Here is a 57671-nt window from a genome sequence, read left to right as displayed (position 1 = left end):
GAAATAAAGAACGATGGCAAACTTTAGAGTCAAAAGCACTACCAAAATTACTCGAACAAAATAGCGGAAAATTAAAGGTATGGAGTGCCGCTTGCGCTGCTGGTGAAGAACCATATACACTCTCTTTAATTTTATCAAAGCATCTAGCTCCATTTCGTTTTGAAATTCAAGCAACAGATCTTGATTTTCATATTTTAGAAACTGCAAAACGCGGTCAATATACAGAACGTTCGTTAAAGGAATTACCTAATGATTTGAAAGAACGTCATTTCACAAAAGAGAATGATTTATATTCATTGCATCAAAACATTAAACAAAACGTCTCGTTTAAACAACATGACCTTTTAATGCAGTCATTCGATACAAATTATGATTTGATTATTTGTCGCAATGTAATGATATATTTCACAGAAGAAGCAAGAGTAAAACTTTACGAAAAATTTAGTCGTTCTTTACGAAAAGGCGGTGTACTATTTGTTGGTAGTACGGAACAAATTTTAACACCCGAGCGTTACAATCTTCAGCGATTTGATACATTCTTCTACGAAAAAATATAAAAGAGGTCGTCACAATGGAGTGACGACCTTTTTACATAACTCGAATTAAAATAATACCGACAATCCATATGAAGAGAAAAAGAAACGTCATAGACCATTTATGTTCTTGCATCGTTTGTTTCAACGCCTGTGACAATTGTGTCATGTTCATTTCCGCAAGCGCTCTCCATACACTTACATCCCGATCTTTAGCAATGCGGTCTGTAACGCTAATTAAAATCGTTTCGTTAGACAATTTTGTTATATAAGCAGTAATTACCGTTACCATCAAATTTATATTTCCTTCTGAAGAATCACTTTCCACTCTAGAGATGAGTGCACTTACATCTAGTAAAGGAATATGTACTTTTCTACCAAATGATAGTTGCACTTCAGCGAAATCATATGTTCCATCTAACAAAGGAAGTTCTTTTATATGCGCCTGCTTAATAAGTCCTTGTAGGCTTCTAATTACTTGTTCAAACACTTTTTCTGATTGCTTTCCTTCTTGAGATAATGTATGTAACTTTTTAAAAAGTTGTAACACTGTATCCATCTCTTTAGAAAGCATTTCCTTCATAATCTTTCCATCACTTAAACTTGCAAGTAAAATACCTATTTCATTATTTTTCGAAATAATTTTAGACTGTCCAGTAAACACTAAATTGCTACGCTTTCGTTCTTTCTGGATTTCATGCTCCGAAATAGCTGCAGGCTGTTTTAATGGTTGTAGCGTCTTATCTTCAATTGTCGTACGTTTAATCTCCATTTAAGCGCCTCCACTACTATGAAATAATTAGCCCCATTCTTTATTACTCTTTAAAACTAAAAACAGTACGAACAAACCTGACATGATAGTAAACAAATCAGAAGCTTGTACTCCCTGTTCACCTTTTTCTTCTTTCTTGTCTTTCGGTTCTTCTTTTTGTTCTTTCTTTTTAGAGGCAACTTGTTTGTTATTTTTCTCTTTTTGGTCCTTCGCCTTATGTACTTCCTTGTTGTCTTCGAACGGCTCTTTTATAACGTAAGTAAATTCCTCTTTCTCTTTCAACGGTTCTTTTATAAACTTATTTACTTTCTCATCTTGCTTCGGAATTTGAACAACTGGCAATTTTTCTTCTGGACGCGGGTTTTTGACTTTCAAATCTTCTTGCTTCTCATTTTCTTTCTTATCTTCTAATTCATTTTCTAGTTTATTATCTAATTTATCTTCTTTCTCTTTCTCTGCTATCTTTTTATCATCTTCGTTTTTTGGCGCCAAAACAGAAATGGTATATTCACTTTCTTCAACAAGTTTATTACCTGCTGCATCTATTATCTCTACAAGTAATTCGTATGGCCCAGCCGGCAATGCTTCTGTTATTTCAAATACTTTTTGCCAATCCATATCATGCTTGTTGTAGTCTAATAAAAACGAAAGCTCTTTATTTTCTTTCCCTTTTAATGTAACGCGCACTTCTTTTACAACCGATTCTATATCTGACGCTTTTACTCGTATATGTATAGAATCTCCCTGTTTTCGTTCAACTAAGTTCTCTTTTACTTCATCAATAGTAACTTTCTGTAACTTTGGCAATTCTTTATCTATAGTTGGCGTTTCATTTTTAATACGAATGAGCGGGACTTTCACTTCATTTTTTACGATCTCTTCTTTCTCATTCTCTTTGTAACTTTGAACGAGCTGAAGATTCCAATCACCTTGTAAATCAAAATCCCCTGCTTTATAGTTAGCAACCCAGCTCTTCGTTTCTTCATCATACTCAAAAGATAGTATTCTTTCTTGCGCATATTGCTCGCCATTTTTTTGTAACTGCAATATACCTTTCATGCTTTGAATGTCTTTCCCATTTGGTTCTACAGCAATTCGCACTTCTTCGCCAACTTTAAGCTCCGGCTTATTTACTGTAATAATTCCCTGTTCTGTTTCTATCTTTCTTTCATTCAATTGTTTATTTACTACTTCTTGTTGTTCTGCTTCTTTTTGTTTCTCTTCATCTTGTTTCGTTTCCACTTGCTCTGAAGATTTTTGAGATTCCTTATTTTCTTCTTGTACATTCACTTCATTTATTTTTTGATCTGGCTCAATTTGTTCCTCAGCCTGACTTTGCAAGGGGAAGAACAAGCACACATGTATGCATAGCCAACTCATTAGAAAAAACTTTACGTTTTTCATCTACTAGTTCAAACTCCTATTTCAATGCCTTATAGTGATTTCGTCACTTTTACTCCGAAAAATCCATCTACATTTACAAGTTCACCATACGCCACTAATACATCATTTACATAAATACGAATCGGTTCATCAATATCCTCATCTAGTACAACTGCTTCATTTTCTTGTAAACTTAATATATCTTGAATCGTTTTCACTGTACTTCCAAATACAAATTTCACATTCATTTCTACATTTTGTAGAATGGACGTGTCCATATATACTGGTTCCATTTGTTTTACTTCTTTAAATTCAATAGGTTGCACAACTGGTTCTACAATTTTTTCTTCTTCAATTTCTTCTGTGGCAATCTCTTCTTCTTCCACCATCGGATACAGAAGTCGCCTTACCATTTCTTTCGCTTCGGAAATTGGCAAAATTTGATACATCTTCGATTGAAGCAGATCGCCAATTTCAAGATTGAACGTAATTTGAACGAGTTCGTCCACTTCCATTGACTCTCCCAAATATTCCATTTCTTCTTTTAACGTTACAAATTTAACATTTGGAGGCGTCATGTCCATTTTTTCTTGAAACATTTCTGACATCGCCGTAGCAGCATGACCCATCATTTGGTTCATAATTTCTTTAATACCGCTCAGTTCTAATTCAGTAAGCTCTTTTTCTGGGTCAACTTCCCCTGTTCCCATCATCATTAAATCTACCATTGTTAAGGCAACATCTTTCGTAAATACGAATACATTCTCATTCTTTAGCCCTTCAACAAAGTCGACATTTAAAATAACAAATGGTACTGGTACTCCATCATAATGACGAACATTGATTGCTTCCACATTTGGTGTACTAATTGTAACTGGTTGATTTAAAAGCGTTGACAATACTGTTGAAGCGGAACCAATTGAAATATTTGCAATTTCACCAAGAACATCTTTCTCTTCTTGTGTTAAATGCTCTTTTTCAACTTGTTCTTCTACAATCTCAGTTTCCACTACTTCTGCTGGTTCGTCTGTTTCTTCTACTCCACCAGATAATTGCATTAATTTATTTACCATTTGTTTCGCATGCTCAACTGAAACAATTTGTACAAGTTTAGAGTTTACAAGATTATCTATCTTTAAATCAAACGATACTTTAACAATCGTATGATTCCCATCGATTTCAGAGATTTTCTCCATTTCTTCTGATAACTTTACAACTTTAATCGTCGGCGGAGACATATCTACTGTATCTTGGAAGAATTCCGACATAGATGTAGCTGCGAATCCCATCATTTGATTCATCGCTTCTTGTACAGCACTTAGATCTAATTCACCAAGTTCTTTTCCGTCCTCCACTTCACCTGTTCCCATCATCATTAAATCAGCAATGGACAATGCAACATCTTGCTTAAGAACAAGAAGGTTTTCCATATCTAATCCTTTTGTAAAATGAATGTTTAATACAACATGTGGAACTTCGACATCTCTTGAATCATATAAATCTACCAACTCTATACGAGGAGCAGTAATGCTTACTTGCCTATTTAAAATTGTTGATAATACAGTCGAAGCTGAACCAAATGATATATTTGCAATTTCGCCAAGAATATCGCATTCTTGGGGCGTTAAATGCTCATTTTCTTTTTCTAGCACAATCGTGCTCGTATCCCCTTTTGTGTGTTGCTCAGGCATTTTCCCTGCCTCCTCATTTCTGTTTTTCTATCAAATAATATAAACTCTTATTTTATTTTAGCAAAATTATTATATAAAACGTTAATATGTATGTATTCCCATTATTAGATTCGTAACGATTAGCCAAAAAGCTCCCCAATTGTATACAAGTGGGGAGCTTTCCTTCATTCCTATTATAAACCTTCTGGGTTTAAAATGAGGACCACTCGTCCATCACCGAGAATCGTCGCACCAGAGAAATAGTTAGAACTCTCTGCAAAGAAGTCACCTAATGACTTTAAGACTATTTCTCTTTGACCGATAATTGTGTTTACAATAAGTCCATAGCTGCGATGTGTGTTACGAACAATTAACACAGGAACCATTTGACCATCATATGACGCAAACGCCTCATCTACTGTTTTTTCACCAAATACAGTACTTAAATGTTTCACTTCAATAATTTGATTACGATAATTTAACACATCTTTTCCTTGTAAGGATTGGATGTCTTCTCTCTTAATTCGAATCGCTTCAACGATATTTCCAAGAGGTAAAGCATAACGCTTATCATTTGTTTGAATAAGCATAGATTGAATAATAGATAACGTTAATGGAAGTTCAATTCTAAATGTACTTCCCTTTCCTTCCTCAGAATCAATAATTAAATGCCCACCTAAACTATGAATCGTATGTTTTACAACATCTAATCCGACACCGCGTCCAGAAAGATCTGATACAACTTCAGCTGTACTAAATCCTGGTTGGAAAATAAGATCAAACACTTCACGATCTGTTAATCTATTCGCATCCGCTTCAGTTACAACGCCATTTTTAATCGCTTTTTCTAATACTTTCCCTTTATTAATACCGTTTCCATCATCCGTAATTTGAATAACGACATGATTTCCACTATGAAAGGCTTCTAATTTAATCGTACCTGTCTCATTTTTACCTGCATCACGTCGTTTTTCAACAGTTTCTACACCGTGATCGATTGCATTTCGAATTAAATGAACGAGCGGATCACCGATTTCATCAATAACAATTTTATCTACTTCAGTATCTTCACCTGTAATTTGTAAATCGATTTTTTTCCCTAAATCTTTCGCTAACATACGTACCATACGTGGGAAACGATTGAATACAGTTTCAATCGGCACCATACGCATATTTAATAGTACATTTTGAATATCTTTTGAAATATCGCCTAATCGATTTAAATGTTCAATTAGCTCCTTGTTTTGAATCGTTTGAGCCAATTCATCAATGCGCCCACGTTCAATTACACTTTCTTCAAACATATTCATTAATCTTTCGATTTTCTCTAATTGAACACGAATTGAACGATTCTCCACTTTAGCATTTTTCGTTTTTGTAGTACTTTTAGCCGGCATAGCACTTGAAGGTTGATTCGTTGCCTCTACCGGTGATTTTACTTGCGTAACCACAGCTGGTTGTAGCTTTTCTTCTACTTGCACAACTTCTTGTGTAACGACTTTTTTAGAAGCTACTTCCTTCGATATAGGTTCTCCTTGCTTTACTTCCACTTTCTCAATTTCAGAAACATGAAGTACTACTTGTTTCAATTCTTCTATACTACAATCCGTATCCATAAATACTGTAAATTCAAATCCGAAAGCATCTGCTTCAATTTCTTCAATACTCGGAGCTGTTTTTTGTATATTCCCTACATTTTGCAATGCTTCAATACACATAATGGCACGTACTGCTTTTAAAATTGCCTGCTGTTCAACTGTTATATGCACTTCATGCGAAACTGCATCATCGTTGTCTATATGATTTTGCTCTATATGTTCCGTAGGAGTTTCTACATTGCCGTTCAATAATGCTTCTAATTTCTGTTTAGTTGAGACTACATCTATATTGCCCATTCCACCTTGTTGCACATCTGCAACCATCTTCTCCAAATTATCAATGCACTCAAAAATTACATCAATAATATCCGCATTTACAACTATATTTCCATGACGAATTTCATCTAACACATTTTCCATCTTATGCGTTAAATCAGCCATCTCCGTAAATTCCATGCTCGCAGACATACCTTTGAATGTATGAGCGGATCGGAATATTTCTCCTACAACATCCATATCAGCAGGATTTTGTTCTAACACTAGCACATTTTCATTTAGCGACTGTAAATGTTCTTCTGACTCTTCGAAAAATATATTTAATAGATCTGTTTGCATTTTTATCCCCTACCTGTCTAACAAACATTTCATTTATGTATAACAATTTAGTGTTTTACAATGAGAAAAAAGGGGGCCACACGTCGATCCGCTATCACTGTTTTGATTCCTTGTGGCACCCCTTCTATATTAACTATTTGCTACTTTTGTTAAAGCTTCAATTACACGATCCGCTTGGAATGGCTTTACAATAAAGTCTTTTGCCCCGCCCTTAATTGCATCTAATACCATACCTTGTTGTCCCATTGCAGAACAAATAACAACCTTTGCACTTGAATCAATTTTAATAATTTCTTTTAATGCTTCAAGCCCATCCATTTCTGGCATAGTAATATCTAATGTTACAATATCAGGTTGAAGTTCTTTATACTTTTGAATTGCTTCTACCCCATTCTCTGCTTCGCCGATAACTTCAAATTCAGCATTACTTTTTAATAAGTTTTTAATCATCGTTCGCATAAACATCGCATCATCTACTACTAAAATTTTATGTGCCATTCTTTTTAATTCTCTCCTTCTATGTATAAATATATCTTAATATTTCACCTTATCATTCTCACTCATTATACAAAATAAAATGATAAAATTTAATATTTTTTTAAAAGAATTTTCGTATTTTTAGTATTTTATTATTAAAATAATAATATACTACTCTTTTATATAAATAACAACGCGACGGTTTTTTTCCCAGTTTTGCGGTGAATCATTTGGTACAATTGGCTTTGTGTCTGCATATCCTACCGCAGCTAGCCTTTTATCGTCCACATTATACACTTCAATTAAATGGTGAATCATATTTGCCGCTCGTGCTGAAGATAACTCCCAGTTAGAGGGGAATTTCTCGTTATGAATAGGTCTACTATCTGTATGTCCCTCTACAACAATGGGGTTAGGTACGGATTGAAAAAATCCAACTAATTGACTTATTATCCCTTTCGCTTCGGGCTTAACGTTCGCATCGCCTGTATCAAATATTAAATTATCTACTATAACGACGCTTACCCCTGTATCCTCTCGATATACATTCACTTGACTAATACCGTTATTATCTACATACGCTTTTAACTTCTTATATAATTCATCCATTCTCTTTTTTGAAATCATTTTTTCATCATTTTTTTCATGTGAAATATCCGGTATTGTATTTTCCATTACTTTTGCATCTACTTGCCCCGTATCACTAAACTTTTCAAGCATCTTTGACAATTTTACTGCATCTTGCTTTGATGTAGCAACTAGTAATACAAAGAAAGTTAATAATAACATCGTTAAATCTGTAAAAGTCGTCATCCAACGAGGCGATCCCTTTTGCGGTCCTTTACTCATCATACCACTCCTTGAAATATTAGGCTGCTCCTTTTACCTTTTTTACCTTTGTTTCGTATACATATGTATCCAGTTTCAACTTTAATTTAGAAGGGATTTGTCCACGATACAATTCTGAAATTGCTTCTATTACAAACTTCTTCTCTGTATATAAATCTTCAATACCACGATATACTTTTTCCGCAAGAGGGATTGCAATCATATTCGCAAGTACAGACCCATATAATGTCGTTAACATCGCAACTGCCATTCCTGTACCAATTTGCGATGTATCTTGTAAGTTTTGGAGCATAATGATAAGACCGATTAACGTACCAATCATTCCCCAAGCTGGAGCAAAATCACCAATTTTATCTAATAATGCTGCTCCTTTTCTTAACTCATACACTTCCGTTTCAATATCTTTCAATAACACTTCTTTTAATTCATCTTCATCGTAACCGCTTAACATTAATCGAATTCCTTTTTGAATAAAAGGATTGTCTACTTGCTCCCCATCTACCTCTAAAGAAAGTAAGCCGTGCTTTTTAGACTTTTTCGAAAAATCGACAAACAAATCCGTTAACTGTTCTAAATCTTCTTCTCTTCTATGTAAAACAGTAAAAATGCTTTTCGTATATTTTTTTATTTCTCCAAATCGATATGCCACAACAATTGTCGCTGTAGTTCCCCCTATGACAATTAAAATAGATGAAACATCTAAAAAGTTTTTGAAAGCTTTTATTCCACCGCCGCCAAGCATAATTGCCGCTATCACTATAATGAAACCTACTATAATGCCCACTGGGCTAGAAATATCAAACTTCCTTTTTCTTCTTTGTGGTCTAGCTAATACTTGATTTTTCTCTCCCATATTTCTGCCCTTTCCTTTCCATTTTTATATAACATTTTTTTATTTTAATAATACGTTTTCACATATAACATGTATTATACGCTTATCATCTGTTTATCGCAATATACTCATGAAATTGACACATTTCATTTCTATATTAGAATTATGGTATGAATAAATGAGGAGGATGACGATGGAACACAACATTTTACAAGTCATTGCATTAGCAGAAAAACTAAAATATGAAATGCGACATAGCTGGCTTTCCAACGGGCGTCAAGAAAGTGTTGCCGAACATACATGGCGTATGTCTCTAATGGCCATTTTAGTTGAACCTTATTTGGATCAAAAAGTAAGTATTGAGAAATTACTTAAAATGGTTATTATTCACGACCTAGTCGAAGCCGAAGCTGGTGATATTCCTGCTTTTGATACAATGAATAGTCACGAATTACAGCTACAAAAACAAAAAAATGAACTAGAGGCTATTTTAAATATTAAACAAACGTTAACAGGTTCTCTCGGCGAGGAATTATATGACTTATGGATGGAGTTTGAAGCGAAAGAAACGTACGAAGCAAAAGTTGCTAATGCACTCGATAAACTTGAGGTGAAAATCCAACATAACGAAGCTGATATTGATACGTGGCTACCAATTGAACATAAAATGACGTTCCAAGTAGCAAAGCATACAAACTTTGATTCTTTCCTATCTAAATTACAAAAAATTATTGAACAAGATGGAGAAAAGAAGTTAATTGCTGCCGGCATTGATGTTGAGGCATGCAAGCAATAATGAAATAAGACACTCAACAAGAGTGTCTTATTTCATTATTGTTGATATAGCCTGCTTATAAATAAGCTGTTGTTTTCCATCCACTAAGATTAAAACTGTAAATTTATCCACTCCAACAACTTCTCCTACTATTCTAACGCCACTCTTTAAGAAAATTGTAACTGTACCTTTTTCTTCTTTTATTTGTTTATACAATTCTTCCTGTAAATGTTCCAATTACTGTCCTCCCCTTTCTGTTAAACATCTTAATATAAAAAACTATAAATTCTTTATTTATGCACTTTGTCTTTTATATTCATAAACTTATTAATTAGTATATCTAAATCTCGGCTGAATAACAAAACTTTATCATGATCCAATCCGTGCCTCGCAACAAGTTGAATTAACTCTTTCTTTTTGTTTTCTATTTTATTTTGTAATTGTCCCATCTCCATCTCTATACTAAAACTCCCTTTTCCCATAATATTACTTGTAAAATTATAGTACATATTCTCTCATAAAAAAATAAAAAAATGGTTTTTTTTACAATTTTTTATTTTTCTATGCCTAAATTACGGATTACGTAAAGATTTATTTACAAATCACTAACATACAATCCTAATGAATCTACAGGCATTTGTCTAATTATAAATGAGACTGGCTCGTTTTCTATACAAAAAACATACTGTATATAGTAGTCCATGAACCATATAGATTAACTTACTAAAAAGGAGGAAAACATATGAGTTATGGTGGAAGTTGCGCTGGTTTCGGCGGTGGATTTGCTTTGCTTATCGTACTATTCATCCTTCTAATCATCATCGGATGTAGCTGTTGGGGTGGCGGTGGATACGGATATTAATATATCCTATCCTTGACAAATGAACGAAAAACTATAGAAAAACAGCTCATATTTGAGCTGTTTTTTTCATACTTTCGTATGAATTTATATCCCTCTTATTTGCGATTTCAACTAGCAACATATTGTTTACTATGGAATAAGAAACATTTTTACTAAGGGGGATTACAATGATTAGAGGTCTTTACGAAGCACAATTACCTGTTGGACTTCCTACAGAGGAAAAAGTGTATTTAAGCGAATGGAAAAAACAAGTTCAAGCATCATCATTACATAAGGATTAATCTATTTATGTCAGTTTCTTATTCCAAACTTCTTAAAACAAATAAAAACTTCAATAAACTATTTTATGGGCAAACATTAAGTGTACTTGGGGATTGGTTCCATACGGTAGCTTTATTAACATTTGTCTACAGCATAACGGAATCGCCGTTTATGATCGCACTTACTTTTATAAGTAAAAGTTTACCACAGCTTCTTCTTAGTCCATTCATAGGCGGAATTGTAGATCGTTTCTCTAAAAAGAATATTATGATTTTTACCGATATTACACGGGGAATTCTAGTCCTTACATACTTACTCGCAGGCTATAAAATTGAGATTATTTTCATTGCTAATATATGTTTATCTGTACTTTCTTGTTCATTTGAACCGGCTAAACAAGCAACCCTAAAAAATATTGTACACCAAAATCATTTCGTAACTGCTAACTCTCTTTCTAGTACAATTAATGGTTTTATGTCTATTATGGGAGCTTCTTTGGGCGGAGTAATTGCACAATCTTTACATATTGAGTTCGCTTTTTTAGTAAATAGCCTATCATACTTTATTTCAGCCTATTTTATTTATAATATGAGTATTCCTGCTCATGATACTTGTAACAAGAACAAAACATTTTTCACTGATATAAAAGGTGGTTATACATACATATTACAAACAAAAATCATTTTAACATTAATTCTTGTCGGCATTTCATGGGGAATTATTGGAGGCGCTTATCAACTACTTCTAACGATCTATGCCGAAAAAATTTTCCATACGAACATTGGGATTTTATATACGGTTCAAGGGGCTGGGCTTATGATAGGAAGCCTTCTCGTTAATCTTTATATATCCCATAATAAAGAAAAAATGAAAAAAGTATTCGGTTGGGCCTACTTACTACAAGGAATTTTCTTTCTCGGATTCATTCTATCCGATCAACTTATTATCGGTATCATTACTTTATTCTGTATGCGCATAGCAGGAGGAATCATCGTTCCACTTGATACGACATTACTTCAAACTTATACACACGAAAATATGATAGGTAAAGTTTTTTCATTCCATTATTCCATTTACGCATCTCTTATTCAGTTATCGATGTTTTTTACAGGAGGACTGTTAGAAATTCTTTCTCCTCAAATGATTGGCAGTTTATTAGCTACATGCTGTATTTTTGTAAGTTTTATATGGCTGTTCTTGTTTTATCGCGGGGATCTCAGTGAATAATTTAACGATAATCAATACATTTTGATTCCATTCATTATTTGTTTCCCCATAATAAAATTGTTTAAAAATGTAAGTCGGATTTTTTAGGTAAAGAGCCTTATATGGCAACACTATTTAAGAAAAAACTAGATATTTATGTTAAAATACAAATAAGTTTGTGAAATATTGCACTTAAATAATAGACTTTAACTAGTTAAACTTGATTAAATAGGAGGGCTGTTTTGGGTATCACATTCATTTTCATATGCATTATATTAGTGGCTTCTATTCTGCAAGCAAGTACAGGTTTTGGCTTCTCCATAATGGCAACCCCTTTCTTACTTATGTTATTTCTGCCACAAGAAGCTATACAAATAAACATTATTTTATCTTTAATTATCTCCATTTCACTCATTTGGAAAATAAGAATGGATGTTGATTTTGTTCTACTGAAAAGGTTTATTTTTGGAAGTATAGTTGGTGTTCCTTTTGGCATTTTAATTTTCATTTCCGTTAACATAAACACTTTTAAATTAGCAGTTAGCATCCTACTCTTGCTATTAACATTGTTGCTAATATGCAACGTTAAGGTTAGATCAACACAATCTAGAGATTTCATAGTTGGCGGATTATCTGGTCTTTTAACGACAAGTATCGGTATGCCAGGTCCACCCCTGTTACTTTATTTTACAGGAACTGATACTGAAAAAGAGAAGTTAAGAGGAACTACATTAGCTTTTTATCTATTTATATATTTCATTAGCCTAGTAACTCAAATACTCTTTACTGGCACAAACAAAACCATTTGGGAATCAAGTTTTTATGCCATTCCAATTGTATTTTTAGGTTTGTTTATAGGTCAAATTATTTTTAAATGGTTTAATCAACGGATTTTTAAAATATTTACGTATATCCTTTTAAGTTGTACGGGTATGTATCTTCTTATTGAAAGTTTGCATTTATTATAGAAGTTGCTTTAGGTTATGCATTAAGAATTAGGTTTCGAATGAAATATCATGATATATTTTTAAACGTGATAACGATAAAAAGCGGCTATTATGCCGCTTTTTACATTATCAAATTGGTCGATATTAAACCAAATGACAGTAAATACATCGTTATAACAATCATCCACATATTGTTTTTCAATAGGGGTACTTAATGATTTATGAATAATGTACAAAATTAATTTTCCATATTGATCAATCACTTCTTTCAAAGCATCTTGATCATGTTTTTTCATAGCTATAATTAAATCCTCTTCAGAATTGAAAATCATAAGCATCTTCCTTCCTCAGTTCCCCTTTAGCAGCTGCTTTTACTTACTATTGGCATTTCATTCTCATTTTCTATCACTTTTGTAAAAAATTATTAATTTTTATTTCTATGTATATGATAACAAACAAAATACCTAAGTTCAGAAAGAATAAACAACTTTCTGGCCTTAGGTATTTTTCCTTCTCAAAAAGGCAAACCTGCATCACAGGTTTGCCTCTTTACTCACTTCTTATTTAATCCTTTTTCACTTAAAAACTCTTTCATATGCATTCTTTTTTCTTTAGACATAAATGAACTCATGGATTCCGTCCATGTTACGCTTTTCTTATTTGATGATCTTTCTTTATAATACGCGTTCATCGTTTCATCATATTCGTTTAGTAATTCATCATATTTTTGTTCATCATATCCATTTTCATGAAGAACTGCTGCTACTGGTAAACGTGGTTTAACTCCATGTTCTTCATCTGGTACACCGACTGTCATTCCAAATACAGGATATACTTTATCCGGTAAATGAAGCAATTCGCTCACTTCTCTCGGATTATTGCGAATACCACCAATATAACAAATACCGTATCCTAATGATTCTGCCGCTAATGCTAAGTTTTGCGCAAAAAGTGAAGCATCTACCGTCGCAACGATAAAGTCTTCTACTCCCTCATGCTTTATCTCTGTACTATGTTTTTCACATGCAATTTCAAGTCGTTTTAAATCTGCACAACAAACAAAAAATGCTGCACAGTCCTTCACATGGCGATTTCCGGATAGCTCTGCTAGTTTAGCCTTTAATTGCTGATCTGTTACATATATAACAGAATACGCCTGTACAAAATGTGATGAAGCTGCATGTTGCGCAGCATGCACCATCTTTTCTACTACATCTTTCGGAATTGATTCTTCTTTATATTTACGAACTGAAACATGTTGCTCCATCTTATGTATGATCTCATTCATGAAAATCACTCCTTTTTTCTCTTCATAATGAAAAATTAACATATTTTTTTCAATTTTCACAACTTATAAGCACAAAAAGAGCAATTCTTTTTGAATTGCCCTTTTTTAAAACGTTTATCAATACGGTAAATGAAATTATACTTATCTTATTACGCCGTTTTCAAAACTTTAATACCTTTTACGATATTCCAAATGAAGTAGTAAATCCCTACAAGAATGAACACTGCATATGTGATAGCCATTCCAATTCCAGCACCGTCAGATTGATTGAACCCTAAACCGTACATGCCTGATACTGCTAGTCCTCCAAATAAGATTGCGTATGGGAAAACATGTGACCAAAATGCTTTTTTCGCGTGATACTTCACTTCATCTTCTGCAACAAAGTACACGATAATTGGTAGTAAAAATGGTGCAAAAAAGATACTAAAGTAACATAACGAAGATAAAATATTATTTCCTTTCATCCGATTCACCTCTAAATAGTTTTTGTTACCTTCATTATGTCAGGAAATCATTCTAGAAACTATCGCTTTACCTTTCACGAACGTGACATATTTGTAAGATTTTCCTCAAACTAAATCCCGCCTGAGTTTCAGACGGGATCACTTTCACTATATTCGATTCATAAACCAATACTGTGTAATTGCTAAATATTCTCGTACATTCGATGGAATGATGATTGGTTTCGGTGTTTTTGCCGGAAGACCTTCTAATTGTAAACCTTGTTTGGCCGCTATTTTTTTCGCTCTAAACATGTGAAAATCGTTTGTTACGATCATACCTTTTTTCATATCGGCTGGAATTAACGGTTTTGAGAATGTAATATTCTCATCTGTACTCGTAGATTTGTCCTCCATTATAATGCGGTCTTCTACGATGTTTTGTTTTATTAATCCTTGTTTCATTGCTAATGCTTCTGAAATGTCTTCACCTTTTCCTTGTCCTCCAGATACGATAGCGATTGTTTTCTCATGTGATTTTAAATATTCAGCTGCTTTATCAATACGATATTGCAATGAATAAGATGGTTTCGTCCCATTTACTTTCGATCCTAGTACAATTATGTAATCAGCATCGTAGGTTGCATTCATATGCCCATGCTTATAAATGTGATATTGTAAAAACCCCGCATACACGGCGCAAATCATTATAACACCTAAAATGCCCTTCATTATTTTCTTCTTTCTCATATTCATATACTCCTATTTTCTTTTACTTCCTTCATGATAATATCCATTTATTTGTTTGTATACAGACAAATTCCAATAAACCCTAATTTATCCTCTGAAAGGTAATATTTATATTACTTTCGGGAATAGTAAGTACAACTTTACACGAAGGAGTGTCTCTATTGCTTCTCTTTTTATGTAACGTGTCGTTCTTTTTCATCTTATTTTTACTATCGCTTAAGTTACTCGGTAAATCCGCGTTAGCGCAACTAACTCCTCATGATTTTGGGGCTATAATTTTTTTATCTTATTTAGCTTTCCAGGCCATACCCGTCTCTGGTGCTTTACAAGCATTTCTCGGTATGGTTGTTATCACATGTTTACATTTACTCCTTACAAAATTAAGCCTATTCAACAAACTAAATCGTTTTATTCTCGGACACCCTATCATTTTAATTAAACATGGTGATATTATTTTTGAGAACTTACAAAAAAGTAGATACCCCATTGCAGAATTGCTTTCTAATCTTCGCGTTGCAGGATATCCAAGTGTTCATGAAATTGAATACGCTATTTTAGAAGCGAACGGCGCTATTAGTATTTTACCAAAAAGAGAACTTGTACCATTAACTCCAAAAGATTTAAACATAGAAATTAAGTATGCTGGATTACCAATTGCACTTATCGTCGATTCACAAATTCAATATGATAACTTAAAGTTAATACATAAAGATGAAAAATGGTTATATAAAGAATTAAAAGAAAAAGGAATTACAAATATTAAAAACGTTGCCTTTGCTTCTGTTCAAGAAACGGATGGATCTTTTGCGATTAGTATAAAGGAATAAGAAAATCCCCTTAATTGCTTAAGGGGATTTTCTTCATCATATCGCTTCTTTCTCTCCTGCCATATTTAATGGCACAGGATGTTTCATACGATTCATCGTAAATACGATAACCGCTGTCATTACTTCTGCAACTGGCATAACGAGCCAAATTCCATTTATACCAAATAATTTCGGCATAATCCATAACAATGGAATAATAAATAGTAATCCTCGGCTCATTATAATAAGTACTGATTTCTTCGTTTGTCGCACTGATTGGAAGTACTCTCCATACACAATGTTATAACCTAAAAATACGTATTGGATAAAGAATAAACTAATACCTGTTAAGGTTAACTCCAATAATTCTGGAGATTGAACATCAAATAAACCAATGATATATTTCCCAAAGAATAATCCGACAATTATCGCAAAGCCTCCGAGGACAACAGCAATTTTCACAGCAAACTTCAATCCTTCACGAAGTCTCTCTGATAAATTTGCCCCGTAATGGAAACTAGCAATTGGCTGTAATGCTGCTCCAACACCAAAGAATAATAGTAATGTCATTGCATGAATACTATTCACCATCGCATAGGAAGCTACTCCTACTTCTCCTGCATATTGGACAAATGCGATATTAAAACCAATCGTTACGATTGCAACCGTACTTTCTGCTGTAAAACTTGGGAAACCAATCACCATAATTTGTTTGACAGTATCCCATTCAAAATGAAATTTCGTCCACTTTAAAATACTACTTTTTCTAAAGAAATGGGTTAATAATACAAGGAAACCAATCGCTGCCGAAAGAATAGTCGCTGAGGCAGCACCTGTTACGCCCCATCCAAAGATAAAAATAAAGATATAGTCAAACACTATATTTAATACAGCCGTTACAACAAGACCAGCCATTGCTAAATTAGGATTTCCATCATTTCGTATAAATGTACTTAAAATATTTTCTAAAACGTATATCATTCCAAATGTTAATAATACGTGTAAATAGTCTAACGCATATGGTAAAATTACTTCATTTGCACCAAATAAGTATGCTAAATCTTCTATTCTCCATAAGCAAATCGCTGCTAAAACACCTACGATAACAACTGCTACCGTCATTGATTGAGTAAAAATAGACCTCGCTCTCTCTCGTTTATTTTCACCTAATGCAATGGAATATAACGTTGCCCCGCCCATTCCAATCCATAATGAAATAGAGAAGAAAATCGAAAAGGCTGGAATAGCCACGTTCACTCCTGCTAAACCGTTCGCCCCAACTCCTCTACTAATCATAACCGCATCAATTACAATATTCACTGACATTAATACCATTCCGAGGACGGCTGGTATTAAATAAGAAATAAATAAACTTTTAATTGGTTTTTCTCTTAATTTTTCTGTTGCTTCCATACTCTAATATGCTCCTTTTTTTCAACTCTCTTTTCTTAGTTTAAACCTTCAAGTAACTTTAAGGTCAATAGAGAATTAAAAAATAGGTGACTTAATTATCGCGTTTGATGCTCATTTGTAATTATACGAGTCCTATAACTTATTGCTTTGTTTTTTCATTATAGGAATTTGAATTTCTGTTACTTGCTCCTCAGGATCTTCTGTTACAGACCAATCAATCAATCCAATCTCAATCGAATCTCCATGTACTTCGTAACCTTCTTTATCAATGTATGTAAGTAACTCCTTGTACGTTGCATCTGTTTCTTCATACGGTCCATGATGATAAGAACAAGCATATAAACCTTCTTTAATTTCATCTGAAGTATGCACTTCATACGGCATATAATCCAAAAGAATAAATACACTGCTATATGCTTGAAACTCATTTTGCATTAACCCTTTTTTCGCAACAGTTACACCAATATCTCCAGAAAATAAGCTATCATCCATTTGCCTCATATTTTTTTGCAACGAATGAATGTAGTACTCAAACATATCATCCGTCGTATTCGGGGCAACCGCAATAGCTGTTATTTTTCGCTGCGGGATCTCTTTTATTACCATTTGTTCAGCTTTTGCTTTTGTTGCTTCCTTAATTAAATGAATTCTATGCTCCATTTTCGCCAAAGCATACTCAATTTCTCTTTGTTTCTTCAGCATCATCTCTTGTTGTTTTTCCAGTAAATTGAGTGCGTATGCTGGATTTCTTTCATCAATATATTTCTTAATTTCCTTTAACGGAATATTTAACTGGCGTAAAAATTTAATCGTATCTAACAGTGAAAATTGATCGATTGTATAATAACGATAATTCGTTTGAGGATCAACAATGGACGGATGAAAAATTCCTTTTTCATCATAATACCTTAATGTAGATTCTGCGATATTATGCATTTTTGCCATTTCTCCAATTGTAAAACGTTTATTTAATAACATGTTTCCTTCTCCAATTCATTAAAAATGTTGCCTTATTTCTTCTTATTATATAGCCATTCCCTTCATACCTAAATCAAATTCCATCATGAAAATCTGCTATTTTTTCATTGATTTTTAATAAATTTTATTATATATTAATTACAGGTTCAAATTACGAGTTCAAAAGAACTTGTAATCAGACCCTTTTTGTTTAATGGGTTTTACATATTTTCATTAGGCAAATTCCGAGAAATCGTATGATAAAACTAAAAATGACGAGGAGAGGATCAGATGGAATTCGAATTTTTCTTTCAAATTGCACTTATTTTATTAAGTACAAAACTTGCTGGTGATCTTAGTGTTAGATTAGGTCAACCTTCTGTGCTAGGTAAATTAATTGTCGGTATCGTTATCGGCCCAGCTATATTAGGTTGGATTGAAAATTCAGAGCTTCTAACACAATTAAGTAATGTCGGTGTTATTCTTTTAATGTTTATGGCAGGACTTGAAACAGACTTAGATGAATTAAACGCAAATCGCAATTCTTCTTTAGCAGTTGCACTCGGGGGTATCATTCTTCCATTCGTAGGTGGTTACGTTTCCGGTCTTGTTATGGGAATGGAACAAGGAAACGCTGTATTCTTAGGGTTACTTCTGTGCGCGACAAGTGTTAGTATTTCCGTTCAAACACTTCGTGATTTAGGTAAAATGAAAACACGTGAGAGTACGACGATGCTTGGAGCCGCTGTATTTGATGATATTCTTGTTGTTATTTTATTAGCATTCGCAATGAGCTTCTTAGGCACTGATGATGTTAACTTAACAATGATTATCTTGAAGAAAGTAGTATTCTTCGCTTCTATTATTTTAATTGGATGGAAAGGTGTACCAGCGATCATGCGTTGGTTATCACCACTACGCGTATCTGAGTCTATCGTGAGCGCAGCTCTTATCATCTGTTTCTCATTCGCATATTTCGGCGAATTATTAGGAATTGCTGGTATTATTGGTGCTTTCGCTGCTGGTATTGCAATTTCTCAAACAAACTACAAACATGAAGTAGAAAAGAAAGTAGAACCAATTGCTTACGCTATGTTCGTTCCAGTATTCTTCGTTAGTATCGGTATGAATATTACATTTGACGGTATTGGCAATCAAATTTGGTTCATCCTAGCATTAACAGTAATCGCTGTATTAACAAAACTAATTGGTTGTGGTGTTGGTGCACGCATGACTGGATTTGATGCAAAGTCTTCTGCAATTATCGGTTCTGGTATGGTTTCTCGTGGTGAAGTTGCACTTATCATCGCAGGAACAGGACTCTCTTCAGGTCTATTAGCACAAGATTACTTTACAGCAATCGTTATTGTCGTTATTTTAACTACAATGATTACACCACCAATGTTAAAATACACTTTTGGCGCTAAAGATAAAGCAATGAATGAAAGCAAGTAAATAAGTTTACTATAATAAAAGGAGATTGCTATCTTATAAAATAGCAATCTCCTTTTTGTTTTATCTTTAAACAATCTCGTGCTTTTTTAACCATTTTTCAAAAATAGTTCGAGCTTCTTCATCATCGATATCATTACTAAATGAATACACCTTAATGCCATAATCATCTATATATTCGCCTAGTTTCATTTCCTCCACTTTCTTATAAAAACCGTCTGCCTCATAGTGCGGAATATAAGCATCCCAAACTGGTTCATTTATTCTTTTGTACGCTGTCACTTCCAAATCATATCCATCTTCATAATATCCGATGTGATAATGTTGACTAGGATCATATTTCTCCATAAAAAACTCCTCCTACTAAACAAAAGCGAGCTGTAATCTACAGCTCGCTTCATTCATTAAATGCGTTCCATCGCTGTCTTCAACGTTCCAACAACAAAAGCGATTTCTTCACTCGAAATAACAAGCGGTGGTGCTAATGTTAAGACGTTATTGTATCCTGCTGTTGTCATACCGTTTCGCCCTATAATTAACCCTTTTTCTTTACAAGCATTTACAACACTTGCAATTTTGTCGTTATCAATTGGCTCTTTCGTCTCTTTATCATTTACTAGCTCAATTCCAACTAGTAAACCTTTTCCTCTAATATCCCCAACAAGTGGATGCTCTCCAATTTCTTCTTTTAATTGCTCTAATAAAAGCGAGCCCATTTGTGCAGAGCGCTCAACTAAATTTTCATTTTCCATAATTTCTAAGTTTTTAAGTGCTAATGCACAAGCCGCTGGATTTCCACCAAATGTATTAATATGACGGAAGAATTCATATTCTCCCTTCCCTTTAAATGCTTCATATATTTCTTTTTTCACAGCTGTTGCTGATAACGGTAAATATGCGCTCGTAATCCCTTTTGCCATCGTAATGATATCTGGCTTCACATCATAATTCATAAATCCAAATGCTTTTCCTGTACGTCCGAAACCACAAATCACTTCATCGCTTATGAGCAAGGCACCGTGTTTTTGACACGTCTCATGAACAGCTTTCATATAGTCTTGTGGTGGCATTAAAATGCCTCCACCCGTAATAATTGGTTCCATAATAAAAGCTGCAATCGTTTCACTTAATTCCCATGTCATAACGCGATCTACTTCTTTCACACATTCTACATCGTAAATGTTCTCTCTTTCTATTCCAGGCATACGATAGCAATCTGGCGGCGTTACATGTAAAAAGCCTGAAGCAAATGGCTCATATTGATATCTACGCTGTGCTTGTCCCGTCGCTGCCATCGTTGCCATTGTATTTCCATGATACCCGCGGTAACGTGACATAAATTTATAACGATGTGCTTCACCTTTTTGCGCATAGTATTGCCTTGCTATTTTAAAAGCTGTTTCGTTCGCTTCCGAACCACTATTAGAGAAGAAAATAACATACTCTCCTCCAAGCCACTCATTTAATTTTTCTGCAAGCTTTATAGCCGGTTCATGCGATTGTGACATCGGAAAGTATGATAATGTTTGTAATTGCTTATAAGCTGCCTCTGCGAGCTCTTTTCTGCCGTATCCACTATTCACACACCAAAGACCACTCATACCATCTAAATATCTTTTCCCTTGTATATCTTCAACCCAGCACCCTTCTGCTTTTGCCCCTACCATTGTATTATTTGGACTAAAGGGACGCATTCCGTGCCAAACATATTGCTCATCTTTTGCTAATAATTCATCAGTCTGTTTCGTTTTCATCATTTCTTCCACCTTCCATAACAACTTATTTTTCACAAAAGCTGCGCTGGTGCCATGATGATTTAAATTTCTCCCTGCTTATTTTCATTCCACAAAATTAAGACAAATCCTACTTACAAAGCAGTATTATTTACAATAAAATGACAAAAGAAAAAGGAGCTTTTCTTATTATCGAAAAGCCCCTCTTTTTTAATGTGAAGACGCATCACTAATACCATGACCAGTATTAGATTTCACAAGAATTTCATCAAACTTCGCCGCATCTTCTTTCTTACTAGATAAAATGGTCCCTAAATACGCTGCAAGGAATCCGAGCGGGATCGAAATAATTCCAGGTGTCGTATATGGGAATATCGCTTCTCCAACAAATATAGCTTTTCCAGCTACAGGATTCCAAACATTCGGACTTAACGCTACGAGAACAATAGCTGATACGAGACCAACAATCATACCAGAGATGGCACCCGCTGTATTGAAACGCTTCCAATATATTGTGAATAATATAACTGGTAAGTTTGCACTCGCTGCAACTGCAAATGCTAATGAAACTAAAAATGCTACGTTCAATGTTTGAGCAAATAACGCTAGTATAATGGATAATACCGCTACTCCAATAGACGCATAGCGAGCCATTGAAACTTGCTCTTTTTCCGTTGATTTCCCCTTGCGAATAATTTCATTATAAAAATCATGTGCAAAGGCTGACGCTGCTGTTAATACAAGGCCTGCCACTACAGCTAAAATCGTTGCAAAAGCAATGGCTGATACGAAAGCAAATAAGAAATCTCCACCTAACGCTTTCGCTAATAAAGGTGCTGCCATATTACCTGCAGGATTTGCTTTAATAATTGCCTCATTCCCTACAAATGCCGCTGCCCCAAATCCTAAGAAAATTGTCATAATATAAAATGCGCCAATTAACCACGTCGCGTATACTACAGATTGACGTGCTGTTTTTGCATCACGAACTGTAAAGAAGCGAACAAGAATATGTGGTAATCCAGCTGTACCAAGAACTAGTCCTAAATTTAAAGATAGCGTATCAAGGCCATCTTTATACTTTACTCCTGGGTTTAAAAACGAGTCTTTTAACGGTGTAGCTGTCTTCATTTGTGCGAACATTTCAGTCACACTAAAATTAAATTTTGCGAAAACGATAACAGAAATAATAAATGTACCAGCCATAAGTAATACAGCCTTTACAATTTGAACCCAGCTCGTCGCAGTCATTCCGCCAAAAATAACGTACACTGTCATTAATGTACCAACGATTAAAACAGATGTCGTATATTCGATTCCTAATAATAATTTAATAAGTGCACCAGCCCCAACTAATTGTGCAATCATATAAAAAATCGAAATCGTCATCGTATTAAGCGCTGCAACTCCGCGAACTTTTTTCGCATCAAAACGCGCTGCAATCATATCTGCTAACGTGTACTTTCCTAAATTTCGAAGCGGCTCTGCAACTAAGTATAATACAACTAAGTATGCAACTAAAAAACCGATGCTATAAAAGAACCCATCAAACCCAGTTAACGCGATTGCCCCAGCTATACCAAGAAAGGACGCAGCAGACATATAATCTCCCGCAATAGCCAGACCATTTTGCCAACCAGTTAATCCCCCTCCAGCCGTATAAAACTCACTCGCATTTTTCGTTTTCTTCGATGCAAAATAAGTTATGACGAGTGTACCAAGTACGATGATTAAAAATAGTGCAAAAGCGGTTACATTCAAAGTCATCCCCTCCCTTTTTGCATATCTTGCAGAATGTTTTGTGAGATTTTATCAAAGGATTCCGCTTTTTTGCTGTAAATCATACATAATGACCACGTCATAATAAATTGAGCAAATGCAAATACCCATGCCCACGTAACATCACCGAATGCCGGTGTATTGAGTACCTTTGAATACGATGTTAATATAGGTAACGCAATAAAAAAACTTAAAAAGAAAATACTCATTGGAACGATGAACTTCTTTTTCGTATTTAATAGCAATTGAAATTCTTCTGACTGAACAACCTCTGTATAATTCACCTCATTTTGCAACTTACGTGCTGACGTATCATCTCGTTTCATTAACCGATCCCCTCTCTTACTTGAAATGCACTTCCCCCTTGTATACCTAAAGACTAAATTTTATAAATATTCAGAAACTTATACTTATTGTAGACAATCCGTGCATTCATGCAAAGATTTTTTGATAGACATTTTTCGGCAATTTCCCCTAAATTTTTAATATACTTTTTCAACATAAAGTGACACCTTACTTATTTTTTCCTCATTAAGACAAAAGCAGTGCTTAACGCACTACTTTTGTCTTTTTTTCCTTTTCTAAATTACGAGCTGTTTCGCTTAACTCAACCTCTTTTCCGTCTTTAAGTGTTCCAAATATAAAATCGAATACTGGATTTGAAACACCGAACCAAAACTTTTCGTTTTTATAATGGTGTAATATATGTTGTTTTTTTAACCATCTTCCAAACTTAGTGACGGGACGAATCGGTCTATGGGCAATATAATGTTTCCATTCGTAAACGAGTAGCATAATAATCATTCCGATTCCAAATGAAAGTGTAATAGTAACACTTTTTGTAATACCATATGCTATAAGCAAATATATAGTAAAACTAGGTATACTAAACCAAACAGGTAAAAACAAAAGTTTTAAATCATCTGGATATACGTGGTGATCATAATGCAATCTTCTTAACATTTTTAATAGAAATGTGTTTTTAGGTGGCTTTATATGGAATAAAAAACGATGTGTCATATATTCATTAAGTGTATAGAAAGCAATCCCAACCATACATGCTAACATACCAAACCACGTAAAAAATTGCATTTTTAAAATAATAATGAAAATAAATAGAATGCTATACATAATAACGATATCATGTTGTAAAAAGAACTCTTTCCCCACTTTCTTCATCTTGTTTCCCCCTTTTCCAAAAAAACAGCCGCAACATATCGTTACGACTATTTCTTTTCTATTCTTATTCTATTCACTTTACAAATTTGCCTGCTGTTCTATTGTCGAGAAAAAATTGTTTGGTCCAAATATATTTTGCTTCGGAATAATATGTTCCACTGCAAACACTGTTACTTCTCCTCTTTGCACTTCTCCAATAATAAGCCCCAATATTTCATGATTTACTGCAAACGTCGGTTGCTTTGTTTGTAACAATCTTGCTGCATTATGAAATACCGTTTCATATAGTGGATCTCTATCAGTAATTTCTTTTCGGATTTTTGGCGCTAACGTAATTATAATTTCTTTTCCTTCAATAGTGGTTCGATACATAAAAATCTCCCCTTCAATCTTATGTGAACAACTGTAAAGCTTTGTATGCAAAATGTATAGAGTAACATACTAAAATAATACCTGCTCCGGCTGTTATGTAGCCAAGCGCTTTTGGTTTTAATAAAGTTCTTCCAAAATGTACAGAAAAAGCAATATTTAAATTCCATAAAATAATACCAGCAATAATGCAAAGACTGTATAAAAAAGCTTCTTGTTTCGTTACCTTCGTAAGTAATGAGCTAAGTGTACTTCCGTATATACCAAACCAAAAAACAAGATTTAATGGATTGGATATCGCAATTAAAAATCCCGCCATAAACGATTGCTTAAGGCCACCTACCTCTTCTTTTTTATATTCCATATTCGAGTGGAAAATTCCTTGTTTTACACTTTGAAATCCTAAATAAAATAACAAGAAAAAACCCGTGCAATACATGAAGGCTTGTACATATGTATACATAAACACAGAAGATAAACCGAAATAAATGAGAAGCATAAATAAAACATCTGCAGTCATTCCGCCAATTCCAACAACCCAAGCGTGCCAAAACCCACGTTCGATTCCTCGTTTTAACATTTCAATATTAATTGGCCCTACTGGCGCAGCCAATGATATACCTAATACGATTTGCTGTATAATTGCTCCAAACATCGCTCTATCCTTTCTACTCTCTTTACTACTAGTTAATGATGTAATTAAAAAAATAGACTAGCTTTCATAATAAAATACCCTTTTTTATCCAAAATATACAAAAGAACCATCTAGGTGATGGCTCTTACTTTTCTATCCTATGAAGAAAAGGACATTTCCCTTTTATTAGCTCTACATCGTCTCCTATGAAATATTGTTTCCATTCGCGATGCTCTGGGTCACCATAATGACTAATGTTAGGATGTTTCGGCAATTGATCCCACTTTTCAACTCACTCACGGACCATTTGTCTTGAATATGCTCCTTTAGGATGATCTCCCTCTAATCCATCAAAAATAGTGCGTGGCTGAAACCCAATAACGAGTGAATTCCCTAAATATCTAGTTTTTCGTTTTTTATAAGCTGGCGCATTTCCAAATGCGAATATTGGCTCACCACCAAATGAAAATTCCCATAAATAATGGTCTGGATCTTCAGGAATTTGCTTTGGCCATGCTTGATTATCATTTTCATGTAAATACTGTAACACTTTCCAAAAGGAATCACGGTAATATTCGAGTGATTGTTCTTCACATTCCGGTTCTACAAAAAGGAAAAAGCCCCTTCTTACAATCGGCCTCTCTTTCATTAACTCTAAAAAAGATAACATTGTATGTGGCAAATGACTCCAATCATTATGAGAAAGAAATGAATAACGAAGTTCATTCTTTTTCAAAGCTGTTAAACCGAAATAACATGGAAAAGTTGGTTCTAACACGACACTTGAAAAAATCTCAAATTCTTTTGCAACCCAATCCGGTATGTCGGTTCTCGTTCTCATTCCTTCATTGTCTAATAAGTAAGACTTATTCATTCTTTCACCTCATTATGTATAGCATTCAATTAAGAATATTACATACTCGGTCTGTCCTATACCTATTTAAAAATTTGACTGAAAAATTATTTAAAAATACAAAAAAATAAAATCGCTTACTTGACTAAATTCTCCCAATTCGTGTATATTTAAATTAATCATTTAGCAGAATATTCAAGAATATAGCATTTTTAGTTTATATTATTTTTTTAAATGAATTTCACTAAATGAAAATAGTAAACGCTTTTAGGAGGAATTGTAACATGCAAGGAAAAGTAAAATGGTTTAACAACGAAAAAGGTTTTGGATTTATCGAAATGGAAGGCGCTGACGATGTATTCGTACATTTCTCTGCTATTCAAGGAGACGGCTACAAAGCTTTAGAAGAAGGTCAAGAAGTATCTTTCGATATTACTGAAGGTAACCGCGGACCTCAAGCTGCTAACGTAGTAAAACTTTAATCCAACATATAACAGGAGGTTACCTTACTTGGTAACCTCCTTTGTTATTCCTTTGTATATTTCCGTTTTACAGAGCAAAAACTATGTGAAATGCGCACTATACAAAGGAGGAATTAGCAATGGGATCAGAAGTAAATGATTTTGAAGAAGTGAAATTCCGTGTAGAAACAGCACAAAAAATGGTAGGATCAGCAACAATTTCAATGGATCCAGATACATTAGAGCATGCTACTACTGCTGTAGAAGCCGCTCGCTCTCAGCTTGAAATTATGAAGTCTGTTGCAACAGATTTAGATGAGCCGTTTCTGATGAATGAGGAAAAAAAATTAAGTCAATGCGAGCATCAATTAAATGAAGCGAAGCACTAAAAAACATCCAGAGAATTTTCTCTGGATGTTTTTTCATGACAGCTGTTCTCCATACTTTTTCAACGTTTCTCCAACTGTACATTGCCTGATACAAAATGAATGAGCGTAATACTTACTATTCGTCTTTCGATTATGTTCTCGCAAAAAACACCCTTCACAATACGTTTCTAATAAGTCATTTACCTCTGTAATGAGTTGCTTTTTATCCACCTTTGCACCTCTCTATTCGGTTATTTCTTTATGACTATCAATAACTGTTCCTTCTAATGCTTGCGTAGCTAATTGATGTGCTTCTTTATTTTGTTTTCTAGATATCGGCTCACATACAAGTTTTAATTTCATTTGCTTCGCCTTTTGTTCAATTTGATCTAAATAATGATTTAAATGTTCATCATAACAAGGCCATTCTCCAGCCAATTGCTGCAGTACCACTTGTGAGTCTCCGCGAAGTGTAACTGCTTCATACTTAATCCCTAGTTCCTCGAGTATATTCATACCGTATAATAATGATGCATATTCCGCTTCATTATTATCATATATACCTTCTATATATGCATTGCGGCGAATGCGGTAGTTTGTATTTCCTTTTTTATAATACACACATATACCAACGCCAGCCTCTTTCGTTTGCACATCATACCCCCCATCAAAATAAACGTGTATTTCTTGAGGCTCTTCCTCCACTTGTTTACTCAGCTTTTTCATTTCCTTTAATGACCATTCGGCATCCATTTCATCGTAAAATAGTAGTTCTTTCACCCTACCCGTTTTCTCAAAATCCTCTGCAAATTGAAGTACTTCTTCTATGTTCATATAATCTGTCGTTAATTCCGTCTGCAAACCGCGCTTTGTTTTATACAACCAATGAATTTTATATTTCATACTAGATTCCCCTTATATAAGACTTCTTATATGTAGCCAGCTAATGAAAGCCTCACTTTATTTTATTATATTGTATCAATAGTCACAGCATTATATTCAATGTGATTACATACAAAAAGAGCTATCCCTATAGGAATAACTCTTTCATCTATTGCATAAATCTTTCAAATTGTACTCGCTTGTTAATCCAGTACATTACAGGCATACCAATCGCCATGACAACAAATTCACCAACTGCACATGTCAACCAAGACAACATAAATGGTAAACCCAATGCAAGATGAAGTTCAATTGCAATCATAAACATTGTAATTGTAAAGATAACTGTATTAAAAATCATACGAGCCCAAACACCTTTAATAAATCGCATAGAAATAATCGTTGCAACTAATGCAAGAATAGATTGCCCTACTCCAAATACTAAATCGTAAGCGATCATAGGTGAGAAAAAGAGATTCGTTAAAAATACACCTAATACAATTCCGTAAATTGCTTTCTTATTAAATACAACAAGATGATTAAACATCTCTGAAATACGAAACTGTACATTCGTAAAGCCAAATGGCTGAATAAGCATAGAAACAGCAATATATAATGCCCCTAAAATACCATTACCGACTAAAGTTCTAATATTCATGACAAAATCTCCTTAGTTTTTTTACGTGGGATGGTTTCGAACCACGTTATTCGTTTTTTAAGCAACAAGATTATATTTTACGTGGTAGCCCCTCTTTCGTCAATAGATTCCTATCGTGAACTACCTTTTTTCTTTTAGACAACGTATAATGAAACATATGAAAGATTTAGGAGGTTTCACTTCATGACAGCAACAATTCAAAATGAAAAAGTGATCGTTTCCATTTCTGACAAAGGTGCAGAATTACAGAGCGTTCGCTTAAAAGAAGACAACATAGAATATTTATGGCAAGGTGATTCTACTTATTGGGGGCGCCGCGCACCAATTTTATTCCCAATTGTCGGCCGATTAGTAGATAATACATACTACGTAGACGGTAAACCATATTCATTAACACAACACGGTTTCGCTCGTGATCTTACTTTCTCTGTGAAAGAACAAAGCGAAACAAAGATCACTTATATCGTTACTAGTAATGAAGAAACATTAAAAAAATACCCATACGAATTCGAATTACTCGTTTCTTATGAGCTAGATGGACAAAGTGTTCATGTAACATACGAAGTAAACAATCCTACTTCAAAAGAGATGTTCTTCTCAATCGGAGCACACCCTGGATTCAACTTGCCTTTATTGGACGGTGAATCATTTACAGATTATCACTTATCGTTTAATGGTTCGGAACACTTAGAAACCAGTGTATTAGAAGGACCTTACCTTTCAAGCAAAAAGCAATTAATCGCTGAAAATACAAATGAATTGCCACTTACATATGATTTATTCAAAAATGATGCGCTTATTTTTGAACATATGAATACGAATGAAATTTCGATTCGTTCTCATAAACATAATAAATTTGTAAAAGTAGAATTTGATGGATTCCCATTTGTCGGCGTATGGACACCAGGGGATAATGCACCTTTCTTATGTATTGAACCTTGGTACGGAATTGCCGATGAAGTAACTCCAGCAAAAGATTTCAAGGAAAAAAAAGGAATTCAATCTTTACAAGCGAATGAAACATTTACATGTCGTTATAGCATTACAATCGGCTAATTACTCTATCCCCTACTTCAAAGAAACATATAAGTAGGGGATCATCTTATCATTTGAAGGTTTCTCATTTTGATTGAAGTATATATTGATGGTGCATCAAAAGGAAATCCTGGTCCTTCTGGTGCAGGAGTATTTATTAAAGGGGTTCAACCAGCTGTACAATTATCATTACCCCTCGGGACAATGTCCAATCATGAAGCAGAATACCACGCTTTACTTGCGGCATTAAAATATTGCACGGAGCATAATTATAACATTGTCTCTTTTCGTACAGATTCGCAACTTGTCGAGCGAGCTGTCGAAAAAGAATACGCAAAAAATAAAATGTTTGCACCTTTATTAGAAGAAGCACTGCAGTACATAAAAAATTTCGACCTCTTTTTTATTAAGTGGATTCCAAGTAGTCAAAATAAAGTTGCTGATGAGTTAGCTAGAAAGGCTATCTTACAAAATTAACGGAGGTATGAGTGTGAAAAAAGATTGGATTGCTCCTCTTGCTTTATTATTTGTCTCTTTTATTTGGGGAGCTACGTTTGTTGTCGTTCAAAATGCTATGTCTTTCGTTGGTCCATTTACTTTTAATGGTATTCGCTTTTTATTCGCCGGAATTATTTTATTATTCGTTCAAATGATTTTCGCAAAAAAAACTTCAAAACAAGATATAAAACAGAGTAGCCTTGCTGGATTAATCGTTGGATTCTTTTTATGTGTTGGCTATGTGTTACAAACATTCGGCTTACTTTATACAACTTCTTCAAAAGCAGGATTCTTAACAGGGCTTAGTATCGTTATGGTACCTATTTTGTCTTTTATCTTTTTAAAACAAAAAGCTACTATTTTTATCGTAATGGGCATTGCTGTAGCAACAGCAGGTTTATACTTATTAACAGCTGGTGATTCATTTCAATTAAACATTGGAGATATACTCGTTCTCGGTTGCGCGGTTGCTTTCGCTGCTCATATTCTTGTTAATGGCTTCTTCTCTAAGAAAATATCACCTTTATTGTTAAGTACGTCGCAAGTGTTAGCTGTCGGTATGTTTTCTTCTATTTGCGCCTTTTTGTTTGAAGATTGGGAAAAATTACTTTCAGCAGCACTATGGACGAATTCTTCCTTTTTATTCGCCCTATTTCTAACTTCTCTATTCGCAACATCCATTGCTTTTTTCATTCAAACATCAGCGCAAAAACATACGTCTCCAACGAGAGTAGCCATTATTTTCGCAATGGAGCCCGTTTTCGCTGCCTTAACAGGCGTTCTCGTTGCAAACGAACAACTTTCTATTTCCGCTATTATCGGATGCCTCTGTATTTTCCTAGGCATGGTGTTTGTTGAATTACCTTCCAAAACAAAAAAAGAAGCGCAGGCTGCGTGAAGTTACGCTTGTAACTTCCGCATAAAAGCCTTAGCGCTTTTTTTATCTGTAATCTCTTCTTCTTTCAATCGTTCTAATAACGCAACAAAATAACTCCCATCAAACTGTAACTGATGTTTAATTGTCGCTTCTATTGCCGCGTTCACAATTCCATCAGATGCACCCGTATATCCTTGTCCGAACATAATAAACCCTTGTGCTTCCTCTGATAGTTTAAATCCTTTCGTATGTAAGAATGAAAGATAATCTTCTACTGTTTGCATGCTATTCCCACCTACTCAAAAATTCTCCATCTCCTATCATACATGTTTTTACAAGCTATGAGAATGAAATTTATATGACAACTTTGTAAATCTATCCGAAGTAGACGATAGAGGATTTCCTTACAATATAAAAGAATATGTAACTGGTAACTTATTTTATATTAAAGGGGATAGGGATATAAAATGAAACAAGCACTATTAATTATTGATGCGCAACAAGAGTTAATGGATGGAAATGAAAAAGAAAATGCAGTTTTTCGTAAAACCGAGTTACTATCCACACTAAATACAGCTGTGCAGAAAGCAATCGATGCAAATGCCCTTATTGTTTTCGTAAGAGATATCGATGTTGCTTCTGGTAGCGGTGAGGGATTTGAAGTACATAATGAAATTCAAGTACCTCAGTCTGCAATCCTTATTAATAAAGCAGCAACGAACGCATTCTATGGCACTTCTTTACTTGAACTTTTAAAAGAAGAGAAGATTGGCCATATCGTTATCGGTGGATGTAAAACAGAGCATTGTATCGACACCGCAGTTAGAACTGCGACTGTACAAGGATGTGACGTTACATTAATTAAAAATGGTCATTCCACAACTGATTCTAACGTATTATCTGCAGAGCAAATTATTGCTCATCATAATAAAATTCTACATGGACATTATAATGTGGATCATTTTTCAGTTGTTAGGGATGTCGAGGAAGACCTTTTTGTACCTATTCATGATCAATATCGTGATTAACGAAAAAGAATCCTTCATTCAGAAGGATTCTTTTTTATCCAAAAATTTGCGCTGCAATGCTATATAACTCATTATTCCTTTTTAATAATTGATCGCTATTTTTCATCATAATTGGTGGTGTATTAACCTTTTGAAAGCCAACAGCCTCTAATTCATTCATAAAATCGTTTTTCCCCTCTGGTACATCAATTCTTAATTTACCATGATGTTCACTTGCTAAATAATGTACAATTCGCATCGCCATTTCATCATTTTTAGCAACGACTGGTCCTATTATTTTATTTTCTGGTGTTTGTACGCTTAAACCATATGCTAGTACATGTTGTTCCTTATCCTTTACAACGATACACTGTTCACTTTGCATAATTCTTTTCGTTAAAAACTCTTTTCTATTTGTTCCAAACGCATATTCATCTAATTTTATTAGTTCTTCTAAATCACACTCTTGATAATTCATTATATAATCTTCATTTTCTATACAATAATCATTCACATTGTACGAGTTACATATGTATTTAGAAACATAGCTTACTGCTCTAAATCCTAATTTTTCATATAAAAATTCCCCCTCATCTGTAGCAATAAGCATAATGGCAGTTTGAGCCGATACGCTCTTCATGCATGCATTCGTTATCGTCTTTCCAATCCCGCGTCCCTTATAATTCGGATGTACAATGACCATTCCGATAGATGCTAATTTCTCTTCATATAATATTATTGCCGCACTAGCAATGAGTTCCTCCCTCTCATTCCACACACCGTATACAATACCTGAGCTAAAAATAGTCTCAATTTCTTCCCTGTTATAATCCCACCCAATATAAGAAGATAACGCTACAATGTCCTCTATTTTTTCTTTCCTAAGACGTTCTACCCTCATTTCTAATTCAATCATAATCCATCCCCTTATCTAGACATTTAAATCATTATTATCAAATCAACTTGTACATGTTTCCCTTTATTTGTCACACACATATCCTATTTTGACCAAGACTATATTGGAAATGAGGTGACAACATGCCCATTACGAATCGATTTTCTACCACCACTAACGGCGCACTCGCTATTACAGGAAATACTTTAGGATTAAGTAAAATTAGTAATCAAAACCGTGCTGGTACAATCGGAGCAATTGGTGCATTCGCAACTACAAATACTGCTTTACAAGTACCTACTTTTCCTGCTGGTACAACGTTAAACTATACACAAAATAGTTCTACCGCTCTTTTAAATATACCTGCTGGTAGTACGATTCTTTACGCAGAACTCGTTTGGGGTGGAAACTATTTATCTCGTGATCAAAACATTACGAGTGTATTAGGAAACCCGGTTTCTTTTACAACACCTGTTTCAACATACTTGATTACTCCTTCAGCTGTTACAGCTTCAAATCAAACTTTCGTTTCAAATTCTATTACATTTGGCTTTTACACTCGGTCAGCAGACGTAACAACCCTTATTCAAGCTGGAGGCTCTGGTTCTTATACTACGGGAGCTGTCCCTGGACTTGTAGATCCTATAGATGCTTCTAATGGAACAATTAATTCAGCTGGATGGACGCTTATCGTCGCTTATCAAAACGGGACATTACCAGCAAGAAACTTAACAATTTACGTAGCTGGAAACCGTGTTTCTGCTGATACTGGTAGTGCAGATGTAGCTGTTTCTGGATTCTTAACACCTTCAGGAGGACCTGTAAGCGGGAGATTATTTTTAAGTTCTATTGAAGGAGATGCAGATATAACAGGGGATCAAGCGCTATTTGGACCAAATTTCAGTTCATTAAATGCTTTATCTGGGCCAAATAATGCTGTAAATAACTTCTTCGGTTCTCAAGTGAATAATGCTGCAGGAAACTTAGATACAACTGGGACATTTGGAACGCGCAATCAAAGTGCCGCTACAAGCACAAATATCTCCGCAGGCCGGCAAGGTTGGGACATTACTTCTATTGATATTTCTCCTTATTTAACAAATTCTCAAGTGTCCGCCGCAATCCGTTTAACGACTAACGGAGACGCTTATATGTTGAATACAGTCGGTTTACAAATCAACATAAATTCACCTAATATTCAAGCAACGAAAAGCGTAAATAAAAGTGTTGCGGCAATTGGAGACGTTCTCACTTATACAGTTACTATCCCTAACACTGGACTTCTTCCTGCCAATAACGTTATTTTTACAGACATCCTCCCTAACGGTACTTCCTTTATACCTGGCACTGTAACAATAGATAATGTCCCACAAACGAACGCAAATCCGGCCGCTGGTATATCTCTCGGAACCATTAATAATGGTGCTTCTCGTACAGTAACTTTCCAAGCTACTGTCGTTTCTCTTCCAAGTCAAAATCCTATCTCTAACACTGCTAATATTACATTTCAATATACACCAATCGCCGGAGGAACAACCTTTAACGGTCTTGCAACAAGCAACTCTGCTGGAACACAAGTTAACCTCGCAGATATTAATGGCACAAAATCAGTCAACAAACTTTTTACAGATATTGGTGAAACGTTAACTTACAGTATTGCCTTAGCTAATATAGGAAATATCGCGGCAACGAACGTTATATATACGGATCCGATTCCTAGCGGGACTACTTTCATTCCAGGGAGTGTAACTGTTAACGGGGTTACTCAAGCTGGCGCAAATCCCGCTACTGGTATATCAATTGGATCTATTGCTGCTAATTCTACGACTACGGTTTCATTTCAAGTATTCGTTCCTTCTATCCCGCAAACAAATCCAATATTAAATAGTGGTACAACAACTTATCAATACATTCCTGTGCCAAATCAACCGGCAGTAAGCGGGACTGATACGACGAATATTGTCTCCACTCAAGTGAATAATGCTACTGTAACAATGACGAAAGCAGTAGACAAAAATTTTGCAGATATTGGTGATACACTAACGTACACTGTTTCCTTTACAGGTACAGGTAATACGAATGCGAATAACGTTATTTTTACAGATGTCATTCCTACTGGAACAACTTTTGTTCTCAACAGTTTAACAATAGATGGTACGACACAAGTTGGAGCAAATCCCGCTACTGGTGTGAATATAGGATCTATTCCAACTGGCACAACAAAAAATGTTTCATTTCAAGTAGTAGTAAATACAATTCCAGCGTCGAATGTCATATCTAATGGTTCAAGCGCTTCTTATCAATATACCGTCAATCCTAGCCAATCACCCGTTACAAAAAACATTTCTTCTAATCTTGTTTCTACTCAAATTAACAATGCGAATTTAACAGTAACAAAATCAACAAATAAACAATTTGCTACAATTGGCGAAACAATCAGTTATACAATTCTTATTACAAACAGTGGAAATACAGCTGCAACTAACGTGCAACTAACAGATCCACTACCAAATGGAACGATATTAACTCCTGGTACTGTAACACTAAACGGTGTTTTACAAAATGTAGATTCTCTCATTGCTTTACCTATAGGAACAATTCCTGGCGGAGCTACTTTTACTCTTTCTTTCCAAGTAACAGTCATCAATATTACTGCCCAAAATCCTATCATTAATAATGCATTCGCTTCTTACCTATATACTGTAAATCCAAGTGTGCCACCAACTTCAAAAACAACAAATTCTAATTCTGTTACATCAACAATTAGAATAGCAAACCTTCAGGCTACTAAGTCTGTAGATAAAACATTTGCGGAAGTTGGAGATGTTTTAACTTATACCTTTTCTCTTACAAACGATGGAAATGTTGCGGCGAACAATGTAGTACTATCCGATTCAATCGCGAATGGTACTGTCTTTATACCAAACAGTGTTACGATTAACAATGTTACTCAACCAGGCGTTACACCAGCTAGCATCAATATCGATAGTATCAATGCTAATACTACAATTACAGCTTCATTCCAAGTATTAATAACTAGCATCCCAAATCCAAACCCTATTTCAAATAGCGCTTCTATTTCCTATAACTTTATCGTGGATCCTAATGCTTCCCCTGTAAGTAAGAACACAACTTCAAACACTACATTCACTCAAGTAAATGACGCAAATGTCGTTTCAACCAAAGCAGTGGATCGAGCGTTTGCTACTGTTGGGGATGTATTAACTTATACCGTTACTTTGGCGAATGCAGGAAGTGTTTCCGCTGATGGTCCTACTTTTGTTGATACGAATCCAGACGGTACTACCTTTATCCCAAATACTTTCCTTATTAATGGTGTACTCCAAAATAACGTCGATCCAAATGTCGGTGTTCCGTTACCTTCTATCCCTGCTAACGGCTCACTTACCGTCTCTTATCAAGTAACTGTCACCTCTTTACCAACACAAAATCCAACAATAAATTCATCTAGTACACAGTATAGCTTTATTTTGAACCCAGGAGATCCACCAACGATAGAAACATCTTTAAGTAATACTGTAAGTACACAAATTAATTTAGCAAATGTAATTATTTTCAAGGATGTAGATTTAACTATCGCTGATGTTGGGCAACCAATCACATATACAATTGCCTTAGCTAACCCAGGAAATACTCCAGCAGATAATGTAGTCGTTACCGATATACTTCCACCTGGTACGACTCTCGTACCAAATAGTATTTTTATAGGGGGTGCTTTACAGCTAGGTGCGGATCCAAGTGCCGGCCTTCAAGTTGGTACGATTCCAGCAGGCGGCATTACAACAATTGTTTTCCAAATTAGTGCAAATAGTTTACCTTCACCAAATCCAGTTCAAAACAGTGCTGCACTTCAATATAGCTTTATCGCAGATCCAAATTTACCTGCTGTTGTCAGGAACGCTATTAGCAATATCGTAGCTACACAAATTAATACTGCTAATATTGTCGCTACGAAACTAACAAGTACAAATTTCGCTGATGTTGGCGATGTCATAACTTATGCAACAATTTTAACGAATAGCGGCAATATCCCCGCCTCTAATGTAACGTTTACAGATATCATTCCAGCTGGTACCACCTTTCTTCCTAATACTGTAACGATTAACGGTGTCCCTATAGCTAATGCAAATCCTGCTAACGGCATTTTAATTGGTACAATTGGAGCAAATTCATCACGTACTGTTGCATTCCAGGTTTTTGTACCAACTATTCCTAGTCCAAATCCGCTTACGAATCAATCGAGCACTACATTCCAATACATGTACGATCCATCCAAACCAGTTGTAATGCAGATCGTGGCCTCTAACACTGTACAGACAATTATTAATAATGCAACGATTACCGCTGCAAAATCTGCAGATAAACAGTTTGCGAACGTAAATGATATTATTACGTACACGACTACTTTAACGAATAACGGGAACACACTTGCATCAAATATAGTCTTTACCGATGCAATTCCAAGCGGGACATCTTTTATTCCAAATAGTGTAACAGTAAACGGGAATATACTGCCTAATGTAAATCCAACGAATGGAATAGCAATTGATCCTATAAATCCGAATGCAAATACGATAATTTCGTTCCAGGTGCAAGTAAACTCCATCCCGAATCCGAATCCAATCCCGAACCAAAGTAACACAACGTACCAATATATCGTAGACCCGAACTTACCTCCAGCATCCGCCAATGCATCAAGTAATGTAATAACAACTCAAATTAACAACGCTACGATTATCGCTACGAAATCAGTAAACATACCGAATGCTGCAATTGGAGATATCGTTACTTATACGATTGCAGTTACGAACACAGGAAATATCCCTGCTAGTGCTACAGTTTTAACGGATGGACTTGGACCAGGTGCATCCTTCATCCCCAATTCCGTTACGATCAATAACATTTCCCAACCTGGATTAGACCCTTCATTAGGTATTCATTTAGACGATATTTCACCAGGAGGCACTACTTTCATTACATTCCAAGTGAAAATTCTCGCTATTCCACCTAGTGGAACTTTAACGAATAATGCTCTTGTAAACTACGAATATGCAGTGAATCCAACTGAAACACCAGCTGTTGGTAGTACCGTTACAAACACGACAGTTACACCGATTATTGACGCTACTTTAGTAATAAATAAAAATGCTAGTACAACTTTCGCAACAATTGGAGATACGATTACATTCACCTCAGTTGTTACAAATACAGGAAATACTACCGCTAATAACATTGTTTTTACAGATTCCATTCCAAATGGTACCGCCTTTGTCCCAAATAGCTTTAAGATAAATGGTGTAACAATCCCGAATGCAAATCCACAAAACGGTATTACTATTGGTAACTTGAATTCAAATGCATCGGTTACACTTAGTTTTCAAGTGAATATTACAACTCTTCCAAATCCTAATCCCATTCCGAATCAATCATCGCTTCAATATAGCTTTATTGTTGATATAAATGAGTCGCCTGTTTCACGAACAGTTCAATCCAATACAACTTTTACACAAGTAAATACTGCGTCCGTTATCGCAACAAAAACTGCAAGCAGTGCTTTTGCTGCTGTTGGAGATACAATTACGTATACAACTACGCTCATTAATAGCGGAAATACTACCGCAAACACACCTGTTTTTATCGATATATTACCACCTGAACTTTCATTCGTTCCTGATAGCGTACAAATTAACACTATCCCACAACTTGGATTTAGACCAGATAGCGGGATTTCTTTAGACGCAATTCCGGTTGGAGGAACGACAATAGTTAGTTTTCAAGCGATCGTCGGCTCAATACCAGCTACAAATCCAACTTTAAATCAATCTAGTACGACATACTCTATCATTGTTGATCCTAACCAGCCACCAGTGACAGAAACAGCTACTAGTAATCCAACTTTAGTGCAAATTAATGAAGCAATTATCCAAGCAACGAAAAGTGTGGATCGACTATTTTCTGACATCGCACCTGGAAATTCATTTTTAACGTATACAGTTTTATTAGAAAATATAGGAAACACGACTGCTACGAATATCATGTTTACAGATTCGATTCCAAATAATACAGTATTCATAGAAGATAGCGTTCGAGTAGGCGGGGTTTTATTACCTGGAGTAAATCCAGCAAACGGGATACCAATTGGGGATATTATTGCAGGAGATTTTATAAACGTTACCTTCCGCGTACAAGTAGTTAGTATTCCAAATCCTATTTTTACAATCGGACCTGGAGGGCCAAATTCACCAGTTGTAAACGGTGCTTTCATTGATTATCAATTTATGACAGGACCTAATTTACCACTTGTTTCACGAAGTACGACATCTAATTCTGTTTCGACACAAATAAATTCTGGGGAAGTTGTGGCAATCAAATCTGTAGATAAAACTTTCGCTACGATTGGCGATACAATTTCTTATACAATTACATTAAGTAATCCTGGAAATGTCACTTCACAAAATATAATTTTTACGGATATTTTACCTGAAGGAACAACATTTATTTCCGGAACTTTAACAAATGATTCTGGTACACAGCAAATTGGAAATCCTGGGAACGGAATACAGATTGGAAATATAAATCCAAGTGGAACGACTGTTATTACTCTCAATGTTCTTGTTACAAATATTCCAAGTATAAATCCAATTTCTAATTTTAGTTCCGTACAATTTGAACATGTAGTTGATCCTAGCCAACCTTCTGTATTACAAACAACTATATCAAATACGGTTTCAACGACCATTAATAGCGCAATATTAACTACAACAAAAACTGTTGATAAATCGGTTATTTCCGTCGGGGATACACTTGCGTATACAACGACTATTACGAATACAGGAAATACACCAGCTACAAATGTAACTTTTACAAGTACCATTCCAGCTAGTACTACATTTATACCAAATTCAGTTACAATAAATGGAATTCAGCAGTTTGGTGTGCAACCAGCACTTGGAGTAAACATACCAAATATTGCTCCTGGTGAAACAGTAACCATTACTTTCCAAGTAAATGTTCTTTCTGTTCCCCCTTCAAGTTCAATTATGGGGAATGATACCATTTTATATTCTTATACTGTCGATCCAAACGGAACTCCTGTTACAACTTCTACTTCAACGAATATCGTTACAAACCCTGTATTAGATGCTATCATAACGATGATTAAATCCGTCGATCAAACACTTGTAACACTAGGTGATACCATTACCTATACGACCATTTTAACGAATAGTGGTAATACAAACGCTACAGATATTGCTTTCATTGACCTTATACCAGATGGAACAACGTTTATTACTGATAGCGTTACAATAGATGATATCAAGCAAATTGGACTCAATCCTAATACCGGTATAACGATTGGATCAATTGCTCCTAACAGCTCAATATCTATAGCATTTCAAGTTACTGCTACTTCTACACCAGCCCAAAATCCTATTGCCAATTCCGCTACTGCTTCTTACACATTTATCGCTGATCCTAATGCCCTATTGTTTCAAGGACGGTTACTTCAAACACAGTGTTCACTACGATTAATACAGCTACCATTCTTTCATTAAAACAAGTCGATAAATCCTTTAGTCGTATTGGAGACACACTCACTTATACTGTCGCTTTAACAAACAATGGAAACTCATCCGCACAAAATGTTATATTCACAGATACTGTACCGAACGGAACAGCATTTATTGCAGACACATTTTCTATTAATGGGATTCCTCAAAGTGGCGCCAATCCAGTGAACGGTGTAAATATCGGAACTATAACAGCTGGGACTACAGTAACAATTTCGTTCCAAGTTACTGTAACGTCATTACCAACGGAAAACCCCATTGTAAATTTCTCATTAACATCGTACCAATTAGTCTCACCGCCTGATGCAGAAACTTCAATTAGCAATCCTGTTTCAACGCAAATTAAAGAAGCGCTATTATCCATGACGAAAAATGAAAGTGTATCGTTTGCAGGTATCGGGCAAACTGCTTTTTACACTACTTCTATTTCAAATATAGGGAATACAGATGCAGCCAACATTGTATTCAAAGATGTATTACCAAGTGGAATCACATTTGTTCCTAACACATTAACTGTCGATGGTGTTTTGCAACCTGACGCGAATCCGAATAACGGTGTATTTCTTGCAGCACTTCCACCAAATGAAATATATAGTATCACCTTTCAAGTTACAGTGAACAGCATTCCACCTATTAATCCAGCACCAAATACTGCATCAACGACATATGAGTTTACTGTTGATCCTGTTAATCCTCCAGTATTAAGTGCGGCTACTTCCAACACTACGCTTCTTCAAATAAACAACGCAAATATTATAAGTACAAAAACAACAGATCTTACTTTTGCGGATGTTGGTAATACAATAACATTTACACTTAACCTCCCGAATACAGGAAATGTGACTGCAACTGATGTTACCGTTATCGATATACTTGATAGCAATTTAACTTTTGTTCCAAACAGTTTCACGGTTAATGGGCAAACCATTCCAAATGCTGATTTATCTACTGGTGTAAATATCGGTTCAATTAACGGTGGTACTGCAGCCATTATCACATTCCAAGCTACCGTTACAACCCTACCAATCAACAACCCTATTTCTAATTCAGCTCTTACCACTTATCGTTATATTGTTGATCCCGACCAGCCGTTCATTTCAACTTCTAATCAATCTAATACAACGACAACACAAATTAATAGCGCTATCCTTACTGCACAAAAAAATTCAAATGTATCAACGGTAGATATTGGGCAAGATATTATCTACTCCGTTACGATTACAAATAGCGGAAATGTTAGTGCGACGAATGTTATTTTTACCGATATGATTCCAGACGGAACTTCCTTTGAACCGAATAGTTTTACACTCAATGGAACTACTATCCCAAATGCAGACCTAATTACAGGCGTTCCAATTGGTGATATCGCGCCAAACCAGTCTGTCATCGTATCTTTTCATATTAGTGCCGATGAAATTCCGCCTATAAATCCAATTACTAATCAAGCTAGCGTTAATTTCCAACATATCGTCAATCCAGCTAACCCTCCAGTTTCAAAAAACATTACTTCAAATAGTGTTACAACAACAATTGAAAGTGCTATTTTAACTACCACTAAAATTGGAGATAAAGCTTTTGCAACGATTGGTGATACGATTACGTATACAACTACGATCACGAATACTGGAAATATTCCTGCCAATAACGTTATTTTCTCAGACCCGATACCATTGTGGACACAATTTGTTGCAGGATCAGTTATTGTTGATGGCACTCCGTTACCATCCGCTTCTATCATTGACGGTATTGGCATAAATACGATCATTCCAAATCAAACTGTAACAATTGTATTCCAAGTTCAAATTGTAAGTAACCCAACAACATTCACACCAGAGCTCCAAAACTTAGGATTTGTAAACTTCCAATATAACGTAGGAAATGCATTACAGGCTCAACCTGGAAATGTGGAAACGAACGTCTTCGTTACTTCTATTAATTCAGCAATCCTTTCAGCTGTAAAAACTGCTAATACTGCCTTTGCGAATATTGGCGATACGATCACTTATACAGTTTTAATTCAAAATAGCGGTAATACAAACGCTACGAATGTAAATTTCTCAGATACGATTCCAGCAGGAACAACTTTTGTAGAAAATAGTTTTACTGTAAATGGAAGTACCATTCCAGGGGCAGATCCAAATAACGGAGTTAATATCGGAACAGTTAGCGTGAGTAGCTCCTTAACTGTTACTTTCCAAGTCATAGTTACATCAACCCCACCTTCAAATCCGATTACAAACGTAGCATCTATTCAATACGCTTTCATCGTTGATCCGGCCTCTCCTCCTGTTACAGGCACGATAAATTCTAATAGCGCTTCAACACAAATTAATAACGCAACTGTTACAACTGTCTTACAAGCAAATCGTTCAATTGTATCTATCGAGGAAGTAATTACGTATACAGCAACATTAACGAATACTGGAAACTTCCCTGCAAACTCTGTATTACTCATTAATGGCATTCCTGAGGGCGCATTATTTGTTCCAAATAGTGTTACGCTAAATGGAATTTCACTTCCTGATGCAAGTCCAACTCTCGGTATTCCAGTTGGTATTATCGCGCCAGGTGATTCTGCTACTATTACGTTCCAATTTGTCGCTAGTTCTATTCCACCGCAAGGAGCAATTATCAATCAAGCCATTACAAGTTACACGTATATCGTCGATCCAAATCAACCTCCAGTTACAGCAACATCCTCGTCTAATACAGTTAATACAGCTGTTGTTGATGCATCGTTATCCGTAATTAAAAGTACAGATTCTCTCGTACAATCTACTGACGGTACAATCACTTACACAGTAGTCGTTCAAAATAACGGAAATACTACTGCAAATACAGTTACTTTAATAGACTTGGTCCCAGAAGGAACCGCATTTATTCCGAATAGTGTTACCATTAATGGCGTTTCTGTTCCAGGTACCGATCCTAACATAGGAATACCATTAAACTCCGTTTCACCTTCAGAAATCGTCACCGTCACATTTCAAGTTATCGTTCAATTCATTCCAAACGTGAATCCTATTTCTAATACAGCCCGTATTGACTATACTTTTATCGCTGATCCAACTGCTCCTATCATCTCTCGAACAATTACGTCCAATCCAGTTTTCACACAAATTTCGGACGCGACTATTCTTTCTTTAAAAGCAGTCAAGGCACAACAAGCAACAACAGGAGATATTTTGACTTATACGATAACACTAGAAAATACCGGAAATATTCCAGCTACAAATCTCATATTTTCAGATACTCTTCCGGAAGGTACTACATTCGTAGAAAATAGTTTTACACTTAATGGAACAGCTATGCTTGGTGCCAATCCAAATGCTGGTGTTACTTTACCTACCTTATCAGCAAACGCTACTCACCTTATTTCTTTCCAAATTCTTATTAACGATCCATTCTCGCAAGAATCAATTACAAATCAATCCAACACAACTTATACAATTCAGCCAGACCCAGGGCAACCGCCTATTACTGAAACATCTACTAGTAATATCGTCATTACAAATTTCGTGCAAGCACAATTGGTAATTACAAAAACATCCAATCCAACAACTGTAGATATTGGCGGAACTATACTTTATATTTCTGAAGTGAAAAATATCGGTAATGTTGACGCAATAAATATTATTTTCACAGACTCTATTCCAGCTGGGACTACATTTGTTCCCGATAGTGTCACAATTAACGGCGTCCTGCAGCCAGGTGTAAATCCTGAAAATGGAATACCGATTGGAACCATTCCTGCTAACAGTTCCAAAACGATACTATTTCAAGTGCAAACAAATAATCCACCTACTGAAACCGAAATTGCAAATCAATCTTCAGCAATTTACCAATATGTAAGCATTCCTACAGCCCCACCAGTAAATCGCTCTGCAAATTCTAACATTGTTACAACATCACTTCAAAATGCAAATATTATTTCTGTTAAAAGCGCGGATGTAACTTTCGTATCAATCGGGCAAATGATTACCTACACAAATACACTACAAAATATAGGAACCGTTCCAGCTAACAATACCGTGTTCGTTGATAATATTCCAGAAGGTACTATATTCATTGAAGATAGCTTAACAATAAATAATGTAATTCAGCCTGGCGTGAATCCTGAAAACGGAGTAACTCTCGGCACGATACAATCAAATGAAACAATCACTATTTCATTCCAAGTACAACTTACAAATATACCAGAGGGCAATGCAGTCATTAATATTTCAGACACTTCGTACGAATACCAAATTGATCCTAGTTCTCCTATTATTCAGCGCATATCGTTATCAAATGCAGTAAATACTGAAGTGCGGACGGCAAATGTTAGTGCAATTAAATCCGCTAACAGATCTATTACACGCATAGGTCAAATCATCACATATACAATCGCAGTTACAAACGCTGGTACAGTACCTATTACAAATACTCTCCTCATTGACGCAATTGCCGCTGGCACCACATTCGTTCCAAATAGCATACTTGTAGATGGCATACCAAGGCCTAATGAAAATCCAATTACCGGTATCAATCTTGATATAATTCTTCCAAATAACACGATTATTGTTACTTTTCAAGTAAGCGTAGTCTCTATACCGCCACAAAATAACATTAATAATATCGCTGTCATTCACTATGAGTATCGACCAGACCCAAGCGCCCCACCAATTTCAGAAACGACCTCTTCCAATAGTACAAATATACAATTTATTGATGCTATTCTTATTGCTACAAAATCTGCTAATACTGTATTAGCTAACATTGATGAAACCATTGAATATACAGTATCCATTCAAAATAACGGATCCACTACAACTAACTCCATCTTTTTTACTGATATTATAGAAGATGGAACGGTATTTATTCCGGGAAGTGTAACAGTTAACAACACTGTACTTCCTGCAGCAGATCCGAATATCGGCTTTTCCATTCCTAATATCGCATCAGGTCAAATAGCTACAATAACATTCCAAGTTTCAGTTACGAATTTACCTGCTGTAAATCCAACACCTAATACTGCAAACATCGTCTACGACTTTATTTTCAATCCTGACTTTGCACCAATTCAAAAATCGACTACTTCCAATACTACTTTCGTTCAAATTAATGATGCTGATATCGTTTCACTTAAAACTGTTGATTTGACCTCTGTAACGATTGGTGACATTTTAACTTATACAACAACTTTAACGAATACGGGGAATACGGATGCAACTGCTGTTGTATTTACAGACAATATACCTGATGGAACAACCTTTATTGACAGTAGCGTTTTAGTAAATAACATTCCTCAGCTTAATGCCAATCCAAGTGCTGGTATACTTGTAGGAACGATTGCTCCTAACACTTCTATCCCAGTCACATTTTCTGTTACTGTCGCAGCTCTTCCAGCCAGCGGCTATGTTCAAAATCAATCAACTTCTCGTTATACAATTACTGGCGAGGAACAACTATCGACTAGTAATATTACTTTCACTGAAGTTATTTCTGCTAATGTAATTGCGACAAAAACAACACCTATCCAATATGCTGACCTACAAACAATCATCCCTTATACAATTTCCATTATAAATAACGGAAATATACAAATAGAAAACATTATTGTTACAGATAGCATCCCAGGAAATACGAACTTTATAGAGAATAGTGTTATTGTGAACGGAAACGCTCGTCCAAATGACAATCCACTTAACGGTATACAAATTGATAACATTCCGCCTAATACGAGAGCAACTGTTCTATTCCAAGTACGGGTCACCTCGATTCCACAAACCAATCCTATCTCTAACACGAGTACAATTGAATATGAATACACGTTACCAGATCGACCACCTATTACGGAAACCATTATTTCATCAGCTGCAGCAACAGAAATTAATCATGCGAATTTGAATAGTAATAAAACTGTTGATCTTGCATTTGCAACGGTTGGTGATACGTTAACGTATACGATTACACTAAATCAAACCGGTAATGTTGCAGTAAATGATGTAATTATTCAAGATATTATTCCTCAAGGTACTACGTTTATAGAAAATAGCGTCATTGTAAACGAAGAAATCCTTCCAGGAGTGAATCCAGTAAGCGGCATACCAATTGGTACTATACCTATTGGTGGAGACGCAATAGTTTCATTCCAAGTAACTGTAACTTCTATCCCAACACCAAATGAACTCAACAACAATGCAATTACTACCTTTAACTATATAGTCAACCCAAATAACGCACCTGTTACGAATACAACTACAACAAATACTGTCACTACAACTGTCCAAAATGATAATGTCGTTGCGATAAAGGTTGTTGATTTCACGAGCGCCTTGCCTGGTCAAACTTTAACGTACACCATTACTATTACGAATAATGGTAATATCACTATTGAAGATCTTCTTCTAGTAGACACGGCACCAGTAGATACGACATTCGTTATTGGTAGTGTTACGATTAACGGAATCAATCAGCCTAATGAGAACCCTGAAAATGGTATTACGTTAGGAAATCTTGCTCCTAATGAATCTGTTATTATTACGTTCCAAGTGAAAATTTCTTCTTCTACTCTTCAATCTAGAATCAATAACGATGCGACTATTTCCTATACGTCTATTGTCGGTCCAACCGAACCACCTATTACGATTAGAAGGCAAATAAATACTGTTACAAAACAAACAAATATTGTTACAACGATAATCATTAATCCAATAGTTCGCATTGAGAAAACAGCAGACAAATCTATCGTCATTATAGGAGATGTTATTACATTCACATTAGAGGCATTTAATGATTCCCCAATTCCTACAGTAAGTACTTCCGTTTTAGATATGATTCCAGCTGGTACAACATTAATAGAAAACAGTGTAACAATTAACGGTACTCCCGTTCCAAACATCCGACCAGATACTGGTATTAATATCGGCTCTTTACCCGCAGATTCAGTAGCAACTATAACATTTCAAGTTCTCGTAACTTCTATTCCTTCAAACAGTACAATTATAAATTCTGCAACAGTTACCGCTGCTTTTCAATTGACACCACAGGATCCAATTGTTACTTTCATTGTTAATTCAAATATCGTTCGTATACCAGTTCAATTTGTAACTGCAACAGTCACGAAAAACGCTTCCGTCAGCTCAGTTTATTTAAATCAATATTTTGATTATATGGTACGTGTTACAAATACTTCCGAAATTTCACTCTCAAATATTTCTTTACAAGATACCATTCCAGCAGGTTTACAATTTATAAACGGCACTGTCTTTATTAACGGTGAACGCTCTCCACTAGCGAATCCGAATATCGGTTTCCTAGTCGCTACTAATTTGGAACCAAACGAAACAATTATCGTGTCATTCACAGTACAAGTAATAAGCCCACCTGTTAATAAAGAATTTAAAAATACGGCCAATATTTCGTTACAACTTCAAGTATCGCCTACCGACCCACCAATTACAGTAACCGTTACAAGTAACGAAAACATCGTCACCTTTGTTCCAGAAAATCCAGATGAAACACTTCCAAATTTAAATTGCTTCTTTGACGGTGAACGCTTCATTCGCATTACTCCTCGAAATGTACGAAATTACCTTTGGACTTGGATTTGGTGGAAGTAATTTAAACAAAAAAGAGATTGTAGTTTGGTTGAAACCAAATTACAATCTCTTTTTCATTACCTATATCCCACTACGTTGTAACTTGTCTAAGAATATACACTTAAACACCCTCTCAAGTTATTTTAGTCGTAATAAGTTGACCAGCTTCATTAATAGTAACTTTCCATTTCGCTCCACTAGCAGTCTTCATGATTATACCTTTACTTGCCTCTATTTCAATATCTCCAAACATTCTGCCACCAGTTGTCGCTAACCAAGCATTCCCGTTTTCCAGAGAAGATCTTGCAAAGATACGATTAATTCGAAAACGCTTATGATCTTGAGAATAACCACTTAATGTAATTCTTACTTTATATAGTTGATTCGCCTTCATATTCGATATAATTGTATCGCCTACATTTAATGGAACATCCGATGCGATAACCCAATTTCCAGTTGCGCTTAATGCATATTCAATTTTAATTTTTTTTGGACTCTCTCCCCATCCAAAATACATTCCGAAACAATTTAACATTTGTATTGGTTTTTTCGTAAAATCCAGTTCAATAACAACTGGATTACTATCTGGAACGTCAATATAGTTTACACTTTGTTCATCTATTAAATTAAAGCAATTTGCTAGATTTCCACCGTACGGTACTTTCCCACTTACTTGCTTAACAATATACTTTTGCTGAGCATTTACTAATATATCATCTTGATTGCCTATTAAGTGAGGTTTATTTAACGTAATCGGTAACTGAATTCGAAGAGATTCTTCATAGGTAGACTTACAAACATTATATTGCCCTTTATCTACAATAGTTGTCGAAAGCAGATTTGAAAAAAGGTAGTTACGATGAGAATTAGAAGAAAATTCAATGACAATTTGTTCACTACTCATCCGGTACGTATCCCAGATCATACAATCAAATGTATTATACGCACCTGAGCAACGAATTACTTTTTTCGTTTGTTGTCTACATTGTACTTGAATATCATGAAACGTATTTCCTGAACTTTCATTTGGTAAATCACTATTTCCATCTACTTCAATCCCATACACACATCCATCAATAAATATAGATTGAAATACATTGGCGTTAATCCAACAAGGTGTATTGATATCATTTATATATTCTGTCTTCAAATGTATTGCAGTTTGAAAGTTTTTAATTTGAATAAATTTAACTTGAAAGAAACTAATAAAATCCCATGCCTTTTGACAATAAAAATGTATAGCTTTTCCTTTATACGATGGGGTTGCATTTACTATATTTATATTTGATATAACAGATTGATTAGGTACTTCGATTTGTTGTGAACCAGAAACATAAATAACAACAGATTGAAACAATGGATTTATAACTTGAAGAGTACCACCAACTATCGAAGCGTTACTTTGTAGCTCAAATGCATTAAAATCTCCATCAATTTGCAGCGTTACGGTAGGATCTAACTCTAATCTTACGTTTGATTTAATAACAATCGGCTTTACAATTTTGTACGTATTTACCCCGGTAATTCTAACCGTCGAAATTCGATTCGCTACACAATAATCAATAGCTTGCTGAATTGCTAATGAGCTATCATTTCCCGAGTTTGGAACTGCGCCAAAACAATTAATGTGAACGCTACTTTCTGGCACACAATCTTCTTGGGAAGAAATATATTGTGACAAAATAAATTCACTCCTCATATTACCTTTTTCATATAATATGTGAGTTGTCTCTTAAAAGTTTCTATAATAAAAAAAACAAACGACCTACCCGGTCATTTGTTTAATTCATATATATTTTTCGTTTCCTCTATCATTTTAGTTAACGAGAAATACATCATTGCTTTCTCTCGTGCTTTTAGTCTAATAGCAATTACCTTTTCTTCATTCCCTTGTAGTTCCTCAAGCGCACTCGCGAATTCATATTCGCAATATTCAGATATCAAAACACCTGATTCTCCATCTATTACTGCTTCATGTATTCCACCAACATCTATTGAAACTATTGGTGTCCCTGTAGCCATTGCTTCAATTACTACCATTGGAAACACTTCACGAAAAGATAATAAAAGTAAGGCATCCATATTCCCTATAAACTCATGCGGCTCAGAAATATTTCCTAGCATCTTTACACTCTGTTGCAATCCATATTTTTCTATTTCTTTCATAATCGGTTCTTTCTCTGGTCCATCACCAGCAATATAAAACATAAAATCATTTCTCTTTTTCAACACATTTGCAATTTTGACAAATAGTAGATGGTTTTTCTCTTTGGATAATCTAGCTAATATCCCTATTTTATATGTAGATTCTTTCTTTTTCTGCTGGAATAAAAACTTTTCAATATCGACACCGTTATAAATTGTATTTATTTTTTCTTCTGCTACATGAATTGAAATTAAATTATTCTTTTCAAACTCACTTACTGTAATAATATTGTTTACATATTTATTCATGAAATAACGAAAAAGCATTGGCATTTTCTTTTCTAATATCGTTACATTATGTTTCGTATAAACAATTTTCATCTTTTTTTTAATAAACTTTTGAAGTAGCAAAGCATATAATACCATTCGCAAACTATTTGCATGAATAAGTTCTATCTTTCGTTTACAAATTTCGTTTCGTAAATAATAAATATTCCTCAAATGATTCCATCGACTAAGTAAGATGAAATTTTCTTTTCTAGTAAGAGATTCATATAGTTCTCCATCACCTGCAGCTGTATAAATCTTAAAATCCTCATAACGCAAATTACTTTCCAATTTACAGAAATAGCTCTCGGCTCCGCCAGTTATCAATTTATCTGTCATCAACAGTATATTCATAATTGCGTCTTCCCAACTACATTGATTTTATTTTTTTTATAAGCATGATAAGCATACTTGCTGAAATAGTAAAAAATTTGTACCGAATTCAGTCTTTCTTGTTCCCTTAACAATTTCCAATACCGGAAAGCTGCTCTAATTTTATTTCTAGAAACAGAATTTGTAACAATTCTATATTTTGCTAACACTTGCTGTATCCCTTTTGCTTCATACCCTTTATGTAATAAGTTCAGCCATAACGCTGTATCTTCCGGCTGTATACTAGGCATTTCTACATACGGAATTTTTTCACGATCAATCATCACTGTTAAACACCCGATAATTGTATTTCCTACTAAATAATGATAGTCAACAGATTTTGGTACACTCACTTCGCGATTTAGTTCATTACCATTTTCATCAATTAAACTATACGACGCATATGAAAAAGCAATATTCATTTCTTCCATAAATAACAATTGTGTCTTCAATTTATGCGGCAACCATATATCATCACTATCTAAAAAGGCAATATACCTTCCTCTTGCCTCTTGGATCGCTAAATTCCGAGCTTTAGCAGCACCAACATTTTCTTTTAATGATAATAATCTAATTCGTGAGTCTCCTTCTATTATCTCTTTAATTTTTTCCGCAGATTGGTCGGTTGAACCGTCATCAACGATAATCATTTCCCAGTTTTCATACGATTGATTCTGTACAGATAAAATTGTCTCACCTATAAATCGTATACTATTATAAGAAGGTGTTATTACAGAAACATAAGGCGGCTCGTTATGTGCTGATAGACATTTTACCATCTATCTTTCCCCTTCCTTCATATATTGAAATATACTTCACAACAACTGCTAAAAATAAAAAGAACGCTTCGTTAATAATGAGTGACAATGACATCATCTGAAATAAAAATGCAATCATAGTCAATAGAAGGTATGGTTTTTCACGAAACAAAGTATGCTGCGCTAGCTTGAATATTAATATGAATAAAAACGCGCTATATAGAAGAAAACCAATTGTACCCGATTCAGACAAAATTTCTAAAAATGTATTGTGTACATACAATTTTTCATTAAATTGATACTCATAATAATTCGAAAAGTTAAAAGCACCGATTCCGATATATGGATTGGATAAATAATATTTAAAAGCAGCTTCCCATAATGTAAATCTACCACTTCCATTATCATGGAAAAAATCAGAGATTCGTTTATTTAATATGTCATCTAATTGGCCCCCCATTACACTATTCGATAAACTAAAAATAACTACACTAAACAATACTAAACTCATAATTATTTTTATTTTTTTAGCGAAACTAGACATACATATATATACAAAAACGACAAGCACAAGCGCTAATATACCACCCCTTGAAAAGGTTAATAGACTCGTCGTAACACATAAAATTAACCCTAGGATGTTAGTGATATTTTGTAAATTAGTCATATAGTACATAAAAAATATTGTATTATAGAAAATAAAAATGTTAGGATCATCTAGCAATCCAATTAACCGTGGATATCCTCTATCAACTAATAAACCAGCAAAAATTTCTCTCTCTTCTCCACCGTATAAACTAAAGTATTGTAAACCGATTATATAGAGTATTAGACTTACAATATTAAATACTACTCCTACATAAGCAATAGATGATTCAAGTACCACTATTTCAGTATTCCCCAATAAATTCCTCATTATAAAATAGCATCCTAAAACGAGTAGCACGCCAAAAATCATACGAATACTAGCATTTAAATACATAGAAAGAATTCCACTTAAACAATAAATGAAATAAAACAGTAAAAATATAACTTCATGAAAATATAACTTTTGAATATGAAAGTTTTTAATTGTTAAACAAAAATATATGACTAAAAAAATCATATATATTTTCAATGAAAATCCAATATATAAATTGTATTTACTTAACATAACAAATAATATTAGAAGAATAATCCATCCCATCGATACTTTCATACTATTTTCCATAGGCTATATCCCCTGTTTCGTAATATAATCCTTTTTGCGTATTTTTCTTATAAAAGAAAGAAGAAGTTTTTTTAGCTCATAATCATATAGGAATATGGCAGCTACTACAATTAGTATATTAAGAACAAGCGCAATTAAATGATATGTATGCAATATATATTGCACTCCAATAAAGGTTACACCAAAATAAATTGTATACGGCATTACAATTTGGAATACAATTTTTTTCTTCACTACACTTACCGCTATATATCCCACTAAAGCGACAATTTCAAATAAAACCATAGCGTATGCCGCTCCTATCACTCCACCAAGACTACTAAAGCTATAAAGCATAACCCCACCTATCACCAATGCTACACACTGCACAACAGTTCTCTTATTTTGGCATCCACTCGTCGTTAAACCGTCAGCAATGGCAATATTTAAACTTTGTAGCACAATAAGAAATGATAATATTTGGAGTGGTTCTACTGCATTGCTCCATTCTTCATGAAAAAATATAGAAATAAAGTATGGTGCTAAATGATATAAACCAATCGTCATACATATTCCTACAATCGCCATTGATTTAATTTGAAGCAAATTTAATTTCGTATGCGCTTCTAAATTATTCTGGTTATAATGCTTAAAGAGCACTGGAAAAAATGCACCTGCAATTACCCCTGGTACTTGATATAAAGCTGCCGGCATCCGGTACGCCACTGCAAAAACACCTACCATACTTAATGGCAATGTATAGTTAAGCAAGATAGGCGCTAATTGTGGCGTACTCATTATTAAAAAACCGCTAATAATAAAGGGAGTTAATTGCCAAAATAACGCTTTATGAATTACGACTTTCATATTCATTTTCGTCTTTCTTCTCATGATATATATACTGAATACACCACCGATCATATACCCAAAAGCATATAAGCGAGCTGTTACATACACCGGTAACTCTCCGAAAATACAAAAACATGTAATTATAATGACAACTGATGCTGATACAACTTTTATGAGCGCTATATACTTCATTCGTTCCGTCAGTTGAAAATAGGCAACCCCTATGTTTTGCCAAGTTAATCCTATTAACATGAAAAACATTACGTTTATCATCATATAAATTAAATTTTTATCCGCATACATATAATGAATAGCAATATAACCGATGATAGAAATAAAAATAAGTAGAATCATCCTTATTTTTATATACGATGATAAAATCTGCTCTAAATCTGCTCCATCCTTTGCCCCTTCTCGAAGAAACGTATTACTAAGTCCTAAGTCTGTAAAAAATAACATAACAAACGTCACTGCTATGGCAACACTAAACATCCCATAATGTTGTGTGTTAAAAAAGTTTGCTAAAACAATTAAACTGACGGCCTGAAGAAGGTTAGCTAAAATCGTACTATAAAATAGATGGATAATATTGTTTAGAATAGATCTACCCATACCAGTTCTCCTTTGCAAGTAACCTACTTACATATGTTGTTTGTTTACATATATATTTATCTTGCACCATTACCATTCAATACAATTAAAACGGTTTTACATAAAATACGGATGTCCATCCGAAATGTTTTCATTTCAATATACTCCATATCCAGCCTCAACTTTTCCTTTGGATCAAGATTATACCCTCCATTTATTTGTGCCCATCCTGTTAATCCTGGTTTTACTATTAAACGTTCCTTAAACTCTGGAATATACGCATCAAACTCATTATAAAAAAACTCTCTCTCTGGTCTAGGGCCTACAAAAGACATATCTCCTCTTAAAACATTTAAAAGTTGCGGTAATTCATCAATTCTCGTTTTTCTTATAAACAATCCAACTTTTGTAATTCTTTGATCATGTTCTTTTGCCCATTGTGGTCCGTTCATTTCAGCATCCTTTACCATCGACCTTAATTTAAATACATTAAACTTCTTCCCGTTTATACCTAAACGTTCTTGAAAGTAAAATGGAGCACCTGATGTTTCTAAAGTAATCATAATACAAAAGAACAACATAATTGGTATTGTTAATAGTAACAATATGATTGAAAATATAATATCAAACAAGCGTTTTACACTTCGATTCAATATACTAGGCTTTTCTTGAGCCGGAATCGTATACAACTTGGCTTGATTTGTTTCACGAATCATGGATCGTTACCCCCACATTCAAGAATATAAAATTATACCTATTAATTCACATTCTTTCCTCTTTATATCCGCTATTACTTTTTGCACTGTACGTAGTGAATCTTTTCGCTTTTTAACTGCTAAGACCACTCCATCGCATTTCCCTGCAATAATGTGCGTAGCAGGAAGATCAAATACTTCAGAAGAATAAAAGAAAATGTAATCAAAATCTTCTTTCCACTTAGCAATCGCATTATCAAATTCATCCATAGCAACTAAGGGGGTCCCTGTGTGTACTGTTTTTTTTGCAGGAATACAATATAAGTATTTAGACAAATTACTAGAAAAAGATTCATAATTGCAGGGGGAAGAGCTTATTATATCGTTTACTGTTATCATGTGATCACTTTGTAATAATACATGTAATTTAGGATCAGAAAAATTCACATCAATAAGTAACACCTTTTTCTTCATTTCCGCAAACACTAGACCCATATTTACTATAAGCGAGGCAACAACCCCTCTGTCCTTCGTTGAACTAACTGTGAACAGTTGTTTTCCAGATTTTTTTAGCTCGTGATACACCGTATAAAACTGTTCTTTCATCAGATCATCATGCAGATCGAATGGCAGCTGTTTCTTTGTCCTAAACATCAACATGTTCACCTCGATATATAGATGATTGTTTATCAACCTCTGTAGGTTTCTTTTTTCTATTCGGTTTCATATTTATGTGACCAATAACAGAGACTGTTGTTATTTTCTCTAAATCTTGTTCCGTGTATATACGTTCATCAAAATAATCTTGGAATACAGCTAAACCTACCCCAACAAAAAAACTAACAATTAAAGAAATAGGAATGATTAGTTGAAATTTTGGAAACAATTTTTCAGCCTGTTCCTGTAACTCAGGATCCGTCAACACTTTCACACCTTGTACATTTGTGTACTGTTGAAAACTTTGTTGTGATTGCTCTGCCAATGTCTTTACAATGTCTTTCACGACTTTCGGATTGGAATCTTTTACTGTAACAGTTACAATTTGTGAGTTATCCGTATTCACAACCGAGATTTTTTGTGCTAATTCATGACTTGATTGCTCTAATTTCAAAGTTTTTTTGACTGTTGAAATAATTAATGGGCTTTTTAAAATATCAACATACGATGTTACTAGTTGCTTATTTTCTTGTGTTTTATTTGTTGAATTTTCCTTATTAAACTCATCTAAATTCCCAACAAGAATTTGCGTTGAATATTGATATGACGGCTTTAGAACATACATTGAGATAAGAACTAAAGAAGCGGTTAAACAACACATCGTTAAAATAATCGTTACGAATCTTCTTTTCAATAATTGTTGAAAATCTTTTATACTCATTTCTTGCTTCAATTATTTCACCGCCCTTTTCTGAATAACATCCTGCAAGTCACTCTTTACAGATAACTCTCTCTTCTTTCTGTCCACTTGTTTTGTTACATAGTTTCCGACTCTGAATGCAAACTTTTCTACATATACATACGAAAGTATTGCAAGTATAAACGAAAAAACAAGTGAAAAAATTAAAATAATAGGCAATGGTAATATTTCATGGAGCATGTATATAAGGGAGAACAACGATATAATATGGTATAAATAAAGACTGTAAGAAATCTTCCCCAAATATAACAAGTATTTATTACGTAGCAAGGACGACAAAGTTGATATTGACAAACTTAATATGACAAATAGACTTGCACTTATCGCCACTACGTAGTCTCGAAATATAAAATTATTGAGCACTTTAATTTCTCCAATAAGTCCTTCATACATAAAAAGTAAAATCGCAAATAAAAACCATGCAATTTTCGTGTTTTTAGTACAATTACTATAAAAAACTATTAAATTGTTTTTATACTTCGCAACTAGTGCTCCTAGTAAAAACAGCACCGTGTAATGCACTGTTAATGCATAGCTTGTCAATGTTAAGCCCGAACGAAACAAAAATAATATTACAACAGAACATATACTTAAACTAAACAATAATAGTAATGAACACCTCAACGTTTTTCGTAAACAAATCATCAAAATTAACGGAAAAATTATTGATATTCGCATTTCATGGACAAGTGACCAAATCACACCGTTATATGCATCTGTATTGTATTTCCCAACCAATAAAATATGTTGCGCTATTAAGCTTGAAGAGCTTTCAATCGTCCATGAGCGATTAAACCATTCACTTAAATAAGAAATACCATATTCACTAATTGTAGCCTGGCATATAATAGCTATAATTAGTGCTACAATATAGGGAATATATATTCTGCATATACGTTTTAAAAGGTATGCCCCATATAAAATGTACCCTATAGAATAGACACTTGAAAAAAGTCTATTCTATAGGGTATTTCTTGTATAATAAAAGGAAAATTGGGATCGGAGAATGTTGAAAATGACAAAAAAACTATTTACA

48 protein-coding genes, 3 pseudogenes and 1 riboswitch (1 of these 52 running past the window's edge) are annotated in these 57671 nt (G+C 34.6%); of the genes and pseudogenes, 14 read left to right on the top strand and 37 right to left on the bottom strand.

Annotation, left to right across the window (positions count from 1 at the left end):
* Window positions 1-557 carry the 3' portion of a protein-glutamate O-methyltransferase CheR gene (gene cheR / locus CGQ22_RS27325; protein ID WP_000582876.1) on the top strand. The gene continues 226 nt to the left of window position 1, outside the view, so only the last 557 of its 783 coding nucleotides appear in the window; its start codon lies off the left edge, out of view; it ends in the stop codon at window positions 555-557.
* 31 nt (window positions 558-588) lie between these two features.
* On the opposite strand, the gene CGQ22_RS27320 is transcribed toward cheR, so the two are convergent.
* The 7 genes from CGQ22_RS27320 to CGQ22_RS27290 all read right to left on the bottom strand — a co-directional run bounded on the left by CGQ22_RS27320 (window position 589) and on the right by CGQ22_RS27290 (window position 8750).
* On the bottom strand, window positions 589-1305 hold the full coding sequence (locus tag CGQ22_RS27320; RefSeq protein WP_000403967.1) for a hypothetical protein: 717 nt from the start codon (window positions 1303-1305) through the stop codon (window positions 589-591).
* 27 nt (window positions 1306-1332) lie between these two features.
* Complete coding sequence (locus CGQ22_RS27315) at window positions 1333-2709, bottom strand: transglycosylase (protein ID WP_089149596.1); 1377 nt, start codon at window positions 2707-2709, stop codon at window positions 1333-1335.
* Between the two features lie 29 nt (window positions 2710-2738).
* Window positions 2739-4379, bottom strand: coding sequence for a flagellar motor switch protein (locus CGQ22_RS27310; RefSeq protein ID WP_089149595.1), 1641 nt, complete (start codon window positions 4377-4379; stop codon window positions 2739-2741).
* Between the two features lie 173 nt (window positions 4380-4552).
* The gene (locus CGQ22_RS27305) at window positions 4553-6571 is read right to left on the bottom strand and encodes a chemotaxis protein CheA (protein WP_001192621.1); all 2019 of its coding nucleotides are present in this window, start codon (window positions 6569-6571) and stop codon (window positions 4553-4555) included.
* 129 nt (window positions 6572-6700) lie between these two features.
* On the bottom strand, window positions 6701-7069 hold the full coding sequence (locus CGQ22_RS27300; RefSeq protein ID WP_000940568.1) for a response regulator: 369 nt from the start codon (window positions 7067-7069) through the stop codon (window positions 6701-6703).
* 150 nt (window positions 7070-7219) lie between these two features.
* The gene (locus tag CGQ22_RS27295) at window positions 7220-7897 is read right to left on the bottom strand and encodes an OmpA family protein (protein WP_000033627.1); all 678 of its coding nucleotides are present in this window, start codon (window positions 7895-7897) and stop codon (window positions 7220-7222) included.
* Between the two features lie 19 nt (window positions 7898-7916).
* Window positions 7917-8750: a flagellar motor protein MotP gene (locus tag CGQ22_RS27290; RefSeq protein ID WP_000504191.1), complete on the bottom strand. Its 834-nt coding sequence runs from the start codon at window positions 8748-8750 to the stop codon at window positions 7917-7919.
* 172 nt (window positions 8751-8922) lie between these two features.
* Here CGQ22_RS27290 and CGQ22_RS27285 point away from each other — a divergent pair, with 172 nt between their 5' ends.
* Window positions 8923-9525 carry an HD domain-containing protein gene (locus tag CGQ22_RS27285; RefSeq protein ID WP_000400780.1) on the top strand — a complete coding sequence of 201 codons (603 nt, stop codon included), beginning with the start codon at window positions 8923-8925 and terminating at the stop codon, window positions 9523-9525.
* A 27-nt stretch (window positions 9526-9552) separates the two neighbouring features.
* On the opposite strand, the gene hfq is transcribed toward CGQ22_RS27285, so the two are convergent.
* Entirely contained in the window at window positions 9553-9741 is a 189-nt protein-coding gene (gene hfq / locus CGQ22_RS27280; protein WP_000400665.1) for an RNA chaperone Hfq, read from the bottom strand.
* Window positions 9742-9794: 53 nt separating this feature from the next.
* Window positions 9795-10013 (bottom strand): aspartyl-phosphate phosphatase Spo0E family protein, encoded by a 219-nt coding sequence (locus CGQ22_RS27275; RefSeq protein WP_000291691.1) that lies wholly within the window; start codon window positions 10011-10013, stop codon window positions 9795-9797.
* Between the two features lie 233 nt (window positions 10014-10246).
* Here CGQ22_RS27275 and CGQ22_RS27270 point away from each other — a divergent pair, with 233 nt between their 5' ends.
* The 3 genes from CGQ22_RS27270 to CGQ22_RS27260 all read left to right on the top strand — a co-directional run bounded on the left by CGQ22_RS27270 (window position 10247) and on the right by CGQ22_RS27260 (window position 12801).
* Window positions 10247-10366: a YjcZ family sporulation protein gene (locus CGQ22_RS27270; protein WP_000120179.1), complete on the top strand. Its 120-nt coding sequence runs from the start codon at window positions 10247-10249 to the stop codon at window positions 10364-10366.
* A gap of 288 nt (window positions 10367-10654) precedes the next feature.
* On the top strand, window positions 10655-11854 hold the full coding sequence (locus tag CGQ22_RS27265; RefSeq protein WP_000117050.1) for an MFS transporter: 1200 nt from the start codon (window positions 10655-10657) through the stop codon (window positions 11852-11854).
* A gap of 221 nt (window positions 11855-12075) precedes the next feature.
* Window positions 12076-12801 carry a sulfite exporter TauE/SafE family protein gene (locus CGQ22_RS27260; protein ID WP_000513084.1) on the top strand — a complete coding sequence of 242 codons (726 nt, stop codon included), beginning with the start codon at window positions 12076-12078 and terminating at the stop codon, window positions 12799-12801.
* 59 nt (window positions 12802-12860) lie between these two features.
* Here CGQ22_RS27260 and CGQ22_RS27255 read toward each other — a convergent pair whose 3' ends face one another.
* From CGQ22_RS27255 to CGQ22_RS27240, 4 genes are all read right to left on the bottom strand, one after another.
* On the bottom strand, window positions 12861-13112 hold the full coding sequence (locus CGQ22_RS27255; protein WP_003300677.1) for a hypothetical protein: 252 nt from the start codon (window positions 13110-13112) through the stop codon (window positions 12861-12863).
* 221 nt (window positions 13113-13333) lie between these two features.
* Complete coding sequence (gene nfsA / locus CGQ22_RS27250; RefSeq protein WP_001002397.1) at window positions 13334-14068, bottom strand: oxygen-insensitive NADPH nitroreductase; 735 nt, start codon at window positions 14066-14068, stop codon at window positions 13334-13336.
* Window positions 14069-14217: 149 nt separating this feature from the next.
* Window positions 14218-14535, bottom strand: a complete 318-nt coding sequence (locus CGQ22_RS27245; RefSeq protein WP_000678055.1) for a magnetosome magnetite crystal formation protein family — start codon at window positions 14533-14535, stop codon at window positions 14218-14220.
* 147 nt (window positions 14536-14682) lie between these two features.
* Window positions 14683-15261: a YdcF family protein gene (locus CGQ22_RS27240; RefSeq protein WP_001227672.1), complete on the bottom strand. Its 579-nt coding sequence runs from the start codon at window positions 15259-15261 to the stop codon at window positions 14683-14685.
* A 161-nt stretch (window positions 15262-15422) separates the two neighbouring features.
* On the opposite strand from CGQ22_RS27240, the gene CGQ22_RS27235 reads away from it, so the two are divergent.
* Entirely contained in the window at window positions 15423-16088 is a 666-nt protein-coding gene (locus CGQ22_RS27235; protein WP_089149594.1) for a DUF421 domain-containing protein, read from the top strand.
* Between the two features lie 36 nt (window positions 16089-16124).
* On the opposite strand, the gene CGQ22_RS27230 is transcribed toward CGQ22_RS27235, so the two are convergent.
* A complete protein-coding gene (locus CGQ22_RS27230; protein ID WP_000388398.1) occupies window positions 16125-17480 on the bottom strand; it encodes an MATE family efflux transporter in 1356 nt (451 codons plus the stop codon).
* A 132-nt stretch (window positions 17481-17612) separates the two neighbouring features.
* Window positions 17613-18458, bottom strand: a complete 846-nt coding sequence (locus CGQ22_RS27225; protein WP_000925915.1) for a MerR family transcriptional regulator — start codon at window positions 18456-18458, stop codon at window positions 17613-17615.
* Between the two features lie 270 nt (window positions 18459-18728).
* Here CGQ22_RS27225 and CGQ22_RS27220 point away from each other — a divergent pair, with 270 nt between their 5' ends.
* Entirely contained in the window at window positions 18729-19892 is a 1164-nt protein-coding gene (locus CGQ22_RS27220) for a cation:proton antiporter (RefSeq protein ID WP_000393874.1), read from the top strand.
* Window positions 19893-19958: 66 nt separating this feature from the next.
* Here the strand turns inward: CGQ22_RS27220 and CGQ22_RS27215 are convergent, their stop codons facing one another.
* The 8 genes and pseudogenes from CGQ22_RS27215 to CGQ22_RS27180 all read right to left on the bottom strand — a co-directional run bounded on the left by CGQ22_RS27215 (window position 19959) and on the right by CGQ22_RS27180 (window position 26457).
* Window positions 19959-20237 carry a DUF3986 family protein gene (locus tag CGQ22_RS27215; RefSeq protein ID WP_000417077.1) on the bottom strand — a complete coding sequence of 93 codons (279 nt, stop codon included), beginning with the start codon at window positions 20235-20237 and terminating at the stop codon, window positions 19959-19961.
* Between the two features lie 56 nt (window positions 20238-20293).
* The gene (locus CGQ22_RS27210; protein ID WP_000850944.1) at window positions 20294-21643 is read right to left on the bottom strand and encodes an aspartate aminotransferase family protein; all 1350 of its coding nucleotides are present in this window, start codon (window positions 21641-21643) and stop codon (window positions 20294-20296) included.
* A gap of 189 nt (window positions 21644-21832) precedes the next feature.
* Entirely contained in the window at window positions 21833-23383 is a 1551-nt protein-coding gene (locus tag CGQ22_RS27205; RefSeq protein WP_001103249.1) for a solute symporter family protein, read from the bottom strand.
* Between the two features lie 2 nt (window positions 23384-23385).
* Window positions 23386-23727: a DUF485 domain-containing protein gene (locus CGQ22_RS27200; RefSeq protein ID WP_000817376.1), complete on the bottom strand. Its 342-nt coding sequence runs from the start codon at window positions 23725-23727 to the stop codon at window positions 23386-23388.
* A 223-nt stretch (window positions 23728-23950) separates the two neighbouring features.
* Complete coding sequence (locus CGQ22_RS27195) at window positions 23951-24580, bottom strand: sterol desaturase family protein (protein WP_000755399.1); 630 nt, start codon at window positions 24578-24580, stop codon at window positions 23951-23953.
* Window positions 24581-24658: 78 nt separating this feature from the next.
* Window positions 24659-24952 carry a hypothetical protein gene (locus CGQ22_RS27190; RefSeq protein ID WP_000286382.1) on the bottom strand — a complete coding sequence of 98 codons (294 nt, stop codon included), beginning with the start codon at window positions 24950-24952 and terminating at the stop codon, window positions 24659-24661.
* Between the two features lie 19 nt (window positions 24953-24971).
* A complete protein-coding gene (locus tag CGQ22_RS27185; protein ID WP_000466565.1) occupies window positions 24972-25604 on the bottom strand; it encodes a LysE family transporter in 633 nt (210 codons plus the stop codon).
* 124 nt (window positions 25605-25728) lie between these two features.
* Window positions 25729-26457: pseudogene (locus CGQ22_RS27180) on the bottom strand (YqcI/YcgG family protein).
* Window positions 26458-26720: 263 nt separating this feature from the next.
* Between CGQ22_RS27180 and cspB the strand changes: the two are divergent.
* Window positions 26721-26918 carry a cold shock-like protein CspB gene (cspB, locus tag CGQ22_RS27175; RefSeq protein ID WP_001161731.1) on the top strand — a complete coding sequence of 66 codons (198 nt, stop codon included), beginning with the start codon at window positions 26721-26723 and terminating at the stop codon, window positions 26916-26918.
* A 119-nt stretch (window positions 26919-27037) separates the two neighbouring features.
* Window positions 27038-27286: a DUF2564 family protein gene (locus CGQ22_RS27170; protein ID WP_000534396.1), complete on the top strand. Its 249-nt coding sequence runs from the start codon at window positions 27038-27040 to the stop codon at window positions 27284-27286.
* Between the two features lie 33 nt (window positions 27287-27319).
* On the opposite strand, the gene CGQ22_RS27165 is transcribed toward CGQ22_RS27170, so the two are convergent.
* The 3 genes from CGQ22_RS27165 to CGQ22_RS27155 all read right to left on the bottom strand — a co-directional run bounded on the left by CGQ22_RS27165 (window position 27320) and on the right by CGQ22_RS27155 (window position 28805).
* The gene (locus CGQ22_RS27165; protein ID WP_000358801.1) at window positions 27320-27496 is read right to left on the bottom strand and encodes a zinc-finger domain-containing protein; all 177 of its coding nucleotides are present in this window, start codon (window positions 27494-27496) and stop codon (window positions 27320-27322) included.
* 12 nt (window positions 27497-27508) lie between these two features.
* Window positions 27509-28168 carry a ribonuclease H family protein gene (locus CGQ22_RS27160; RefSeq protein ID WP_000875543.1) on the bottom strand — a complete coding sequence of 220 codons (660 nt, stop codon included), beginning with the start codon at window positions 28166-28168 and terminating at the stop codon, window positions 27509-27511.
* A 148-nt stretch (window positions 28169-28316) separates the two neighbouring features.
* Window positions 28317-28805 carry a QueT transporter family protein gene (locus CGQ22_RS27155; protein WP_089149593.1) on the bottom strand — a complete coding sequence of 163 codons (489 nt, stop codon included), beginning with the start codon at window positions 28803-28805 and terminating at the stop codon, window positions 28317-28319.
* Between the two features lie 6 nt (window positions 28806-28811).
* Window positions 28812-28856: riboswitch (PreQ1 riboswitch) on the bottom strand.
* 132 nt (window positions 28857-28988) lie between these two features.
* Between CGQ22_RS27155 and CGQ22_RS27150 the strand changes: the two genes are divergently transcribed.
* The 3 genes from CGQ22_RS27150 (at window position 28989) to CGQ22_RS27140 (ending at window position 31236) form a co-directional block, all read left to right on the top strand.
* A complete protein-coding gene (locus CGQ22_RS27150) occupies window positions 28989-29861 on the top strand; it encodes an aldose 1-epimerase family protein (RefSeq protein ID WP_089149592.1) in 873 nt (290 codons plus the stop codon).
* Window positions 29862-29930: 69 nt separating this feature from the next.
* Complete coding sequence (locus CGQ22_RS27145) at window positions 29931-30317, top strand: reverse transcriptase-like protein (protein ID WP_000573872.1); 387 nt, start codon at window positions 29931-29933, stop codon at window positions 30315-30317.
* 13 nt (window positions 30318-30330) lie between these two features.
* Window positions 30331-31236, top strand: a complete 906-nt coding sequence (locus CGQ22_RS27140) for a DMT family transporter (protein ID WP_000711150.1) — start codon at window positions 30331-30333, stop codon at window positions 31234-31236.
* 2 nt (window positions 31237-31238) lie between these two features.
* Here the strand turns inward: CGQ22_RS27140 and CGQ22_RS27135 are convergent, their stop codons facing one another.
* Window positions 31239-31499 carry a DUF6123 family protein gene (locus tag CGQ22_RS27135; RefSeq protein ID WP_001195212.1) on the bottom strand — a complete coding sequence of 87 codons (261 nt, stop codon included), beginning with the start codon at window positions 31497-31499 and terminating at the stop codon, window positions 31239-31241.
* Window positions 31500-31682: 183 nt separating this feature from the next.
* Between CGQ22_RS27135 and CGQ22_RS27130 the strand changes: the two genes are divergently transcribed.
* The gene (locus tag CGQ22_RS27130; RefSeq protein ID WP_000806331.1) at window positions 31683-32243 is read left to right on the top strand and encodes a cysteine hydrolase family protein; all 561 of its coding nucleotides are present in this window, start codon (window positions 31683-31685) and stop codon (window positions 32241-32243) included.
* 34 nt (window positions 32244-32277) lie between these two features.
* Here CGQ22_RS27130 and CGQ22_RS27125 read toward each other — a convergent pair whose 3' ends face one another.
* Window positions 32278-33138 (bottom strand): GNAT family N-acetyltransferase, encoded by an 861-nt coding sequence (locus CGQ22_RS27125; protein WP_000571033.1) that lies wholly within the window; start codon window positions 33136-33138, stop codon window positions 32278-32280.
* Between the two features lie 122 nt (window positions 33139-33260).
* Between CGQ22_RS27125 and CGQ22_RS27120 the strand changes: the two are divergent.
* Window positions 33261-48313 (top strand): annotated as a pseudogene (locus CGQ22_RS27120) (DUF7507 domain-containing protein).
* Window positions 48314-48425: 112 nt separating this feature from the next.
* Here the strand turns inward: CGQ22_RS27120 and CGQ22_RS27115 are convergent.
* From CGQ22_RS27115 to CGQ22_RS27075, 9 genes and pseudogenes are all read right to left on the bottom strand, one after another.
* Window positions 48426-49973 carry a glycoside hydrolase family protein gene (locus CGQ22_RS27115; protein ID WP_000084977.1) on the bottom strand — a complete coding sequence of 516 codons (1548 nt, stop codon included), beginning with the start codon at window positions 49971-49973 and terminating at the stop codon, window positions 48426-48428.
* 92 nt (window positions 49974-50065) lie between these two features.
* A complete protein-coding gene (locus CGQ22_RS27110; protein ID WP_089149591.1) occupies window positions 50066-51118 on the bottom strand; it encodes a glycosyltransferase family 4 protein in 1053 nt (350 codons plus the stop codon).
* Window positions 51115-51915 (bottom strand): glycosyltransferase family 2 protein, encoded by an 801-nt coding sequence (locus CGQ22_RS27105; RefSeq protein ID WP_000237679.1) that lies wholly within the window; start codon window positions 51913-51915, stop codon window positions 51115-51117. Before CGQ22_RS27105 ends, CGQ22_RS27110 begins: the two co-directional genes overlap by 4 nt.
* Entirely contained in the window at window positions 51890-53104 is a 1215-nt protein-coding gene (locus CGQ22_RS27100; protein WP_061883948.1) for an O-antigen ligase family protein, read from the bottom strand. Before CGQ22_RS27100 ends, CGQ22_RS27105 begins: the two co-directional genes overlap by 26 nt.
* A gap of 3 nt (window positions 53105-53107) precedes the next feature.
* A complete protein-coding gene (locus CGQ22_RS27095; RefSeq protein ID WP_000533737.1) occupies window positions 53108-54544 on the bottom strand; it encodes an oligosaccharide flippase family protein in 1437 nt (478 codons plus the stop codon).
* Between the two features lie 56 nt (window positions 54545-54600).
* Entirely contained in the window at window positions 54601-55239 is a 639-nt protein-coding gene (locus CGQ22_RS27090) for a sugar transferase (RefSeq protein WP_089149590.1), read from the bottom strand.
* 18 nt (window positions 55240-55257) lie between these two features.
* Window positions 55258-55878 carry a CpsD/CapB family tyrosine-protein kinase gene (locus tag CGQ22_RS27085; protein ID WP_002163913.1) on the bottom strand — a complete coding sequence of 207 codons (621 nt, stop codon included), beginning with the start codon at window positions 55876-55878 and terminating at the stop codon, window positions 55258-55260.
* Complete coding sequence (locus tag CGQ22_RS27080; protein ID WP_089149589.1) at window positions 55865-56608, bottom strand: YveK family protein; 744 nt, start codon at window positions 56606-56608, stop codon at window positions 55865-55867. Before CGQ22_RS27080 ends, CGQ22_RS27085 begins: the two co-directional genes overlap by 14 nt.
* Window positions 56609-57562 (bottom strand): annotated as a pseudogene (locus CGQ22_RS27075) (acyltransferase family protein); the annotation flags it as partial.
* Window positions 57563-57671: the final 109 nt, after the last annotated feature.

It is taken from the genome of Bacillus sp. M13(2017) (genome assembly GCF_002218325.1).
GTDB lineage: Bacteria > Bacillota > Bacilli > Bacillales > Bacillaceae_G > Bacillus_A > Bacillus_A thuringiensis_K.
The sequence above is the reverse complement of the archived record's forward strand: the minus strand, read 5'-3'. Positions and strand labels throughout refer to the sequence as shown.

Coding starts and splice junctions, on each gene's coding strand:
- CGQ22_RS27185 (WP_000466565.1), bottom strand. CDS start 25,604: ATGTTTGGAGCAATTATACAGCAAATCGTATTAGGTATATCATTGGCT.
- CGQ22_RS27215 (WP_000417077.1), bottom strand. CDS start 20,237: ATGGAGAAATATGATCCTAGTCAACATTATCACATCGGATATTATGAA.
- CGQ22_RS27230 (WP_000388398.1), bottom strand. CDS start 17,480: ATGGAAGCAACAGAAAAATTAAGAGAAAAACCAATTAAAAGTTTATTT.
- CGQ22_RS27100 (WP_061883948.1), bottom strand. CDS start 53,104: ATGGAAAATAGTATGAAAGTATCGATGGGATGGATTATTCTTCTAATA.
- CGQ22_RS27105 (WP_000237679.1), bottom strand. CDS start 51,915: ATGGTAAAATGTCTATCAGCACATAACGAGCCGCCTTATGTTTCTGTA.
- CGQ22_RS27090 (WP_089149590.1), bottom strand. CDS start 55,239: ATGATTCGTGAAACAAATCAAGCCAAGTTGTATACGATTCCGGCTCAA.
- CGQ22_RS27300 (WP_000940568.1), bottom strand. CDS start 7,069: ATGGCACATAAAATTTTAGTAGTAGATGATGCGATGTTTATGCGAACG.
- CGQ22_RS27295 (WP_000033627.1), bottom strand. CDS start 7,897: ATGAGTAAAGGACCGCAAAAGGGATCGCCTCGTTGGATGACGACTTTT.
- CGQ22_RS27265 (WP_000117050.1), top strand. CDS start 10,655: ATGTCAGTTTCTTATTCCAAACTTCTTAAAACAAATAAAAACTTCAAT.
- CGQ22_RS27290 (WP_000504191.1), bottom strand. CDS start 8,750: ATGGGAGAGAAAAATCAAGTATTAGCTAGACCACAAAGAAGAAAAAGG.
- CGQ22_RS27110 (WP_089149591.1), bottom strand. CDS start 51,118: ATGAATATACTGTTGATGACAGATAAATTGATAACTGGCGGAGCCGAG.
- CGQ22_RS27125 (WP_000571033.1), bottom strand. CDS start 33,138: ATGATTGAATTAGAAATGAGGGTAGAACGTCTTAGGAAAGAAAAAATA.
- cspB (WP_001161731.1), top strand. CDS start 26,721: ATGCAAGGAAAAGTAAAATGGTTTAACAACGAAAAAGGTTTTGGATTT.
- CGQ22_RS27315 (WP_089149596.1), bottom strand. CDS start 2,709: ATGAAAAACGTAAAGTTTTTTCTAATGAGTTGGCTATGCATACATGTG.
- nfsA (WP_001002397.1), bottom strand. CDS start 14,068: ATGAATGAGATCATACATAAGATGGAGCAACATGTTTCAGTTCGTAAA.
- CGQ22_RS27310 (WP_089149595.1), bottom strand. CDS start 4,379: ATGCCTGAGCAACACACAAAAGGGGATACGAGCACGATTGTGCTAGAA.
- CGQ22_RS27275 (WP_000291691.1), bottom strand. CDS start 10,013: ATGTACTATAATTTTACAAGTAATATTATGGGAAAAGGGAGTTTTAGT.
- CGQ22_RS27210 (WP_000850944.1), bottom strand. CDS start 21,643: ATGAAAACGAAACAGACTGATGAATTATTAGCAAAAGATGAGCAATAT.
- CGQ22_RS27270 (WP_000120179.1), top strand. CDS start 10,247: ATGAGTTATGGTGGAAGTTGCGCTGGTTTCGGCGGTGGATTTGCTTTG.
- CGQ22_RS27095 (WP_000533737.1), bottom strand. CDS start 54,544: ATGGGTAGATCTATTCTAAACAATATTATCCATCTATTTTATAGTACG.
- CGQ22_RS27170 (WP_000534396.1), top strand. CDS start 27,038: ATGGGATCAGAAGTAAATGATTTTGAAGAAGTGAAATTCCGTGTAGAA.
- CGQ22_RS27200 (WP_000817376.1), bottom strand. CDS start 23,727: ATGAAACGAGATGATACGTCAGCACGTAAGTTGCAAAATGAGGTGAAT.
- CGQ22_RS27160 (WP_000875543.1), bottom strand. CDS start 28,168: ATGAAATATAAAATTCATTGGTTGTATAAAACAAAGCGCGGTTTGCAG.
- CGQ22_RS27320 (WP_000403967.1), bottom strand. CDS start 1,305: ATGGAGATTAAACGTACGACAATTGAAGATAAGACGCTACAACCATTA.
- CGQ22_RS27150 (WP_089149592.1), top strand. CDS start 28,989: ATGACAGCAACAATTCAAAATGAAAAAGTGATCGTTTCCATTTCTGAC.
- CGQ22_RS27305 (WP_001192621.1), bottom strand. CDS start 6,571: ATGCAAACAGATCTATTAAATATATTTTTCGAAGAGTCAGAAGAACAT.
- CGQ22_RS27135 (WP_001195212.1), bottom strand. CDS start 31,499: ATGCAAACAGTAGAAGATTATCTTTCATTCTTACATACGAAAGGATTT.
- CGQ22_RS27085 (WP_002163913.1), bottom strand. CDS start 55,878: ATGTTGATGTTTAGGACAAAGAAACAGCTGCCATTCGATCTGCATGAT.
- CGQ22_RS27240 (WP_001227672.1), bottom strand. CDS start 15,261: ATGAGAAAGAAGAAAATAATGAAGGGCATTTTAGGTGTTATAATGATT.
- CGQ22_RS27220 (WP_000393874.1), top strand. CDS start 18,729: ATGGAATTCGAATTTTTCTTTCAAATTGCACTTATTTTATTAAGTACA.
- CGQ22_RS27155 (WP_089149593.1), bottom strand. CDS start 28,805: ATGAATATTAGAACTTTAGTCGGTAATGGTATTTTAGGGGCATTATAT.
- CGQ22_RS27130 (WP_000806331.1), top strand. CDS start 31,683: ATGAAACAAGCACTATTAATTATTGATGCGCAACAAGAGTTAATGGAT.
- CGQ22_RS27225 (WP_000925915.1), bottom strand. CDS start 18,458: ATGTTATTAAATAAACGTTTTACAATTGGAGAAATGGCAAAAATGCAT.
- CGQ22_RS27255 (WP_003300677.1), bottom strand. CDS start 13,112: ATGATTTTCAATTCTGAAGAGGATTTAATTATAGCTATGAAAAAACAT.
- CGQ22_RS27245 (WP_000678055.1), bottom strand. CDS start 14,535: ATGAAAGGAAATAATATTTTATCTTCGTTATGTTACTTTAGTATCTTT.
- CGQ22_RS27190 (WP_000286382.1), bottom strand. CDS start 24,952: ATGTATCGAACCACTATTGAAGGAAAAGAAATTATAATTACGTTAGCG.
- CGQ22_RS27285 (WP_000400780.1), top strand. CDS start 8,923: ATGGAACACAACATTTTACAAGTCATTGCATTAGCAGAAAAACTAAAA.
- CGQ22_RS27195 (WP_000755399.1), bottom strand. CDS start 24,580: ATGAAGAAAGTGGGGAAAGAGTTCTTTTTACAACATGATATCGTTATT.